The organism is Aquamicrobium sp. (assembly GCF_023954335.1).
Taxonomy (GTDB): Bacteria; Pseudomonadota; Alphaproteobacteria; order Rhizobiales; family Rhizobiaceae; genus Aerobium.
In genome coordinates this window covers 777,532-833,828 of the sequence record NZ_JAMLIE010000002.1, presented here as the reverse complement: position 1 = coordinate 833,828, position 56,297 = coordinate 777,532, and the positions used below count along the sequence as shown (strand labels likewise).

Genomic DNA, 56,297 nt, shown 5'->3' with positions numbered 1-56,297 from the left:
CAGATTCTGATGCGCGTCTCCACGCCGGGAACGTCCGTGGCCACAATTTCCGGCATGTTCACATCGAGAACAACCACCCGATAGTCCGGGGTTTTCAGCATCCCGTCAAATACCGCCGACGCCGGCTGGAGAGGCATTTTCTCGATTGGCCCGAGGGTAATTCTGGTTTCCCCCTCGTTCCACGGCAGGCATGTGACAACGAGGCACTCATCCGTTCCAAAAACGCCGGTAGCACCGTACTCTATCAGCACGTCCACATCCAATGACCCAGCGATATAGCAACTGCAATAGTCCAGCAGTACCGACGCGACTTTGACCGTCATATCGCCTATCCCACCGCGACCACCACCAGCTCGGGCAGCATCGAACCGTCGGTCCAAATACGGATACGGGTTTCGGCGGTCGGCGTCGGGTAGACGACCCATTCGGTGGCCTCGGCGTCGTCAAACAAGATCAACCTGCCAGGTGTCGGAATGACGCCATCGAATTGCGGGGCAGCCGCTTGCGCGACCTCTTCAGGAGGTCCAACCACCAATTCGGTTCCAGTCTCTTCATAGTAGGCGCACGGCACAGATATGCAGCGGCCGTTGAAAAGGATTCGGATGGCTTCGACGTCGGGCGTCGGATTCTCCGGTCGACCGATATCGGAGATGAAGAATTGGAGATAGGGCGGAAATATAGTTTTCCGAACAATCATTTCCTCAACCTTCCTCTCAATGCTCCAACATATCCTCCTTGTATGTTGCTGCAATGTACACAATGAGGAATGATTATAGTTGAACGACCGAGCGCTCTCGGCATCTGATGGTCGCCTACAAAGTGCCCATTCCGCGTCAGATTTTCGGTAGACCCGCAGCCGTGACAGCCATATCGTTGCCCAATCGCGTCGAGCAGTTGTCGTTGTTGCGCGGTCAGCGTCTTTTGCCCTGGAGCGAGCGTGATCCATTCGTGCGCGAAGGGTCCCAGCTGAATCGGCCGGCCGGTCAACTCGTACAATCGAAGCTCGGCCTGCAAGCGAATGGCTTCGTTCGCCCGGATCTGTCCTTCCACTGTCGCATATGCCTGAGCCTGGGAGCGCCAATCCCTGTCCATCTGTCGCGCACGCTGAACGGCGTTCTTCATCGCGGCGGTCGATATCTGAAGCCGTAACTCCTGCGCCGGCGTGATCGGATGCCAGCGGCCGCCGATCCTGATCTGCCCGCCGCCGCCGCGACGCCGTGAGACGCGATGGACCTGCGCATAGCCGGGCACGCGGGTCCATTGCCCGCCGTCCGGATGGCCGCGCGGCAGGCGCGGCTGGTCGGGGCGGAAGCCGGCCTTGATACCGACAGAAAGCCGGAGCATCGCTGCCCGCACGCGCAGGCTCGCCAAGCGCCATCTCAGCGGGGATTGCCAGTGCTCTTGCCGGTCCACGCGCCGTCACTTCCTTTGCCGAGACGGGAGGAGTGTGAGGCAGTGCCGGAAGGGGTGGACGAACCGGTTGACCGATTTAGGACAAGCTATTGTTCTTTCTGGAATATTTTCCTGCGACGCCCTCAATCCGTTCACGGACGCGCGGTCGCGCGGCCTGTTCCCGAACTAGGCCGAGCGGGTAAGATTTCCCCGCTCGGCGCGGCGGCCGGCGATTCGCCCCGCGCGGCCGCGCCATGACGTTCATGGGCAAGGGGGAAAAGGATGCCGAGCCTGAAATATCATCTCGTCACCTTCGTGCTGCGCCATACGCGCAAGAAGGCGTTCGCCAGCGCCGAGGGGCTGCATGCCCGCATCCGCAAGGTGCGCCCACGGGAAGACCACAGGCCGCCGGCCAAGGTGGCGCAGCGGCTCGACATCACCGAACGCGAGGTCGCCGGCTTCCCGGTCTACGAGGCGAAGCCGAAGGGCAAGGCGGCGGCGCGGCGCATTCTCTACATCCATGGCGGCGCGTTCTGCTTCCAGATGACGCCGCACCACTGGAACCTCGTCGCGGAGCTCGCCGAGCGCACGGATGCCCACGTCACCGTGCCGATCTATCCGCTGGCGCCGGAGCACGGGCTTCCCGCCGTCGAGGCGATGATGATTGAGGTCTATCGCGAGGTTCTCGGCGGCGGCGAGGCGGTGGCGGTGATGGGCGATTCCGCCGGCGGCACCATGGCGCTGGCGCTGACCATGACGGCGGCGAAGGAAGGCTGGCCGCTTCCAGACCGCCTCGTCCTCATCTCGCCCGGCATCGACATGACGCTTCGCAACCCGAAGGTGCGGGACTATGCCAGGGTCGATCCGTGGCTCGACATCCCCGGCGGCACCGAGGCGATGCGGCTCTATGGCGGCGACATCGCGCTCGACGACTGGCGCATCAGCCCGCTCTACGGCGATCTTTCCATCCTGCCGCCGATGCTCGTCTTTTGCGGCACCCACGACATCCTCTATCCCGACGCCGTGCTGTTCACTGACAAGGTGCGCGCGCTAGGCAAGACGGTCGACCTCGCCATCGGCGAGCGCATGTTCCATGTCTGGCCGCTGATCGACATGCCGGAAGCGAGGCCCGCCCGCGACAGGATGGTCGCCTTCCTCACCGCCTAAGTTGCGACGACAGGCCGATCAGGCCGCTTCCGCCTCGCGCAGCGCCTGGAAGGTGGCGCGGATATGGTCGGCGGCGGCGAGCACCGGCGGCGAGGCGTCCGGCGCGACGATCATCGCCAGGTTGTAGTTGGACAGGGCCGGCAGCCCTTCCTTCGGCCCGAGCGCCACGATCTCGTCGCCGATGAAGGATTTCGGCAGCGGCGCGACGGCAAGGTCGGCGAGGATCGCGGCGCGCTGGCCGGCCGTGTGCGCGCTCATATAGGCGATGCGGTAGTCGCGCCCCTCGCGGCCCAGCGCCTCCAGCGCGTCGGCCCGCCAGACGCAGTTCTCCTCCCAGATCGACAGCGGCAGCGGCTCGCGCAGATGGGCGCAGCCGCCCTTTGCCCCGCCCCAGACGATCGGCTCCGTCAGCAGCACCTCGGCCTCCGGCGGCACATGGCGGCAGATGGTGAACAGCGTCAGGTCGAGCTGGCGCTCGGCCATGCGGCGGCGCAGGTTCACGCTCTGGTCGATGGTGACGTCGACGGCGATGCAGGGATGCGTCTGGGCGAAGCGCTTCAGGACGTTGGGCAGCACCCGCTCGCCGTAGTCGTCGGGCGAGCCGAGCCGCACCACGCCGGCGATGTCCGGCACGATGAACTTCGACACCGCCTCGCGGTTCAGCGCCAGCATCCGCCGCGCATAGCCCATCAGCATCTCGCCGTCCTGCGTCAGCGACACCGAGCGCGCGTCGCGCGACAGCACCGAGACGCCCAGCGTCTCCTCCAGCTTCTTGATCTGCATCGAAACGGCGGACGGCGTGCGGAACACCGCGTTCGCCGCCAGCGTGAAGCTGCCGGTCTCGGCGATGGCGATGAAGGTGCGCAGCACGTCGAGCTCGAGCAGCGGCAAGGGGTGGTTGAGCGGAGCGTTCATGGCTTCATTCGATCAAGATTTCTAAATAAAATGATCATTCCATTTCGTTTGATTGAACACGCGCGCGGCCCCATAGTCAAGCCTCATCCTGCAGGCATCGCCTGCGAACCAAAGGAGCCAGCAGGCATCGCCTGCGAAACAAAGGAGGCAGTCATGTCGATCATCAATGCGCTCAGCCGCATCGCCCGCGATTTCCGCGCCCGCCGCCGCCGGATGGCGACCATCGTCGAACTGTCGAGCCTGCCGCTCGACATCCGCAAGGACATCGGCTGGCCCGACCCGATGGAGCGGCAGCCGAACCGGCTGAAGCGCCGGGAGTGAGCGCGCCTCCCGCCCCTTGCCGCGCCGGTTGCTCCACTTGTCAAAATCCTCCGCTCCATCCCGTTGACAAGGAAGCGTTTTCCTGATGACGCTTTGCCGATCGCGACATCCTATGTCAGCGGGCCGCGTCAATCCGGGAGGAGGCGCAAGTGACCCAGGCCAAAGTGACCGAGGCAGGCGCCGTCAAACGCTCGATCGTCTTCTTCATGGTGCCCGATTTCACCATGATCGCCTTCGCAACGGCGCTCGAGCCGCTGCGCTCGGCCAACCGCATGCTCGGCTACGAGGGCTATCGCTGGCGCCTCGCCAGCATCGACGGCCGGCCGGTGCGCGCCTCGAACGGGGTCGAATGCGCCGTCGCCACCTCGCTGGAGGAGGAGCGGCGCAGGCTGGCCGGCCCGGACCGGCCCTCGATGGTCATCGTCTGCTCCGGCCTCGGCATCGAGGCCTATCGCGAGAAGTCGGCCTTCGCCTTCCTGCGCGAGGCGCACAATCGCGGCATCGCCATCGGCGGGCTCTGCACCGGGGCGCATGTGCTGGCGCAGGCCGGCCTGCTTTCGGGCCGGCGCTGCGCCATCCACTGGGAGAACCTGCCCGGCTTCGCCGAGGCGTTCCCCAAGGCCAACGTCTATGCCGACCTGTTCGAGGTCGACGGCAACATCTACACCTGCGCCGGCGGCACCGCCGCGCTCGACATGATGCTGAAGCTGATCGGCGACGATTTCGGCGACGCCATCGTCAACCGCGTCTGCGAGCAGGTGCTGACCGACCGCGTCCGCAGCCCGACTGACCGCCAGCGCCTGCCGCTGCGCGCCCGCCTCGGCGTACAGAACTCCAAGGTGTTGACCATCATCGAGCTGATGGAGGCGAACCTCGCCGAGCCGCTGTCGCTGGTCGAGATCGCCGCCCATGTCGGGCTTTCGCGCCGGCAGATCGAGCGCCTGTTCAGCCAGGAGATGGGCCGCTCGCCGGCGCGCTACTATCTGGAGATCAGGCTCGACCGCGCCCGCCACCTGCTGATCCAGTCGTCGCTGCCCGTGGTCGAGGTCGCGGTGGCCTGCGGCTTCGTCTCGGCCTCGCATTTCTCGAAATGCTATCGCGAGCTCTACGCCCGCTCGCCGCAGCAGGAGCGCGGCGAGCGCAAGCCGCTGATGGCGGCGTAAGACGACACTGGAGCATCTTGCCGGACGGCATCGTCCGGCGTCGCACGAATGCGGCTATCGCGTGTCGCGTCTTATGCGCATCATCGGCGGCGCTTGCGCCACCCCTCATCCGCCCTTCGGGCACCTTCTCCCCGTAAACGGGGAGAAGGAATGCCGGCCGCAATCCCTCAATTTCTCTTGCCACGTTTGCGATTGGCGAAAGCAAGGATGGCGGCTCTCTTCTCCCCGTTTACGGGGAGAAGGTGGCGGCAGCCGGATGAGGGGCGGCGCGCAAGCGCTCGAAGATTGCGCTCCTCCAGAGCGGATAAGACGCAACACGCTTTAAATCGAACGGCTACCTGTCGCCTTCCCACATCCATGAGCGGTTGAGCCACATCTTCTCGCCGATCATGCAATCCGTGCCTTCGGCCTGCACGGAGGCGCGAAGCACGGGCAACGCGTCCCTGCCCCCGGCCCCGCCCGCCAGCTCCAGCACCAGCTTGCGCCGCACCGCCTCGGGGAAATGGCTCCAGTCGTTGACCGGGATCATGAACGCCCCCGGCCCGCCGATCACGCAGTCGCGGTAATAGGCGTCGAGCTCGGCGAGGTCGAAGCGGCCGGCATAGCCCCTGCCCGTCGTCATCAGCGGCAGGCCGTTGATCGTGACGCCCTGCGCCACCAGCGCGTCCCGCGCTTGCGTCACCGGAACGCCCTGGTTGTTCGGCCCGTCGCCCGAGACGTCGACCACCCGCCGCATGCCGCGATGGGCGCTTTCGGCGAAGAGGTCGGCGGCGAAATCGAGCACGCCGGAGATCGAGGTGCGCCGCGCGCTGTTGGAGGGTGCGACCGTCAGACGCTCGGCCACGCGCCGCGCATCCTCGCCATTGGCGATGATCGTCCACGGCACGATGACATGCTGGACGCTATCGCCGGCCCATTCGACATAGGCGAGCGCGATCCTGCCGTGCATGCCGTCCTCGATGGCGCGGATCACCTCGCCATGCGTCAGCGCCGCCGCGTAGCCGTCGCGCTGGATGGCGAGCTCGTCGGGCGACATGGAAAGCGAGACGTCGACCGCGAGGATCAGCTCGACGTCGACCGGCTCGGCGAGGGCCGGGACGGCGAAACCGCCCGCCGCCGTCAGGAGAAGGCCTGCACGCAGCGCAGGCAGGGGAAGCCATGGGCGCGACATGGGCTAAAGGATACGCGATCGAGGCGCGATGGAAAGCGAAACGGCCGGGCGGCCGCCGCCTCTCCCTTCAAGTTTTTGCGACCGGTTATGTCCCTCAGCTGCGCGGCTTCAGGTTCTCGGGGTCGTAGAGCGCGCGATAGCCGACCGCCGCGACCTCGGCGGGGAAGGTCTCGCCGAAATACTCGACGGCGAGCCTGCGGCCCTCCTGGCAGTACGCCCACGGCAGATAGGCGAGCGCGATGTTCTTGCCGAGCGTCGGCCCGTAGGCGACGGAGGTCGTGTAGGAGCGCCGGCCGAGTTCGTCGACCAGCGTCTCGCCCGTCGCCGGGTCGATCACCGGCATGGTGCCGACCGGATAGCGCAGGACGCCGTGCGAATCGGTGGTGTCTGTCAGCACCAGCGTGCACAGCATCGCCGGCTGGTTCGCCCGCGCGCGGTATTCGAGATGCTTCGCCTTGCCGCGGAAATCGGCTTCCTTGACCTTCGGGCGGGCGAGATCGGCCTCGAAAAGGTTGTATTCGGTGATGAGGTCCGCGTTCTGCAGGCGCAGGCTCTTTTCCATCCGCCGCGAATTGGCGTAGGTCTCGACCCCGAAGGCCATGACGCCCGTCGCGCGCAGCGCGTCCCACACCGCCAGCCCGTCCTCATAGGCCATGTGCAGCTCGAAGCCCTGCTCGCCGACATAGGAGATGCGGAAGGCGTCGACGTCCCTGCCCGCGATGCGCACCGGCCTGATGGTGGCGAAGGGAAAGTTTTCCGGCGAAAGCGCGTCCGGCTCCTCGACGACCTTCCCCAGCGTCGCCCGCGCGTTCGGCCCCCAGATGCCGATGGTGACGCGCCGCTCCGTCATGTCGGTGATGGTGACGTCGAAGCCCTTCTCGGCCACGACCCGCTTCATGTAGGCGAAATCGCGCGGGCCGGCGTCGGCCCCGTCGATGACGCGGCAGCGGTCGGCATGGCGCATCACGGTCAGGTCGGCGCGCACCATGCCCTCGTCGTCGAGGAAATGGGTGTAGATGCCGCGCCCGATAGTGCCCTCGCCGCCGATCTTCGCCGCGGAGAGCCATTCGAGCAGCGCGACATGGTCCGGCCCCTCGATATCGTAGACGGCGAAGTGCGACAGGTTGACGATGCCGCAATCCTCGCTCATCGCCAGATGCTCGGCGTTGGAGACGCGCCAGAAATGGCGGTTGTCCCACTCGTTTTCCCGCACCGGCACCCGCTCGCCGTATTTCTCCAGCAGATGCTCGTTGGCGGCGTAGCCGTGGGCGCGCTCCCAGCCGCCGAGCTCCATGAAATAGCCGCCCAGCTCCTGCTCGCGCGCGTGGAACGGCGAGCGGCGGATGCCGCGCCCCGTCGCATAGGGCTCGCGCGGGTGGACGGCGGGGTTGTAGACCTTGCACGCGGCCTCGCCGCAGCGACCCTCGACGAAGGCAGCGTCGAACTGGTGGTCCCAGAAGCGGGCATAGTCGATGCGGGCGTGGTCGATCTCCGTGCGCCCGTCCGTCATCCAGTCGGCGATGAGCTTCGCCATGCCCGGCGCGTCCTTGACCCAGATGGCGACGGCGTACCACAGCCCCTCGACCTTGCGGCTCTCGCCGATGGACGGGCCGCCGTCCGCCGTCACCTGCAGCAGGCCGTTGAAGGAGCGGCGCTCGTCATAGCCGAGCTCGCCGAGGATCGGCGTCAGCTCGATGGCGCGCTCGAGCGGCGCGAGGATCTCATCCATGTCGAGGTCGCGCTGCGACGGCGACAGCCGCGCCTCCTCCTTCTCCAGAAGGTCGCGCGGGTGGACGAGGCGCGGGTTCGTCTCCTCGTAATAGCCCCATTCGATCATGCCGCCTTCCGAGGTCACCGGGTCGCCGGTGTCGCGCATATAGGCCGAGTTGCCCTGGTCGCGCATGAGCGGAAAGCCGATCTCCTTGCCGGTGCCGGCGAACGCCTCATACGGGCCGAAGAAGGTCAGCGGATGGTCGATGGGCATCACCGGCAGGTCCTCGCCGGCCATCTCGGCGATCAGCCGCCCCCACAGGCCCGCGCAGACCACGACGCGCTCGGCCAGGATCGTGCCGCGCTCCGTCTTGACGCCGCGAATGCGGCCGTCCTCGATGAGAAGCGAGGTCGCCGGCGTGTTGGCGAACGCCTTCAGCTTGCCCGACGCCTCGGCCATGTCGACCAGCTTGCCGGCCACCGTCTGCGAGCGCGGCACGACGAGGCCGGCATCGGGGTCCCACAGCCCGCCCTGGACGACGCTTTCCTCGATCAGCGGGAACTTCGCCTTGATCTCCGCCGGCTCGATCAGCCGGGCGCGGGTGCCGAACGCCTTGGCCGAGGCCACTTTACGCCTGATTTCGTCCATGCGCGCATCGTCGCCGACGCGCGCCACCTCCAGCCCGCCGACGCGATCGTAATGGCCGAGCTTGTCGTAGAAATCGATGGAATAGAGCGTCGTCCAGCAGGAGAGGAAATCGTGGCTGGTCGTGTAGCAGAAATCGGAGGCGTGGGCGGTCGAGCCGATGTCGGTCGGGATGCCGGACTTGTCGATGCCGACGATGTCGTCCCAGCCGCGCTCGATCAGGTGATGGGCGAGCGAGGCGCCGACAATGCCGCCCACCCCGACGATGACCACCCTCGCATGTTGAGGAAATTCCGCCATTGGCCCCTGCTCCGACTTGATCGCCCGGCCGACTATAGGGCGCGGCGTGGCAATGGTCGAAGCCTGTTTGCGACATCGCGCGCCGCTCGGCACAGGGTTTCGCCGGCGGGTTTCATTGCGCGGGAAAGGAGGCCGAAAACGAAGAGGCCGGGCACCCCTGCCCGGCCTCCGTGCACCCCCGCGATGGCGGGATCAGAATATCTTGCCGCGGCTGGCCTCGATCTCCAGCCGCTCGGTGCCGGTCAGCACCTCGCGGTCGCCGTTCGGCATGGTGACGAAGCAGCCGGTCGGGCAGATCTCGATGCTCTCTCCGGGGCCGATCGACAGCTCGACCTGCTCGCCGCCCTCGCTGACGATCAGCGTGTGGGCTTCGTCGTCGCGGTTGGTCACCGTCGCCGCCGACGCGGCGGCCGGCGCGGCGATCGCAACCGTCAAGGCCATGGCAACCAGAAACTTCTTCATCTACCTGTCGGTGTCTCCACCGCCTCTGTTGGTCCGGGACGATCGTCCCTTTGCGGTCGTTTTATAGCCATTCCAAGCTGAACGCCAACTGAACGGCTTTACGCGCCTTCCGAATCGACCGCTTCGGCGCCGGAAACGTGGCTCGCCGGCCGCGTCTCCTTCACCGGGACCTGCCGCGCCGGCTTGTCCTTCGGCCGCTCCACGGGCGCGCGCTCGATGGGCGGCGCCTTCCGCGCCTCGCTCTCGGCCGCCACCGGCGCGACTTCCTCGGTGACGGTCCTGACCTGAACCGTGCGCGCCGAGGCCGGAAGGGTGATCCCCTCCTCGCGGAACCGTTCCATGATGCGGAAGCGCATCTCGTTGGTGAAGGCGAGCGTGCCGGTGATGTCCGGCACCACGGCGCGAATGACGAAATTCAGCGAGTTCTCGGCGAAGCCGGAAAAATCCACCGTCGGCACCGGGTTCTTCAGGATGCCCGTCTGCTCGTTGACGATGTCGAGCAGCACCGAGTGGACGTGGCGCGGATCGTTGTCGAACGCGACGTTGACCGGGATGTCGACGCGCCCCAGCTTGTTGCGCAGCGTCCAGTTGCCGACCGCGGCGTTGATCAGCTCGGAATTCGGCAGGATGACGGTCTGCCGCCGGAAGGTCTCGATCTCGGTCGCGCGCACGGAGATCTTGCGCACATTGCCCTCGACCCCGCCTGCGACGATCCAGTCGCCGACCTTGAACGGCCGCTCGGCGAGCAGGATCAGGCCGGAGACGAAGTTGTTGACGATGTTCTGGAGGCCGAAGCCGATGCCGAGCGACAGCGCGCCGGCGACGAGCGCGAGGTTCGACAGGTCGATGCCGGCGGCGGAGATGCCGATCAGGGCGGCGAGCGCGATGCCGGCATAGCCGACCGCGGTGCTGATCGAGTTGCGCACGCCCATGTCGACGCGCCCGCGCGCCATCACCTTGCCGTCGAGCCAGCGCTGGAAGCCGCGCGTGCCGAAATAGCCGAGGAAGAAGACGAGGATGCCGCTCAGGATCCCGATCAGCGAGATCGAGATCGAGCCGATGCGGACCTCTGTGGCGAGATTGTAGGCCCAGGCGTGGATGTCGCCCCACTGGAAGCCCCATTGCAGGAGGATCAGCGGGATGCCGATGGCCAGCACCAGGATGTTGATGCAGATCGACAGCGCGAGGCCGAGCTGGTCCTCGGTCGCCTCGTCGAAATGGAATCGCCTGTCGAGCGCCTTGCCGAAGCTGGTCTTGCCGAAGGCGCCGACCTCGGAAATGGCGCTGGCCGAGAGATAGCCGATATACATCGTCGCCAGGATCGCGCCGGTGACGACGATCTGCTGCGAGATGAAGCGGGCGAGCCCGATATAGCCGAGCAGCGCCGCGAGGATAGTGCCGCCGCCGAGCAGGATGAGCAGCCCGCGGAACAGCGGATGCCAGCGCTTGGGCCGGCCTGCCTCGTCGACATAGGGCCGCACCAGCCCGATGACGAGGACGAGAAGGCCGACAAGGATGGTGGCGAAGAAGCTCTTGGCCACCGTCAGCGACAGCGGCGATCCCATCACCTGGTTGATCTTGCTGGCGACGAAATCGATGCCGGTGACGAGCGCGGTGGCGCAGACCAGCCAGAACAGCGCCCGCGCCGCGCCCGTATGCACCGGCACCAGCCGCCAGTTGGGCAGGCGCGGCGAGAACACCGCGCTCGACAGCCGGTAGACGAAGAAGACGATGGCGATGACGTTGAACAGCGTCACCATCATCTCGCCGACGTCGCGCCGCAGCACGCTGTAATAGCTGTAGAAGAACCAGGTCGAGGCGAGGAACACGGCAAGCGCCGCCGACGGCAGCAGCGTCGACCAGAAGGCGACAGAGAGCCGGTTGAGGTAGGACGGCTCCTCCTTGGCCGGATCGACCGTCAGCATGTCGCCGAACAGCCGCCGCCCGCCGATCAGCAGCGCCCCGGCCGCCAGCAGCGCATAGAAGGTGGCCAGCAGCACCGAGGACAGCTTGTAGGAGAAGACGAAGCGCAGCCACGACGAGAGCGTGTTGTAGAGCTTGGTGTTCTCGGCGGCGAAATCCTTCAGCACTTCCGGGCTGACGGCCATCGACACGTCGTAGCGGCGCGACAGCGTGTTGGCGAAGAGATCGCGCCTGATCTGGACGATCTCCTCGATCAGCCGGTTGATCTTCAGGGAGACCGTCTCGGCCTCGCCGAGCAGCGCGTTGATCTCGGCCTTCTCGGCGATCAGGTTCTGGCGTTCCTCGGTCAGCGCCGGCGGCTCGGGCGGTTCGTCCGCGCCGCGCGCCGGGCCGATCTCGTCCAGCCGATCGTTGATGGCGGCAAGGCGCGGCCGGAAGGCGACGCCCGCCGCGATGAGGTCGCGCGCCAGCCCGTCGAGCGCGTTGCGCACCTCGACCAGCACCGTGTCGTCCTCGAGATGGGCGCGCATGCGCGTCTCGAGCTGTCCGGCCTCGGCGATGATGGCGGTGATCCTGTTGCGCTGCTCGGCCACCACCTCGGGCGAAGGCGCGCGCATCGGCCCGATGGAGATGGCGCGGTCGTCGGCATCGGTTTCCTGCGCCGCAAGGACGGCAGGCGCCAGAGCGCCCGCCACGAGCACGATAGCGAGCATGAGCCGCGAAAGAAGAGTGACCGGCAGCTTCATGCGCCTCGGCGGATTGCTGTGACAGGAGATATCATTGTTAGGCGAGCAAGATGGCGGCGGCAAGGCCGGCGACGTGAAGCCTCAGCGCACGAAGGTGACGAACTCCTCGACCGGGACGCGCTCGCTGCGCAGCGCGTTCTCCGGCTTCGTCTCGTCCTCGTGGCCGAGCGCCATGCCGCAGACGACGACCTCCTCGTCGGGAATGCCGAGCAGCGGCCGGATCTGGCGATGATAGGGCGCGAAGGCCGCCTGCGGGCAGGTGTGCAGCCCGCGCCCGCGCGCCGCGATCATCACGTTCTCGAGGAACATGCCGTGATCGACCCACGAGCCGACGTTCAGCCGCCGGTCGATAGTGAAGATCATGCCCACCGGCGCGTCGAAGAAGGTGAAGTTGCGATCGTGCTGCTCGCGCATGCGCTCGACGTCCCTGCGGCCGATGCCGAGCAGGCTGTAGAGCGCGAAGCCGACGGTGCGCCGGCGCGTCAGGTACGGCTCGAAGAACTGGTCCGGATAGTAGCGATACTCGTCCCACGCGATCTTTTCCGGGCGGATGCCGCTGTCGAGGATGGCGCGCGACAGCGCCTCCTTCTTCTCCCCGGTCAGGACATAGACCTTCCACGGCTGCATGTTGGTGCCGGACGGCGCGCGCGAGGCGACGCGCAGGATGTCCCTGATCGTCTCCTCGGGAACCGGCGTCGGCAGGAATGCCCGCACCGAGCGCCGCGAGGTGATCGCGCGATCGACGATTGCCGTTTCATCGGATTGGAGCGTGTTGATGTCGCGAGAGAGCATTGCCAGCCTTCCGGATGCGCCGCTTGCCGTGTGCAAGGCGGCAACGCATAGGCCAACACGGCCCCGCAGGCAATCGCCCGTCTCGCGTCCGCCTCTCGCGGCGTCAGTCCTCGAAAAGATTGGGACGGCAGGCATAGACCATGCACTGCGCCGCGTCGCGCGTCGTGATCGTCGTCACCCGCGCGACCTCGGGCGGGGCGCAATAGCGCGTGTCCCGCACGTAACGGTCGTAGGTGTGGCGGCCGGTGGTCAGCACCACCGCCCCGCGCGAGTCGATCATGGCCCGGACCTCGCCGCAGCTCATGGCGCGCGCGTCGGGCCTCCCTTGCGCGGCGGCCGGCAGCGTCGCCGCCGCCAGCGCTCCCGCCGCCATCAGTACCCTCGTCATATCCCGGAAAGCCATCGCTCACCCCTTCCATTCCCGACGCGAAAATGCCCGATTCACCGGCAGCCCGCGTGTTGCACAACTCCATCATCTTTGAACGCATTGGTTGTGCAAGGGGTTGCCCGCGCCCCCGCGCTGATTTAAGCGGGACCGGGGGCAGGCTTCGGCCTGCGGCGGCAAGGCACTGTTAACCCTGTCGGCCGATAGTGGCCGCCAGGGCGCGATGCGGGTTCATCCCGCATGTCGAGAGCAGTTAGGAGTAGACTTGACCGTGCACAGCCCGCATATCCGGCGCCCGTTCCGGTTCATTGTCGCTGCCTTCTGCGTCGCGTTCGCTGCTGCGCCCCTGCCCGCGCACGCCTTCGAGATATTCGGCATCAAGCTGTTCGGCTCCAAGGCCGAGGAGACGCAGGACGACACCATCGGCGACCCGCAGCGCTACGAGGTCGAGTTCGCCGTCACCGACGAGGACATCGAGAAGAAGCTGAAGGGCGCCTCGACGCTGTGGGCCGACCGCGACGAGGCCGCCTCGGGCGCGGCCGGGCTGATCGCCAAGGCGCGCGGCGACTATCGCCGCATGCTCGCAGCGCTCTATGGCGAAGGCCGCTATGGCGGCACGATCTCTATCCGCATCGACGGGCGCGAGGCGTCCGATCTCGCCCCCGACGCCGTGCTGGCCGAGCCGGCGCGGGTGGCGATCGCCGTCGATCCCGGTCCGCTGTTCCATTTCCGGCAGGCCGAGATCGTCAACCAGGCACCGCCGACCGACGACTGGCGCGACGAGGTCGACGATCCGCGCGACGAGGGCTTCGCCCCCGGCGAGGTGGCGCGCTCGGGTGCGGTGCTGCGCGCCGAGCGGCTCGCCGTCGAGGCCTGGCGCCAGCAGGGCTATGCGAAAGCCGAGATCAGCGACCGCCGCGTCGAGGCCGCGCACGAGGCCGACGTCATTGACGCGCGCGTCACGGTCGACCCCGGCCGCAAGGCCTATTACGGCCCGGTGACGGTCGAGGGCGCCGAGCAGGTCGACGCCGAATGGATCGCCTGGATGACCGGCCTGCGCCACGGCGAGGAATACGACCCCGACGACATCAAGCGCGCCGCGACCCGCATCGCCAGGCTCGACGTCTATCGCGCCGCGCGCTTCCAGGAAGCCGAGTTCATCGGCGACGACGGCCTCCTGCCGATCACCTACATCGTGCAGGAGCGCAAGCCGCGCCGCTTCGGCGTCGGCGGCACCTGGTCGAGCATCGACGGCGTCGGCCTCGAAGCCTTCTGGCTGCACCGCAACCTGTTCGGCCGCGCCGAGCGGCTGAAGATCGAGGGCAAGGTCGCCGGCATCGGCCAGACCTTCAAGCCCGAGGAGTTCACCTATCGCGTCGGCGCCAGCTTCGTGAAGCCGGGCGTCTACACGCCCGACACCTCGTTCTCGGCTTCGCTGTTCGGCGACCGCGAGGTACTGGAAGCCTATACGCGCACCGCCATCACCCTGTCGGCCGGCCTGACGCACGAATTCACCGAGCAGCTTTCGGGCCGCCTGTTCGTCAACGCCGCCCGCGCCCGCTTCGACGACGACGAGTACGGCCGGCGCGATTTCATGACCATCGGCCTCGCCGGCGCGCTCACCTACGACAGCCGCGACAACGCCGCCGACGCCACGCGCGGCGTCTTCCTCGAGACCACGATCGAGCCGTTCTACGAGTTCGAGTACGGCAACCCGGCGATCCGGGCCACCGCGGAGGCGCGCGCCTATTACGGCTTCGGCGAGGATTCGCGCTTCGTCCTCGCCGGGCGGGTGAAGCTCGGCTCGCTGGCCGGGCCGTCAGTGGCGGAGCTGCCGCCGGACCTCCTGTTCTTCGCCGGCGGCGGCGGCTCGGTGCGCGGCTACGCCTATCGCAACATCGGCGTCGAGACGCCGAGCGGCAACGTCGTCGGCGGCCGCTCGCTGGCCGAGGCCTCGGTCGAGGCGCGCATGCGCGTCACCGATTCGATCGGCCTCGTCGCCTTCGCCGATGCCGGCTATGTCGGCGCGGATTCCATCCCCACCTTCGACGACCGCCTGCGCGTCGGCGTCGGCGGGGGCTTGCGCTACATCACCGGGCTCGGGCCGATCCGGCTCGACGTCGCCGTTCCGCTCGATCGCCGCCCCGGCGACCCGAGCGTCGCCTTCTATGTCGGACTGGGGCAGGCTTTCTGATGCGCGCGCTTCTCGCCCTTCTTCTCATCCTTTTCGCCGCGCCGGCCCTCGCCCAGCAGGAAACGCCGGAGGAGGAACGCTCGATGTTCCTCGGCTTCGTCGAGGACCAGCTTTCCGGGCCGAACCGGCAGATCCGCATCCAGGGCATCGAGGGCGTCCTGTCGTCCAACGCCCGGATCGGCCTCATAACCGTCGCCGACAATCAGGGCGTGTGGCTGCGCATCACCGATGCCGAGATCGTCTGGAGCCGCTCGGCGCTGATCTTCAGCCAGCGGCTCCAGATCGACCGGCTGGCGGCAGCGCGCATCGAGGTGCTGCGCCGCCCCCTGCCCGACGAGAGCCTGCCCGCGCCCGAGTCCTCCTCGTTCCGGCTGCCGGAGCTGCCCGTCGCCGTCAATCTCGACGCGCTCGAAGTGCCGTTCGTCTCCTTCGGGCCGGATGTCTTCGGCCTTCAATCCGAGCTTTCGATCACCGGGCGCATCCGCCTCGAGGACGGCTCGCTCGACACCGCCCTCGACATCACCCGGCTCGACGGGCCCGGCGGGCGCTTCGCGCTCACCGCCGCCTACGCCAACGAGAGCGAGCAGCTCGACGTCGATCTCCAGCTTTCCGAACCGGAAAACGGCGTCATCGCCAACCTTCTCGGCATCGAGGGCCGCCCGCCGGTCGACCTCGCCGTGCAGGGCAGCGGGCCGCTCTCCGGTCTCGACGTCGAGCTGGCGCTCGACGCCGGCGGCGAGCGCGTGCTGAGCGGCACCACGGCCCTGCGCCGGCAGGCGGAGGGCCTCGCTTACGACGCGCGCTTTACCGGCCCGATCGCCCGGCTGGTGCCGGCCCAGTTCCGCGATTTCTTCGGCGAGGAAACCTCGCTCACCGCCAGCGGCCTCGTGCGCGACGCCGGCGGCGTGGCGCTCGACGCGCTCAGGCTGCAAAGCGCGGCGCTGACGCTCGCGGCCAATGGCGAGACCGGGACCGACGGCTTCCTGCGCCGCCTCAACCTCGATGCCCAGCTCGACAACGGCACCGACGAACGCGTCGTGCTGCCCGTCCCGGGCGGCGACACCACGGTGCAGCGCGCGGCCTTCACCCTTTCCTTCGGCGAAACGGCCGGCGGTGAATGGTCGGGCCTCCTGACGGTCGAGGACCTCGCCACCGCCGCCTTCGCGGCCGGGGAAGCCAGGCTGACGCTCGGCGGGGTGGCCACCGACCTCGAACGCACTGAGGCCCGCAGCATCACCTTCGCCGCCGACGGCGCACTCACCGGCATCGTCGCCACCCGCGCCGACTGGAACGAGGCGCTCGGCAACGAGATCGCGCTCGACATCGACGGCGCATGGCGGGCCGGCGGGCCGATCCGGCTGGACAACGCCGCGCTCACCGGCAACGGGCTCTCCGCCTCGCTCGCCGGCGACATCGCCGATCTCGTCTTCACCGGCGACATCGCCGTGGAGGCGACGACCATCGCCCCCTTCTCCGGCCTCGCCGGACGCCCGCTGCAGGGCGCGCTCGACCTGAAGGCCGCCGGAACGGTCGAACCGCTCAGTGGCGGCTTCAACCTCGTCATCGACAGCGCGGCGCAGGATCTCGCCATCGGCGTCGAAGCCGCGGACAAGCTCCTCGCCGGTCGCTCGACTATCACCGGCCGCATCGCGCGCGGCGAGAACGGCCTGACCACGGAAAACCTCAGGATCGGCAACGACCGCGTCGAGCTGACCGCCAATGGCGGCATCGCTTCGGGCGGCGCGGATTTCTCCTATCGCGCCACCCTCTCCGACCTCGCGCTCCTCACCCCGCAGGCGGCCGGGCGGCTGGAAGCGGAAGGCTCGGCCCGGGGCGCGGACGGCCTGATCACGCTGACGACGCTCGCCCGCGTCCCGTCGGGCAGCCTCGCCGGCAAGCGGCTCACCGACGCTCAACTAGCCTTCGAGGGCACGCTGGAGAACGGCGCGCTCGACGGCACGCTGGGCGGCGACGCTTTCCTCGACGGCGTGCGCGCGCAGCTTTCCGCCGGCATCGGCGTCCGCGACGGCGAGCGCCGGCTGAGCGACCTCGACTTCACCGCAGGCGGCGCCCGCGCCACCGGCGCGCTGGCCCAGAACGCGGACGGCCTGATCGACGGCGCGCTGAGGATCGACGCCGCCGACATCTCGACCGTCGCCGCCCTCTTCCTCGTCGAGGGTGCGGGCGCGGTCGAGGCCGACGTCACCCTGTCGCATGCGCAGGGCACGCAGGTCGCCAACCTCAAGGGCAACGCCCGCAATCTGCGCATCGACGCCAACCGCATCGAGCGCGCCGAGATCGAGGCCGCCATCGCCGACCTGTTCGGCGTGCCGGCCATCGACGGCCGGCTCCAGGCGCAAGGGATCGTCGCCGGCGGCATCACCGTCTCGACGCTGGATGCCACCGCGCAGACCAGCGGCGACACCACGCGCTTCAACGCCGACGCCCGGCTCGACAACGGCGCGGCCGCCCGCGCCGCCGGCTCGCTCGCGCCCGAGGGCCAGGGCTTCCGGCTCGTCCTCGACGAGGCTTCCTTCGGCCAGGGGCCGCTCGTCGCCCGGCTCACCGCGCCCGCCTCGCTGAAGGTGGAGGGCGACACCGTCGCCATCGACACGCTGACGCTCGACGTCGGCGGCGGCCGGCTGACGGCGCGCGGCACCGTGGCGCAGAATCTCGACCTTTCCGTCACCATGGCGCGGCTGCCGCTGTCCATCGCCAATCTGGTGCGGCCCGATCTCGACCTCGGCGGCACACTCGACGGCGAGGCGCGCGTCACCGGGCCGCGCGCCAATCCGAGCGCGCGCTTCACGCTGAACGGCGAGGCGATCACCGCCGCCGCGCTGCGGCAGGCCGGCCAGAGCCGGCTCTCGCTCACCGCCTCGGGCGAAGGCAGCATGGAGCGGCTCAACCTCAACGCCAGCGCCTCGACGCCCGAGGGGCTGCGCGCTTCCGCCAACGGCATCGTGCCGCTGGCCGGCGGCAACCTCGCGGTCGATTTCAACGGCTCGGCCCCGCTCGCGCTCGCCAACCGCTTCCTCGCCGAGCGCGGTACCCAGCTTTCCGGCGTTGTCGAGGCCAGCGGCTCGGTGTCCGGCCCGCTGACGCAGCCGGCGATCCGCGCCATGTTCTCGACCAGCGGCGCGCAGGTGATCGACCCCGAGGCGAATGTGCGCCTCAACGAGATCAACGTCATGGGCGTGATCGACGGCGACACGGTGACGCTGCGCTCGGCCAATGCCCGCCTCGCCAGCGGCGGCGCGCTCGGCGCCACCGGCACCGTCTCGCTCAACGCCGATGCCGGCATGCCGGCCGACCTTCGCATCACGCTCAACCAGGCGCGCTACAGCGACGGCGACATGGTGGTCGCGACCGCGAGCGGCGCGCTGACCCTTTCCGGCCCGCTGCTGCGCGACCCGCTGCTGGCCGGCGAGATCAATGTCGAGCGCGCCGAGATCACGGTGCCGGACAGCCTCGGCGGCAGTGCGGCCGCCATCGACGTCATCCACCGCAACGCCCCGGCCGGCGTGCGCGCCACCCTCGCCCGCGCCCGCGCCAATGACGGCACGCCGACCCCCTCGGCGCGGCCGAGCGTCGTGCGCCTCGACGTCAACGTCACCGCCCCGGCGCGCATCTTCATCCGCGGGCGCGGCCTCGACGCCGAGGTCGGCGGCAGCGTGCGCCTGACCGGCCCGGTGACCGACATCCAGCCGGTCGGCGGCTTCCGCCTGATCCGCGGCCGCCTGTCGATTCTCGGCCAGCGCATCACCTTCGACGAGGGGACGGTGACGCTGATCGGCGATCTCGACCCCTATATCGACTTCGTCGCCCGCTCGGCCGGCAACGACATCACCGTCTTCATCACCGTGCGCGGCCGGGTCTCGGGCCTCGACATCGGCTTCTCCTCGCAGCCGGAGCTGCCCGAGGACGAGGTGCTGGCGCGACTGATCTTCAACCGCAGCCTGAGCGAGCTTTCGGCGCTGCAGATCGCCCAGCTCGCGGCGGCGGCGGCCGAGCTTGCCGGCGGCTCCAACACCTCGCTTCTCGGCAGCCTGCGCAGCGCCACCGGCCTCGACGACCTCGATGTTGTGACCGACAGCGAGGGCAACGCCGCCGTGCGCGCCGGGCGCTACATCCAGGACAACATCTATCTCGGCGTCGAGGCGGGTGCGCAAGGGACGACGCGCGGCACCATCAACCTCGACATCACCGAGGATCTGAAGGCGCGCGGCTCGATGGGCTCGGACGGCGATTCCTCGCTCGGCATCTTCTACGAACGCGACTACTGAGGCACCCGCCCCCAACCAGCCGCTGCCCCAACCGGCAATAGCCGTTGGAGGTGGCGCGCGCCGCCTTCGACTGGTATCACCCGTCCAATCTGAACGAATGCCGGAGGAGACAGCATCATGCTGCGCAAGACCGATTTCTACATCGACGGCAAGTGGGTCGCCCCCGTCGCCCCGCGCGAATTCGAGGTCATCAACCCCGCCGACGAACAGCCCTTCGCCGTGATCTCGCTCGGCTCGAAGGCCGATGTCGACAAGGCCGTCGCCGCCGCCCGCCGGGCCTTCCCGGCCTGGGCCGCGACCAGCCACGAGGAGCGCATCGCTGCCGTCGAGCGGCTGCTCGAGGCCTACAAGGCCCGCATGGCCGACATGGCCGAGGCGATCTCGCGGGAAATGGGCGCGCCGATCAGGCTGGCGACGGAATCGCAGGCATCCGTCGGCGCCTACCACATCAAGAACTTCATCCGCGCGCTGAAGAACTTCCGCTTCGAGCATCCGCTCGACGAGCGCAACCCGCAGGAGATGATCGTGCGCGAGCCGATCGGCGTCTGCGGCCTGATCACGCCGTGGAACTGGCCGATGAACCAGGTGGCGCTGAAGGTGGTGCCGGCGGTCGCGGTCGGCTGCACCGCGGTGCTGAAGCCGTCCGAGATCGCGCCGATGTCCTCCATCGTCTTTGCCGAGATCATGGACGCGGCCGGCTTCCCCGCCGGCGTCTTCAACCTGGTCAATGGCGACGGCCCGACCGTCGGCGAGGCGATGTCCGCCCATCCCGACATCGACATGATGTCGTTCACCGGCTCGACCCGCGCCGGCATCGCCGTCTCCAAGGCCGCGGCCGACACGGTCAAGCGCGTCGCGCTCGAGCTCGGCGGCAAGTCGCCCAACCTCGTCTTCGCCGACGCCGACGTCGAGAAGGCGGTGATCCGCGGCCTCGACCACATGTTCGAGAACACCGGCCAGTCCTGCAACGCGCCGAGCCGCATGCTGGTCGAGCGGCCGGTCTACGAGCGCGCGGTGGAGATCGCGGCCGCACACGCCAAGACGGCCAAGGTCGGCGATCCGGCGCAGGACGGCGACCATATCGGCCCCCTCGTCTCCGAGGCGCAGTTCAACAAGGTGCAAGGGTTGATCGAGATCGCCATCAAGGAAGGCGCACGCCTCGTCGCCGGCGGCCCCGGCCGTCCCGAGGGCTTCAACCGCGGCTACTACGTACGGCCGACCGTCTTCGCCGACGTGTCGAACGACATGACCATCGCCCGCGAGGAGGTGTTCGGCCCCGTGCTCGCCATGATCCCGTTCGAGACGGAGGAGGAGGCGGTTCGCATCGCCAACGACACGCCCTACGGCCTGTCGAGCTACATCCAGAGCGGCGATCCCGAGCGCATCCGCCGCGTCGCGCGCCAGCTCCGTTCCGGCATGGTGCAGATCAACGGCAAGTCGCGCGCGCCCGGCAGCCCGTTCGGCGGCTACAAGCAGTCCGGCCTCGGCCGCGAGGGCGGCGCCTTCGGCATCGAGGATTTCCTCGAGGTCAAGGCCGTCTCCGGCTGGCCCGTCGACGGGGCCTGAAGGACATGGAGGCCGACCTCGGCGCGACGATCCTCGCCGCCCTCGACGGCAAGCGCCCGATGGCGCCGATCACCGACAGCGATGCCGGGTTCGGCCTCGACGCCGCCTACCGCATCTCCGACGCGGTGATGGCCGCCCGCATCGCGCGCGGGGAGCGTCCGGCCGGCTGGAAGCTCGGCTTCACCAACCGCACGATCTGGGACGAATACGGCGTCCATGCCCCGATCTGGGGCCCGATCTACGACCGGACGGTGATCCATGCGGACGGCGGCGCGGCCTCGGCCCGGCTGGACGCCGCGACTTTCATCGAGCCGCGCATCGAGCCCGAGATCGTCCTAAGCATCGCCCGCCCGCCCCATGCCGGCATGGACGAGCGGGAGTTGCTGGGCTGCGTCGACGCCGTCGGCCACGGCTTCGAGATCGTGCAGTCGATCTATCCCGGCTGGCGCTTCCGCGCCGCGGACACGGTGGCGGCCTTCGCGATGCACGGCGCGCTGGTCTGCGGACCTCTGACGCCGATTAACGACCCCGAGCCATGGCTCGACTCCCTCGCACGCTTCGAGATGTCGCTGCTGCGTAACGGTGAGACGGTGGATCGCGGCGTCGCCGCCAACGTGCTCGGCGGGCCGCTCAAGGCGTTGCGAAATTTCGTCGCCGGGCTCGGCGAGCGGCCGATGGCGCGCGGCATCGAGGCGGACGACCTCATCACCACCGGAACCGTCACGCGCGCCTTCCCCGTCGAGGACGGCGAGACATGGACGACGCGGCTCGACGGCCTGCCGCTGCCGGGAATGACGCTCACTTTCGCGCGCGCCTCTTGAACCGCGCCGGCTTCGGTGCGACATGAGGGCGAGAACTGCAAGGACTTAGCCCCCATGGTCACCTATCTCGACGCGGACGCCGCGCCGCTGCGCAACACCGGACAGATCAGGCTCTACGGCCCCGAGGGTTTCGAGGGCATGCGCAAGGCCTGCCAGCTGACGGCGCGCTGCCTCGATGCACTCTATCCGCTGGTCAAGCCCGGAGTCGCGACCGACGCCATCGACCGCTTCGTGTTCGAATTCGGCATGGACCACGGCGCCCTGCCCGCGACGCTGAACTACCGCGGCTACACCAAGTCGAGCTGCACCTCGATCAACCACGTCGTCTGTCACGGCATTCCGAACGACAAGCCGCTGCGCGAGGGCGACGTCGTCAATATCGACGTCACCTTCATCCTCGATGGCTGGCATGGCGATTCGAGCCGCATGTATCCGGTCGGCGAGATCAAGCGCGCCGCCGAGCGCCTGCTTGAAGTGACGCATGAATGCCTGATGCGCGGCATCGCCGCCGTCAGGCCCGGGGCGCGCACCGGCGCCATCGGCGAGGCGATCCAGGCCCATGCGGAGGCCGAGCGCTGCTCGGTGGTGCGCGATTTCTGCGGCCACGGCGTCGGCCGCCTCTTCCACGATGCACCGAACATCCTGCATTACGGCCGCGCCAACGAGGGGCCGGAAATGCGGGAAGGCATGATCTTCACCATCGAGCCGATGATCAATCTCGGCCGGCCGCATGTGAAGGTGCTGTCCGACGGCTGGACGGCGGTGACACGCGACCGCTCGCTCTCCGCCCAGTACGAACACACGGTGGGCGTCACGGCAGACGGCTGCGAGATCTTCACTCTGTCGCCGGCCGGCCTGTTCGCGCCGGGGCTTGCGGCCTGATCCGAACCGCCTATCCTTGCTGCCTGCAGCGGGGAGCGTGAAAAGCATGGCGGATGACGGCGGGGACGAGGACGAACGCGGCTTCTTCGCCGAAAAACCGCTTTCCGCGCCGCAGCCGCCCACCCGTAATGCAAAAAGCCCGCGAGCGAAGGCAACGCCGGAAAAGCCGCATTATCACGGCCATCGCGAGCGGCTGCGTGCCCGTTTCCGCGAGGCCGGGCCGACCGCGCTCGCCGATTACGAGCTGCTCGAGCTCCTGCTGTTCCGCTCCATCGCCCGCGCCGACACCAAGGCGGTCGCCAAGGCGCTTCTCGAGCGCTTCGGCTCCTTCGCCGAGGTGCTGGGCGCGCCGGAGCATCTGCTGCGCGAGGTCAAGGGCGTGGGCGAGATCGCCGCGCTCGACATCAGGGCGATCGCCGAGGCCGCCCGGCGGATGACGCGCGGCGAGGTCGCCAAGCGGCCGGTGCTGGGCTCATGGACGCAGGTCATCGACTATTGCCGCGCGGCGATGGCGTTCGAGCCGCGCGAGCAGTTCCGTGTCCTCTTCCTCGACAAGAAGAACGTGCTGATCGCCGACGAGGTGCAGCAGTCGGGCACAGTCGACCACACGCCGGTCTATCCGCGCGAGGTGGTGCGCCGGGCGCTCGAAGTGTCGGCGACCGCGATCATCCTCGTCCACAACCATCCCACTCAACCCTTTTCGGTCACGCTTGGTCACGCCTGATCCCCTTGAGAAACAACGATTTTCTGGCTTGTCGTAGTCAGGGATAGCATGGCATACTGGGGTCGGTTTTTAGGGGGATTGACGCCCCTTTTGATCCCAGTCGCAGACCCCATGAAATCGTCTCGCGACCCCACTCGAAACCCGATGGGAGACCCCAGTGCCAAGCCTTACAGATGGAGAAATCCGCCGCACCCTGAAGACGGTCGAACAGACCGGAAAGCAACTCAACCTCGTCGACGGGGAGGGCCATGGAACCGGCCGCCTCGTCCTCGTCATCAAACCGATGCCCACCCGCGTCACCGCCGACTGGATGGCGCAGCAATGGCGCGACAAGAAGCGCATGAAGAAAAAGCTCGGGTCGTATCCGTCGATGACGCTTGCCCAAGCGCGTGAGGTATTCAACCGCGACTATGCCGGCATGATCCAGAAGGGTCGCAGCATCAAGATCGCCGGCGACACCCGCCCCGGCACCGTCGCAGATCTCTTCGAGGCTTATGTCGCCGCCCTCAAGGACGCCGGAAAACCGTCATGGAAGGAGGCGGAGAAGGGACTGAACAAGATCGCCGATACGCTCGGGCGCAACCGCCCTGCCCGCGACATCGAGCCGGACGAGATCACCGCGCTTATCCGCCCGATCTACGAGCGCGGAAAGCGGTCGATGGCCGATCATGTACGCTCCTACATCCGGTCAGCCTATAGCTGGGGTCTGAAATCCGAGCATGACTACCGCACGACCTCAGCGCGGCGGTTCCGTCTCTTTTACAATCCAGCAGCGGGCATCCCGACCGAGCCGAAGAATGTCGGCACGCGCTGGCTGGACGAGGAGGAATTCGTTCGCCTCTATCGCTGGTTGGAGTATCCCGATACGCCTGTCCACCCGCCCTATACGCGCGCCGTCAGGGTTCTCATGCTTACCGGCCAACGTGTCGAGGAGATCGCCCGGCTCCACATCGACCAATGGGACGCCAAGGAGCGCATTATCGACTGGTCGAAGACCAAGAACGGCAAGCCGCATGCGATCCCGGTGCCGAAGATCGCCGCCGAAATCATCGAGTCCATCAATGTCAACGAATATGGCTGGTTCTTCCCATCCGCGATGGACCCGAGCAAGCCTGTCAGCGCAGGCACCCTCTACTCATTCATGTGGCGTCAGCGAGACCGGGAAGTGATCCCCTACGTCACCAATCGGGATTTGCGCCGGACGTGGAAGACGCTTGCAGGCAAGGCCGGAATCTCCAAGGAAATCCGAGATCGCATCCAGAACCACACGCTACAGGACGTCAGCTCGAAGCACTACGATCGCTGGAACTACATGAACGAAAAGCGTGCCGGGATGGCAAAGTGGGACAAGTTCGTCCGGTTCATGCTCGCCAAGAAGCGCCTCAAGCTCGTGGCATAACCACTAAACCGCCGATGGCATCCCGACCAGCCGGGATGCCATCGGCAGTTACTGCTCAGGCTTTCTTTCCTCACATCTTGAACAAGGTCTGCTATATAACTGGAACCCGGACACAATCGCGTGCCGGCGCAACCTGGGCAAAGGCGACGTCAAGGCGATGCTGCGCGTCCTCACGGACTGGATCGAGAAGCGGCGGGAAATCCGGCGACGCTGGCAGCGCGACGCTCACGCCGTGCTCCAGAGCCACGGCCACCACGCCTACTACGAAGCGCAGCGCCGCGCCGCACGCTGCCGCACGCTGCATGATCGGCGTGGTTTCTGGCATTGGGCCAAGGTCGCGGCCGAGGTCGCGCGGCTCTCTCCCGATGTCGAGATGGATCTGAAAACCGTCCAGGAGATCGCTGACAGGGAAGTCAGCGATAGCCCGTCCCGCTGACGCGACCGAGATTCTTCCCGCCACGATCCTGTTGGTCGCTGGCACGGATCAATCAGCTACCGGAATAGTGCGGCGATGTCCGCCATCGGCCGAAACAGCATGAGCGGCCGATCTGGAAACGGCAGGAAGCTCTCACGTTCATAGAACCGGCGCGCCGCCTCATCCTTGGCGTCGACGATGACCGCGAAAGAAGCGACCTCGCTGCGCAGGGCGCGATAGAGCGCATCGGCGAGCAGAAACCGGCCGTATCCGCGCCCCTGATGGCGCCGATCAACCGCCAGCCGGCCGAGAAGCGTCGCGGGAATGAGCGGATAGCGGGGCAGCTTGCGGACGGTCGCCTCCGGCCATTCCCCGACATTCACCGCCATCGCCGACAACGTGTAATATCCACCCACCGTCCCGTCAGGCAGCACCAGTACGAAGGGAGCCGCCATGTGCTTGCGGGCATCCTGCCCGGCCTGGGTGCGGAAATACCGATCCAGCGGCTCGACGCCGCTCTCGAAAGCGGCGCGGTCATGCTGCTGGCCGAGCAGCTCGACCCGCAGATTGCCCCAATCCTTCCCCGCCACAGGTCAGGCGCCGGTTGCCTGCCGGTATCGGCGCACGGTGTCGCGCAGGCGGTCGTTCACCGGCTGCGGATTGGTCAGGGCTTCCACGAACGCCTCGCTGTCGCGCAGGCTCAGATCGAGCCTCTGATGCTCCTCGATGGCGCGGCGCGCCGCTTCCTGCACGCTGGTCAGAACGAAATCGGTCACGGTCCGACCCTGAAGCGCGGCAGCGTGCTCGACCAAGCGCTTTTGCTCGGCCGTCATGCGAGTCTCCAGCCGCTCGGCACGGGCGCGGCTGCGCGGGGTGTTCAATGCAGATGTCGCCATGGTCATACTCCTTGCCGAAATGTACGGCCATTGGCCGGTCATTTCAAGAGCGTCGTCGCCGGGCGAACGGCATGGCGTCGTGAGAAACGCCCCTCGCTCTCGCGCGCCAGCACGTCGAAGGCGTCGGAATCGGGAACATAGCGTTGCGCGCCAGCATCCCATTGGTAGCGCACGGTGATCGTGCGCGTGCCGGCTTCGGGAACCGCGCCGTTGCCGCAGTCCTCCCCCGAGAGCGTCGTCCGCTCGGTCACGCTCGCCACGATGTCCGAGAACGGCTCGCCTGCCTCGCGCCGCAGTTCGGGCTGCTGCGCTCGCTCGAAGGCGCAGAGGTTTTCGTCGAACGCGAAGATCGAATCGACCAGTTCGAGCCGGTCGTTGCGCACGAGAACCAGCGGCACGGTCGTATAGCCCTGACTGGAGTTCCAATGCGTGCTTTGGATCGCCAGCAGATCGTCGCCGATACCGACCGGCAGCCGGGCGGGATCGAGGAAGGAGGTCCCGTCGCCACTGGCGACATTGGCGGCGTCGAGAAGCCTTGGCTCGCCTGACACGTCGAAGAGGGCGAGAATGGCAAGGCCGACCACATCCCTTCCGCTGCCGAAATTCAGCAGCACGGCCATCCGGTCCAGCCCGCCGGAGCGAACCGGCACGGCCGAAAGCCGTGGAGCGGCCGCCGACGCCGGTTCGATATCCTCGACCTCCGTGCTGCCGATGTCCCTGACGTCGATCGTCTCGTTGCCCGCGGTCCCCGGCACGACGAGGCGAACGAGGTCGGCAAAGGTCACGTCCTCGCCGCCGCCGACGAGATCCGTGAGGTCGGGATGCAAGACCGGCTCGGCGTAGGCGCGCTCGACGGGTATCCAGCAAATCGCCAGTCCGACTAGCGCCATGCGCGACAGAGCGATGGTCGAAGCGGCTCGGCCTACGGGCATGTCGTCACCTGGCTCGCGCAGATGTCCATTGCCCAGCCTCGCGCCTTCTCACCGCGATAGCTTCCCTCGACCTCGACCCATGGACCGTCACAGGCATGGAAAGTCTCGATGCGGAAGCCGTCGGATATTCCGCTTGCCGTCCCCACGGTATAGGCGATCGGGGCATCGTGGGAGGGCCTTTCCAACAGGTGCAGCGACTCGATCCACGTCCGCAGCACGTTGCCGGGCAGCCATCCTTCCCCGGAGAAGGTGACGATCGGGTCCGTGGGCCAGCCACCGTAGAGTTCGGTGGTGATCCGGGAAATTCGGAACCAGCCGTCGCGGGAGCCAGTGATCGCCATTTCGGGGAAATAGATCTCCTCGCCATCGGTATAGGGCCGCGGCACGGTGGCAATCGCCTTATAGTCCGGCCCCGGCCCCGCGCGTACCGCCAGATCGGGCGGCGCGCCCTTCATCACCCACGCGGCAAGGTCGCATTGCGCGGTTTCAGGTGTCACCGCTCGCGCCGCCTTATCGGTGCAGGTTTCGATCAAAGCCGCCGCCGCCTCGCGCGCGCCGTCGAGCGGATATTCCTCGGCACCGTCCTCAACGAAGACGGATAGCATGCCGTCCGAACCGAGGAGGTCGATAAGCCGGGCATCGAGCGGCGTCCGGCCTTCGAGGATGAAGCTGTCGTCCATCTCGATCCGGGCGCCGGTCGTGGCGATCGGCACGGAAATGTCGCCGGCTTCGAGCAGCACTTCGACCTTTACGCCATCGACCGCGTTGATCGGCGCGAAGGCGAAGGTGAAGACAAGCTCGCTGCCACCCTCCGGGCAGGCAAAGGAAAGGGGTGCGTGGTCGGTCTGCGGGACGCCGTAGAACAGCGATGCGCCGCGCTCCCATTTGTCGCCATGCCATCCGAGGTTCTCTTCGGCCGTGGCCGTCGTCGGAAGGCAGCACGCCAGCGCGGCAAGCCGCAGCGCGATAGTCAATCGGCCCTCGATCCCCATTCTCGCTGCCCCTCCCGGTCGAACTGCGCACGGTTCCGCGCGCCAGTATAGCCCGGTTCTCCAGCCCGGCCTAACGCCAGGGTCGTCGGGTCTTCCTAGAGAATGGAGCCGTCGCCGCCGCACCACGGCTCACGACGCCCGGCCCAGGTCCGCGCCAACCCCTCGCGGACGAGCTGGTCGCCCACATCCACGCCGTCGACGCGAACCGCCGCCAGCGTGCGGCCGTAGCGGTCGGCGCCCTGGCGAAGAATTTCGATCCGGCCGCCATCGAGCAACTCGGCAAGCCGCGCCTTCGCACGTTGGGCGAGCGCGCGCTCTTCCGTGCAGCCTCCCTCGATCTCAGGCGCGTCGATGTTGAAGATCCTCACGGCCTCGGCTTGGTGTGTCATCCCGAGCCGCAGCGAATCCCCGTCCCAGACGCGGATTTCCGCCGGCTCGCAGGCGAGCGCGCAGAGCATGATCTGAACGATGATATGGCTGTTCATCGCCCCGCCCCTCCTCCAGCGGACGCATACCACGCTTCGGTTGCTCGGAAGGAAACCCAAAATTCATCGGGGCCAGCTCGATCTCATTGTCGTTCGCCGTCGCCCGCATCACCGGACCCATCTGGTTGATGCGGATCTCGTCGGCTTCCGGCAGGTCGAGCTCGGATTGCTGCGTGGGGATGCCAAGCTCAAGCGCCTGCATCATCCGCACATAGTCTTGCCACTTCACATGCTGTTCGTAAGCGTTGCACATGACCGCCAGTCTAACGCGGTTAGGGTTCCGTTTCGAGGGACGCCGGTTAGGGCCGGAACGGAGACGGATGCGCGGGGCCGCATGGGGGGGCTTGCCGGAGATGCGGGTCGGCGGAAACACGGATCGGCGGCGGGAGGGAACGGGGGGGAAAGTCTTCCCCCTGGTCGGCACTTCGTTGCCGACGCACCCCCTTCTGCGGGGGAAACCCCCCAGGCTGTGCAGAAACTCGCTCTGATGTCGCTGGGCTTGGATCTCGCCCTCTAGCGGTGGCGCGGCGCGACTCAATTCAGCTTCGTGCTACCTTGGGTTTGACAGAGTGAGCCCGATAGTTTTTCGAAACCGCCTTACGTCACCAAGCCAAGGGCAACTCCGCCCACGGCCGCCAACAATACGACAACCCATGGCGGAGCTTTCCAGGCGATCAGCGCCACGAAACAAATCAAGGCCAGTGCGAAGTCCGGCATGCTGCCGATCACGCTGGTGAAGACAGGCGAATAAAGCGCTGCGCCGAGGATTCCGACGACGGCGGCATTGGCGCCTTGCATGGCCGACTGCGCCCATGTTGTGCGGCGCAACTGATCCCAGAAGGGCAGCGCCCCGATCAGGATCAGGAAGCCCGGCAGGAAAAGTGCGGCAAGAGCGATTGCGGCACCGGCTACGCCGTTCGGCTGCGGTCCCATGACCGCCCCGATCCAGGCCGCGAAGGTGAACAGTGGCCCCGGCACTGCCTGCGCCGCGCCATAGCCCGCGAGGAACGCATCTTCGGACACCCAACCCGACGCGACCGTTTCTGCCTGCAACAGCGGCAAGACGACATGTCCGCCACCAAAGACAAGCGAGCCAGCACGATAAAAGCTGTCCGCAAGCGCCCACCCCTGAGCCTGTCCGGCGAGGAGCGGGAGACCGATCAGCAAGACAGCGAACAGCGCAAAGGCCGTCAGTCCGGCTGTCCGCGAAACCGGCACAGGCAGATGCTCGCCAATCGTGACCTGTCCTTTGCCAAGAGCCAGCCCGGCCAATGCGCCCAGCAGTATGGCCGCCATCATTCCGATGGCGCCTGGCGCCCAGGCAAGCAGAAGCACGGCTACGACCGCGATCGTGGCGCGCTCCTTGTCGGGGCAGAGGTTTTTCGCCATGCCCCATACGGCCTGCGCAACTATGGCGACGGCGACGATCTTAAGACCATGCAGGACGCCGAGCGCAAGCGGGCCTTCCAGCCGCGTAGCTGTCATAGCGAGCGCGAGAAGGATCAATGCCGATGGGAGGGTGAAGGCAAGGAATGCTGCAAGCGCGCCGAGCCATCCCGCTCGCGTCAAACCAAGCGCAAAGCCAACCTGGCTTGAGGCCGGACCGGGCAGGAACTGGCATAGCGCCACCAGATCGGCATAGGCGCTTTCGCTCAGCCATTTTCTGCGCGTCACCAGCTCGTCGCGGAAATAGCCCAGATGCGCAATCGGTCCGCCGAAGGAGGTGAGCCCCAGCTTCAGGAAGACGCGGAATACCTCGGAAACGCTTGCCTGTGACTGTGGCGGGCTGTGATCCATTCAGGAGACCTCGTTGGTTGGTTTCTCACGAGCGATGATGTTCGATCGGCGCGGATTAGAAGATTCAGGTTGCGGCTGTCAGATTGACCCGCCGCATCAGAGCCTCGCCACTCTCCTTGCGTTCGGAATAGCGGTCGGTCAGGTAGGGTGAGACATCGCGCGTTAGCAGCGTGAACTTTACCAACTCCTCCATCACGTCGACCACTCGATCATAATATGACGATGGTCTCATCCGGCCGGCTTCATCGAACTCCTGATATGCTTTGGCGACGGACGACTGGTTAGGGATGGTCACCATGCGCATCCAGCGGCCGAGTACGCGCATCTGGTTGACGGCGTTGAAGCTCTGCGAGCCGCCGGAGACCTGCATGACGGCAAGTGTGCGGCCCTGCGTCGGCCTTACCGCGCCGACCGATAGCGGAATCCAGTCGATCTGCGCCTTCATCACCGCGCTCATCGCACCGTGACGCTCCGGGCTGGTCCATACCTGTCCCTCCGACCAGAGCGAGAGGTCGCGCAGTTCCTGCACCTTGGGATGATTGACGTCGGTTCCATCCGGCAAAGGCAGGCCGTGTGCATCGAAGATGCGTGTTTCCGCCCCGAAATGTCTCAGCAGACGCTCGGCCTCGAATGTCAGGAAGCGGCTGTAGGACCGCTCGCGAAGCGAGCCGTAAAGCAGCAAGATGCGTGGCGGATGGGTAGACGGCATTGTTGCGCGCAATCGGCCGATGTTCGGAACATCAACGCAGGCGGTATCGAGATTGGGAAGTTCATCCGGCATCAGCGCTGCGCTTCCGTCAACGTCGATACCTTGCCGCCGCGCTCATACCAGCCTTTGGAGCGGTTCACGATCCAGACAACCGAGAGCATCACCGGCACTTCAATCAGCACGCCGACGACCGTGGCGAGCGCCGCGCCAGAGTGGAAGCCGAACAGGCTGATGGCGGCAGCAACCGCCAGTTCGAAGAAATTCGACGCCCCTATCAGTGCCGAAGGTCCAGCCAAGCAATGCTGCTCGCCGGCCATCCGGTTGAGCAGATAGGCAAGACCGGAGTTGAAATAGACCTGAATGAGGATCGGCACGGCCAGCAGGCCGATAATCGCAGGCTGGGCGATGATCTGTTCGCCCTGAAAGCCGAACAACAGCACCAGCGTCGTCAGTAGGGCAACGAGAGAGGCCGGACCAAGTTTTGCAAGCAGCCTGTCGAGTGCAGCCTGTCCACCGTTCGTCAAAATCCGGCGACGGACGATCTGAGCGATGATGACGGGGATGACGATATAGAGCACGACCGACAGGACCAGTGTGCCCCATGGCACCGTGATGGCCGACAGGCCTAGCAGCAGTCCGACAATCGGCGCGAAGGCGACAACCATGATGGCGTCGTTGAGGGCGACCTGGCTCAAGGTGAAATGCGGCTCGCCCTTGGTCAGGTTGGACCAAACGAACACCATGGCCGTGCAAGGTGCTGCGGCTAGTATGATGAGGCCGGCAATATAGCTGTCGATCTGATCCGCTGGCAGATAAGGCCGGAACAGCCAGCCGATGAACAGCCAGCCCAGCAGCGCCATCGAGAACGGTTTTACTGCCCAGTTGATGAACAGCGTCACGCCGATGCCGCGCCAGTGCCGCCCGACCTCGCCCAGAGCCGCGAAGTCGATCTTGAGCAGCATGGGGATGACCATCAGCCAGATCAGCACCGCCACCGGCAGGTTGACCTTGGCAATTTCCATCGCACCGATGGCCTGAAATGCGCCCGGTAGAAAATGACCGAGCGCGATGCCGACGACAATGCAAAGGGCCACCCAGAGGGTGAGGTAGCGTTCAAATGTGGACATGTAATTCCCTTAGGCCGTGGCCACGCGCCGGCCGTGTTCGTCGATCACGCGCTCGCCGTCTTCCTTGACGAACTCGCCGCGCTGCGGCGGCAACAGGTCGAGCACTTCCTCGGACGGCCGGCAGAGCCTCACGCCCTTCGGGCTGACGACGATGGGCCGGTTGATCAGGATGGGATGCACCATCATCGCGTCGAGCAATTGCGCGTCGCTTAGCGCCGGGTCGCCAAGTCCCAGGTCGGCATAGGGCGTGCCTTTCTCGCGCAGCAGTTCTCGCACCGATATGCCCATGCGCGCGATAAGCTGAGTCAGCATGTCCCGAGATGGGGGCGTCTTCAGATATTCGATGACATGCGGCTCAACGCCCGCGTTGCGGATCATCGCCAGCGTATTGCGCGAAGTGCCGCAATCGGGATTGTGATAGATGATGATGTCCATCGCCTGCCTCACGCTGCGCTGTTACGAGGAGACGATGCGCCTTCGGACTGGCCGATCTCGGTCAGCTTCGTGCGCAGAGACACCTTGTCGAGACTGGCGACCGGCAGGGACGTGAAGGCCGAGATACGATTCTTCATGTAGCGGAAGGCCGCAACGAAGGCGGCCTCCTTTTGGATATCAGGCCCATCGACGGATGCGGGGTCTTCGATACCCCAATGAGCGGTCATGGGCTGGCCGGGCCAGACCGGGCAGGCTTCGCCGGCGGCGTTGTCGCAGACGGTGAACACGAAATCCATGACAGGCGCATCAGACCCCGCGAACTCGTCCCACCCCTTCGAACGGAAGTTCTCCGCGGGGTAGTCGAAGCTCTTCAGCACTTTCAACGCGAAGGGATTGACCCTCCCCTTGGGCTGCGACCCGGCAGAAAAGGCGCGAAAGCGGCCTTCGCCATCCTTGTTCAGGATGCTCTCCGCGAGGATCGAGCGTGCCGAGTTGCCGGTGCAGAGGAACAGAACATTGTAGGTGCGGTCAGTCATGGGCGGCCTCCTTGGCGGCGAGGGTTTGCGGTGGGCAGCAAGGGGAAAAATCAGCGATCAACGGCGCGCAGATCTCGGGTCGGCCGCCGCAGCAATCCTTGACGAGAAAGATGGCGAGCGCGCGCATGGCATCGAGCCTTGCCCGATAGATGATCGAGCGGCTGTGCCGCTCCGCCTCGATCAAGTTGGCGCGCGTAAGCGTCGCCAGATGTGTAGACATGGTATTGTGGGGTACATCTAACCTGCGGGCAACCTCACCTGCGGGCAACCCTTCCGGCTCATGCTCCATCAGTAGACGGAATACGTCGAGGCGGGTCGGTTGCGCGAGCGCGGCGAATGCGAGGATTGCGTTATCTGATTCCATATGTCGAGACTAATCGACATATGGGCTGGAGTCTAGGCAGGGACGGTCCGAAGTTTCCGCCTCGTCGGGTAGCTGGACACCGCCGCCGAATAGTGAGAGCGGGAAACCCAAGCGCGCTCAGTAGATATTGTTCGTATTGCCAAGCATTTACTGGGGTTATTCACTTGTGGATGGTATACTTCGTCACTTGCTGGACGGGGGCACAATGGGACGCTTTATTGAGGGATATGACCGGAGCCAGCCGTTACTGCTGCCCGCCTGTGTTGAAGATTACGTGTTGCAGGAAGCTCTCGTCCGGGTCGTTGATGCCTTCGTCGAAACGCTCGATCTCACGGCGCTCGGCTTTGAGCGCACTGTCTCCGCCGCGACGGGGCGACCCGGCTATCACCCCGGCGACATGCTGCGACTCTACATCTGGGGCTACCTGAACCAGTTGCGTTCATCGCGCCAATTGGAGCGCGCCTGCCAGCGCGATCTGGAGGCCATCTGGCTGATGCGGCGCATGACCCCGGACTATCGGACCATTGCGGCGTTCCGGCACGACAACCCCGAAGCGATCATCCGCACGGGGGCCGCATTCATCAGCTTCTGTCGCGAGAACGGCTTGGTCACTCCTGGCAAGGTGGCGCTGGACGGAACAAAGATGCGGGCGGTTGCCAGCGCGAAGAATATTGCAGGAGCGGATCGTCTGGCACGCGACATCGCTCATACCGAAACAGAAATCGCCTACTATCTCGACCGCCTCAACATAGCAGATCAACACTCGGCGGGCGCGCACGATCAGACGGTCAATCGCGCGGCGTTTGCCAGCGCGATCGCGTCACTCGAATGCCGCAAGCAGCGCTTGGAAAAGCGGCAGGCCGAGCTTGCTGAGCATGCTACCAACGTCGTGGTCTTCGGAGAACCGGATGCACGACCAATGGGATATGGCCGGGCGCCGAAGTTCCCAGCCTATAATCTCCAGAGTGTCGTCGATATCGAAAGCGGCCTGATCATTCACAACGATGTCGCCAACGAAGCCAACGACAGCCAGCTGCTGCATCCAATGGCGATAGCTGCAAAAGAAGTGCTCGACGTCGACCAGCTCGAAGTGCTGGCGGACGGAGGCTACTCGAACGCGCAGGAAGTCGCGCGCTGCGAACAGGACGGTGTCCGCGTGGCGGCCCCGATCAAGCGCGGGGCCATGAGCGCGCAATACTTCCGCCCCGTGCAATTCGTCCATGACGAGCAGACCGACACGATCCGCTGCCCTGCTGGTGAAACCATGTATCCCAAGGGCAAGCATACCCGAAATCGGGCGATCCGTTACAGAACGCCCGCGTGCCAGACCTGCCAGATCAAACCGCAGTGTACGCCAGGATATCAGCGCACGATTCACAGGCTCGTGGATCAGGGTGCGCTTGATCGAATGGAGCGTCGGGTCCACGAGAACCCAGATCTCATGACGATCCGGCGCTGCACGGTCGAGCATCCCTTCGGCACCATCAAGCGAATGTCTGGGGGAGGCCGCTTCCTGACCCGCGGTTTGCGGCGGGTGAAAGCCGAAGCTGCCCTCTCGGTCCTGGCATTCAACATTATCCGCGCTTCGAACGCCTTCGGAACCGGAGCGCTGATGTCGCGGGGCTGAGAACCCCGCTCTAGTCGGTTCTCGTCATCGCCGCCGCATTGCGTCCTCGCTGAGTTTCTGCACAGCCTGCCCCGCAACGCCCCCGTTAGAGGGAGAGAGCGGGCCGGTTGGCCGTGACGGGTTGAGGGCCGGAGAAGAGGTCTCCGGCGCCCGTCGCGGAGAACCGCGATGTCCAGACACGACCGCATGCCACGCCCGGCCAGGGACCGGACCAATCTCTACGACGACATCACCGACAAGATCATCGCCGATCTCGAGGCGGGCCGCTTCCCATGGGTGCAACCATGGGGAACGCCGGCGGCCGGCGCGCCGCTCGCCATGCCGCAGAACGCCGCCACCGGCCGCCGCTATTCGGGGATCAACGTCCTGATCCTCTGGGGCGCCGTCATCGAGCACGGCTTTCCCGGCCAGAGCTGGCTCACCTTCCGCCAGGCGCTGTCGCTCGGCGGCAATGTGATGAAGGGCGAGCGCGGCACCACCGTCGTCTATGCCGACCGCTTCACGCCCGAGGACGAGAAGCGGCGCGCCCGCGAAACCGGCGAGGAGCCGGGGAAAATCCCCTTCCTGAAGCGGTTCACCGTCTTCAACGCGGCCCAATGCGAGGGACTGCCCGAGGAAATCGCCACCGTCGCTCCGCCGCCCCCTCCCGGGCTGATCGAGCCGACGGTCGAGGCGCTGATCCGGGCGACCGGCATCGACTTCCGCATCGGCGGCAACCGCGCCTTCTACGTCCCCGCGCAGGATTTCGTGATGGTGCCGCCACCGCACGCCTTCCACGAGCCGATCAACTGGCATCGGACGGCCCTGCACGAAATGGGTCACGCGACAGGCCATCCGACGCGCCTCGGCCGCGATTTCTCCGGTTCCTTCGGGACCAGGAAATACGCCTTCGAGGAGCTGGTGGCCGAGATCACGGCAGCCTTCTGCTGCGCCTCGCTCGGCATCGTGCCGACCGTGCGCCATGCCGACTATATCGGCTCCTGGCTGGAGGTGCTGCGCGAAGACAACCGCGCCATCGTGCGCGCCGCCTCGCAGGCGAGCAAGGCGGCCGACTGGCTGCTCGGCTTCCTGCCCGAACCCGTCGATGGCGACGATGCCGGCACGCCCGAGGCGGTCGCCGCGGCCCCGGTCGAGCGGAGGGCGGCGTGATGCGCTTCCGTCGCTGGCACAGGCCCGAGCCCTACAAGGACACGTCGCGCAAACGCGCGGCGTTCCACCGCAAGCAGCGCCTCGAACGCGAGGCGCTGCCCCTCTTCGCCGAGCAGATCGCCGACGGCCAGCATGACGTCGACGCGGAAATGGCCCGTCGCGCCATCTGGTGGGACGCGGCCGAGCGCGAACGCCGCCGGATGCGTGCGGCCACCTGGCGCAAGGCCCGCGCCCGTCTCTTCGCGCTGCCCGACACCTTGCGGCGCACCGTGCGCGAGATCTGGCGGACCTGCCCCTATCCAGCCGATCCGGCCTATTTCGCGGACCTGCTGCATCAGATCGACGTCGGCCGCGTCGATCCGCACCGGCCGCCCTGGAAATTCCACCCGGAGCTGAAGGCGCGGATCACGCCGGACCCGACGAGCTTCGACGCGGCGTTTCGCCAGATCGGCCAGCGCAGGGTCGGCGGCGGGCCGAAGACCACCGAGGCCGACGAGCTGCTGTTCTGCGGCAATCTCGGCTCCGGCATCCTCTTCCTGCGCTCGCGCGTCCGTCTCATCGAGCGGCACGAGAGCTTCTACACATCGTCCAATCACCGGCTGCGCGACTCCAAGGTCGGCAGCGGTGGCCACTATGTCGAGATCGAGGTGACAGGCGATTGCCCGGACGCCGACCTCGCCACGATCCAGCGCATCGCCCAGGCGGCCGACACGCGGCCCGTCATGGTCAGGCGGGCCGCGCGGCCGGGCCGGACCACGACCGGGAGGGCGGCGTGATGATTCCGCATCCCCCTCCCCGGCGCCTGCTCATGCTCGCCTGCTCGGCCACCAAGCGGGACGGCCCGACATACATGCCCGCGATCGAACGCTATGACGGTCCCTTGTGGCGCACGCTGCGGGCCGCCGATCCCGACAACCGGCTTGCGCGGGTCGCCTTCCTGTCGGCCCGCCTCGGCTTTCGCGCCGCCGATACGCCGATCGAGACCTACGACGCACGCATGACCCCCGAAATCGCGGAGCGCATGAAGGCCGGCGGTCTCGGCACACGCTGGCCGCGCCCGACCACCCGGCGCAACGTCATGCCGGCAGGCCAGCATCCCGGCATGCACATCGCGCCGCTATGCGATTGGCGCAGGCAACCCTTCATCGACGTCGCCCTGGTCGGCGGCCAGCTCTATCTCGACGTGATGTGGCATTTCGTCGGGCTGTTCCGCCACGGCGGATATGTCGCCGCCGACGCGACGATCACCGAGATCAACGGTCCTATCGGTCGGATGCGCCAGGACCTGCGACACTGGTTGCTGACGGCCTCGGCCGGGGAGGTTCGCCATGGCTGACCGCCAGCCGCCCGGCCACAATGGCGGGCCGCCGCTCGACGATCCCGCGCCGGGCCGGCCGGGCCGATGCCGCGACTGCCGCCATTGGCAGCCGCCGCCGGAAAACCTCGAACGCGACTACGAGGCGTTCCGGCTCGGCCTTTCGCGCCGCCGCGTCAAGCGGCCCGCAGGCTTCTGCGACCGCGTTCTGCTCGGCCATGCCAAGATCCCGGCCTTCTCGGCGACGGACGGGAATTTGAGTTGCCGCAACTTCGAGCCCGCGCCGCCGAAGCCGCCGCCCAAAGGTGGCGGCTTCGTCACCATCTGGCGCGGCAACCGCATCCTCTGGAAAGGCCCCGAGGACGAGATACCGCCGCGCTTCCGCGACGACGATCCCGATCCCGACGCCGCCTGACGGCGCGCTCGGGTCGGCTTCCCTCAAATGCCGCCGGCCCTATCGCGCCGGCGGCCCGTCACGATGGAGATCACCATGATGACACGCGACAAGCTGCGCGCCGCCCTGACGCGCATGGAAGAGGCGCTTGCCGAAACCCGGCGCAACATCGCCGGCGTGGAACGCCGGATGCGCGACCACGCCGAGGGCGAGGCGATCCGCAGGCGACCGAAAGCGCGACACTATCATCGCCGGATGAGCCGCTGGACCGGCGCCGACGAGGCCGAATACCAGCGAATCCTCGAAGTCCTGGCCGGAGTCACCTTCGCCGAGCTGGCTCGGCTCGACCGCAAGGCCGAGCGGCAGGACCGCGCCATCGAGGCGCTGCGCCGCAAATACGGCGTCAATGCACCACGACCCCGCATCGTGGCGGATTGAATGTCGCTTTCAGGCTGCCCCGGAAGAAAATCCGGCGCGAGCGGCCGCAGCCGGTCCACGAGCGCGACTTGTGGCGATAGAATGAGCGTCCTCGCTCGAAATCCCCCGCCGCGGCGCGTTGGACGCACTGGAAAGGTCATCGAACATGCCTGCTCTCGATCACACTCTGGAAACCGCACGCACGATCGAGGACCACGCGATCCGCTGCGACCGCGAGCCTCTGAGCAAAGCTCACAATCTGGAGATGCTCCTCCTCGACCTGATCGCCTATGCGCACAAGGAAGGCATCGACTTCGACGAGGCGCTCGACGACGCCCACACCGTCGCCTATGTCCACATCCCGCGACCCATCCGGGCGCCTGCGGGACGTCACACGGCGCGACAGCCATGGCCGAAATTCGAGGGCGGCCGCACCCTCGAACAATATGCGCAGGACATGCTGCGATCGGGCCGCAGATGTCCCTTCGACGCTTTCGATTCCGAAGTCGAAGGCGAAGACGGCGCGCTGCCGGAGCCGGGCGATTGGGCCTTGCGCGCGGCGCGCGGCATCATCGCCGACTTCGACGACCGCGGTGCCGAGATGAACGAGGCGTTCCACCCCGAGAAGGTCGCCGAGGAGGACCGCATCGAGATTGTCGATGTCATGGCCGCGATCATGCGTGAGGCGCTCCGGCAGCAGCAGGAAGAAGCCTCTACGCCGTGAACGATGCCGCCATCGCCTCGCGTAACCTCCCCGGAAATGCGGCTCCTCACGGACGGAATGTCGTTTTCGGAACCTTCGGCGCTTTCAGCGGTTGCGATATTCGGCTCAAGAGCGACTATAATAGTCGTCGGCGCACACGACCGGAGGTGACAACAGCCAGGGGGGCTCGCATTGGAAACGGCACCGGACCAACCACATACCATCCTCGTCGTCGAAGACGACTTCCTCATCCGTATCGACATAGCGGACTTCCTGCGCGGCTGCGGCTGGCAGGTCGTGGAAGCCGGCACCGCCGCCGAGGCGGTCGCCCTGCTCGAATCCGGCGCTCCCGTCGATCTCGTCTTTTCCGACATCCAGATGCCCGGCCCGATGGACGGCTTCGGTCTCGCCGCGTGGGTGCGCGCGCATCGGCCGGGCCGCCGCATCATCCTCACCTCCGGGGTCATCCAGAAGACCGAGGCCGCCGCCTCGCTTTGCGACGAAGGGCCGATCGGCAAGCCCTACGATCACCAGCGCCTTGCCGAGCGCATCCGCCACCATCTCGGCGCGGCAGCCAGCGGGCCGGAAGGCGCATGAGCCGGCGGGCGTCGGAGCGAGCGGAAGCGGCCAGAGAAAGAGAGGGGGATGGGATTTTCGTGACGGGTTGATGGTCGAGAGAGTGGCTCTCGGCGCCCGTCGCGGAGAAACCACCATGGCCCGAGCTGCCAAGAAGAAGCCCGTCCTCGAACTGATCGAGTTTTCGCGGGCGCGCGATATTCCCTTCAACCGCATCCATCTGTCGAACGACAATGTGCGCGAGGTCGACGCCGACGTCGGCCTCGATGAACTCGAATTCGACGTCGAGCGCCGCGAGGATCTGATCCTCGGCATCAATGTCCGCGCCATCCTCGACGCCGACGGCAACGAGACCGGCGATTTCGAGACCCCGGCAGGCGGGCGGCGCCATCGCGTCATCGCCCGTCTGGTGGCGAAGGGCCGCTTCCCCGAGGACGGCCTTGTCCCCTGCATCGTCAAGAAGGCCAATGCCAAGACCTCGGCGGTCGACGACTCGCTGGCGGAAAACACGTTCCGGCAGGCGCTGCATCCGCTCGACCAGTTCCGCGCCTTCAAGCGCATGGTGGACGGCGGCATGAAGATCGAGGAGGTCGCCAGCGCCTACTTCACCACCGATCGCTATGTCGAGCAGCGCCTTGTGCTCGCCAAGGTCTCGCCCAAGCTGCACGCGGTCTATGCCGCGAACGGCATGACGCTCAAGATGCTTGAGGCGTTCACCGCGCATCCCGATCACGAGCGGCAGGAGCAGGTCTGGGAGGCCGTCCAGCAGACGCACCGCAACGAGCCCTGGCAGATCCGGGACATGCTCACCGAGACCACCGTGCCGTCGTCGGACAAGCGCGCGCGCTTCGTCGGCCTCGACGCCTATCTCGCAGCGGGCGGCCCGGTCCTGCCGCGCTACCTCTTCGACGATGACGAGGACGGATGGCTGGAGGACGTCAAGCTCCTCGACCGGATGGTCGCGGAGAAGCTGAAGGCCGCCGCCGACGAGGTGGCCGCCGAGGGCTGGAAGTGGCTCGCGGCCGATCTCGAACTTCCCTATGGCTACGACCATGACCTGCGCGGCATCGTCGGCACCTTCGCCGAGCTGTCCGCGAAGGAACGCCGCCAGCGCGAGAAGCTGCGCGACGAGCAGGAGCGTCTCGAAACCGAATATGCCGGCCATGAGGAGCTTCCCGACCACATCGACCGCCGCCTCGGCGAGATCGAAAAGCAGCTCGAAGCCTTCGAGCGCCGCCCCGTCGTCTTCGACCCGGCTGAGATCGCCTTCGCCGGCGCCTTCGTCACCGTCGACGAGGACGGCGAGCTTATCGTCGATCGCGGGTGGGTGCGTCCCGAGGACGAGCCGGTCGAAACCGTCGAGGCCGGCGACGAGCCGGAGGCCGATGCCGAAGCCGAAACCGACGCGGATAGCGAAGCGGAACCGGAGGTGCAGCGCACGGTCATCACCGTCGGGGGCGAGGCCGATGAGCCCGAGGAGGACGAAAAGGCCGTCAGGCCCCTCCCCGAGCGTCTGGTGATCGAGCTGAGCGCGCATCGCACCATCGCGCTGCGCCACGCCGTCGGCAACAATCCGCGCATCGCCATGACGGCGCTGCTGCACAAGCTGGTCCACGATGCCTTCAAGCGGCAGACGCATGGGGCCGGCCTTCACGTCTCCGTCCGCGAAATCTACTGCGGCGAACAGGGTGTTGACCTCAAGAACACCCCCTACGCCAAGGCGGTGGACGAGCGGCACGAGAACTGGAAGGCCAGGCTGCCGGCCGACAGCGATGCGCTCTGGGACTGGCTCGAGGCGCTCGACGACGACAGCCGCATGGCGCTGCTCGCCCATTGCGTCGCCTTCGGCGTCAACGCGCTCTATGAGCGGCCCAACCCGCTGAGTGCGTCGGGGATCTCCGAAGCGGGCCTTCAGCGCCGCCTGTCGGAAGCCGACCGCCTCGCCATCGTCACCGGCCTCGACATGGCCGAAGCCGGCTTCCGGCCGACCGTGGCGAACTATTTCGGCCGGGTAACGAAGCAGCGAATCCTCGAAGCTGTCGCCGAAGCGTGCGGCGCAAGCACCGCCAACCTCTTCGAGCTTCAGAAGAAGGACAAGCTGGGGCTGGCGGCCGCCGCCGAGGAGCGGCTGGCCAATACCGGCTGGCTCCCGGAACCGCTGCGCCTCATGGTCGAGGAGCCGGCGATCGAGCCAGACGCGGACGGAGCTGAGGCCGACGTCGCGCTGCCCGATTTCCTCGCGGGCGAGGAGGAGACCGACGCGGAATCGGTCATCCCGGCCTTCCTCAAGCGCCGCGACACGGAGGACGCCGCCGATCCCGACGCGGACCCCGCGCCCCTCGTCGCCGCCGAATAGCGCGCATCAGCGGGGCGGCTTCGCCCGCCCCCCTTCTTTCCCTTCCATCGCACGGCCCGGCATCCCGCCGGGCCGCTTCCGTTTCAGGAGCGTTTTCCATGAGTGCATCGCTTATCCTCGACATCGCGCCGCTCGGCTCGCTTGTCGCCTATTCGGACGGCACGCCCAGGCCGCCGGCCAGCTTCACCAAGAACCTCGCCGCCTGGGAGCGCCGCAACGGTCTCGGCCGCCTCGTGCGCAAGGAGCCGGCCCGCGAGCGCCCGACCTATTCGTCCCCGCCGTGCTTCACATTGCACGAAGGAGACTTCAGTGAGGGCGGCATCGTCCTCGTCACCTCGGCGCGCACCTACGGGATCGACAGCGATCTCCGCTTCCGCGTGGTCGAGCGGCCCAGGGTCGGCCAGGTCCGCGTCGTTCAGCAGGTCGGCGAAAACGTCGAACTGCTCCATCTCGCCGACGACCGCGAGGCCGCCGAACTCTGGCTGGCAAAAGCCGGATGCAGCCGCGCGCGGATGGAGGAGGTCTCGGCCGACGAGGTGGGCGCGGATGCCGTCGAAGGCCGCGCCGTCGCCTGACACCACCTATCCGATCCACCCGGCCCGCCGTCACAGCACGGCGGGCCTTCTCGTTTCGAGGAGATCACCATGCCCATTCCCGATCATGCCCGCACCAACTTCAACACGCTGCTGCGCGCCGCAGGCGACGGCAATCTCGCCCTCATGGAGTGCCTGGATGCCGTCACCGGCGAGCATCGCTATGTCATTTGCGCGGTCGGCCGCGCCGATGACGGCGATGTGGTCATGACGCCGTTCGGCCATCTGGCCGACGGCAATCCCTATGACGCCTATCTGCCGCCCGATCCGAACGACCCGGCCGGCTTTCTCCCGAAGCCCGACGCGGGGGTATCGCCATGATGACGGTCGATGCCCTGTTCGCCGACGACCGCCGCAACCCTCCCCCGGAGCGGTCGCTTCCTTGGGAGGAAACGCGCGGCGGCGTCACCGTGGTCGTGGAGCCGAAACCGCATTGGGCCGAGGACATGACGGCGTTCCGCCTGAGCGACCGCGCCTATTGCTATTACGCGGACTGGACCGCGAACGGTCCCCGAGCGCGGTTCTTCCGGCACCCCGAAACGTCCGGCGAGACCGTGATGGCAAAGGCCCGCGCCATGGTCGCCCGCGAGATCGTCGGACGCTGGCGATCCTGAAGGAGAGAAAGAGGACTGACGGACGCGAACAGGGTCGGGCGGACGCAGAGAGAGCGCCGTCCGGCCTTGTTCCCCCAATCTCACTGGAGATCAAACGCCGTGACGACCGACCTCGCCACACGCCAGCTCGCCACCATCGTTCCCGAGGACCGCCGCGAAAAATTCCTGCCGGTCCTGTTCGGGTTTCAATTCCTGATCGCAGCGGAAAACACGGTCTATACCTTCATGGAACGCCTCTGCCCCCGCGACTATGGCGGCGGCTTCTGGGCGTTCTACGAATACCGGGGCCAGCCGCTGTTCCTCGCGCCGGACAGCGATCGCCGGTTCCGCATCGAGGGCACGATCACCCACTATCGCGGCGAGGTGTCGGCCGAGGCTGCCGGCATCATCGCCACGCTGTTCACGCTCTCGCATCTCTCGCTCAAATATGAGTCGAGGCATCTGTCGGACGGCTACCATCGGCTTCTCGCCTACACGAAAGATCATCCCGAGGCATCCGCGATCCTCGCGGTCATAGACTGACCCCCCAAAAGCGCCCTGCCACACCGCAGGGCGCTTTATTCATGCCCGCCTGGCCGCCGTTGCCGGCGGCGAGAGGGAGAGGAAGGCCGGTTTGGCCGTGACGGGTAGGAAGGCGGGAGAGAGCTTCCGCCGCCCGTCGCGGAGGCTTGCCCGATGAACCCTGACCATCACACCAGCTTCAGAAAGATCGGCGACGTTCTCGCCCGGCAGGTAATGCCGGAGCTGCATCACGCGGCGAGGTTTCCGCTGCGCGTGAGCTATATCGGCGTGGCCGGCTTCGACGGCTGCGACGAGGCCGACAGCTTCGAGCGCGTGGTCGACCTCGGCGTGTTCGCCTCGCCGGAAGCGGCCATGTCCGACGCCAGCCTGCGCGTCGCGCGTGGAGACATCCGCATCGGCACGGACGAGACGCTGCGCTTCCGGCCCCGGTTCGCCGCCATCCTCGACCGCGAACGCGCCCTGGTTCTCGCCGGCGCGATCCGGGCCGGGATCATCCTCTGGCAACAGCCGGTCGGCTCGAACGCGGAGGCGCGCCGGGTCGTTGCCGATGCCAGCCGCCTGCGCGGGCGCGCCTTCGCCGCCGAAGATCGCGGCGAGCGAGTCTCGGCCCGCGAGTTTCGCTTCTGCGCGGCAATGCTCGAGGCCCGGCTGGTCGATCTCGCCTGGCGCGAGACCGCCGCCGACCTGCTGCGGCTGCCGCAGGCCGCATGATCTTCATCCCCGATTTCCATCCCTTCCCCGGCCGCTTGCCGGGCTTTCACCAATGGAGTTTCCCATGCCCAAATTCGTCGTCAGCAAGGGCCACGACGCCTTCGCCTATTACGAAACCGTCATCGAGGCCGACACGCCCGAACAGGCGCGAAGCCTCGCCCGGAGCGTCCATTACGATGGCGAATGGCTCGCCACCGGCTATGTGCAGGAGTTCGACGACTTCGAGATCGACGAGCTTGGCGGCGTTCGCCTGCTCGAAGATGGCGAGGCCGTCGAGGCGTTCGTGAGCCTCGCCGTCACCGCCGAGGAGCGCGATGCGGCCCTGGCGGGCCTTCGCCTCCTTCAGCTCGCCCTTGCGCGGGGAGACATCGACCCGGCGCTCACGAGCATCCTCACCAATGACGGCGCACATGCCGGCCTCGGTCCCGCCCGGATCGACGCCTTGTGCGAGCGCATCAACGTCTAGGTGGCGGCCATGTATGCCACCTATCTCCGGCTCGGCGTCCTGGTCTGGCACGGCGAGCGCGCCGTCATCCGCGCCGCTCGCGGCAGGCTCGCACGATCCGCTCTGCGCGATCCCGCCAGGCGGGACGCGCGCAAGCGGTTCTACCGCGAGATGCTCCGTCACCACGCCGATGCCCAGCGGCTCGCCGCGCAATCCCGTCAATCCTCGCCCGGCCTCGCGCCGGGCTTTCTCGTTTCAGGAGGCTCCCATGCCCCACTACACGATTGAAACCGCCTATCATCTGCCATGCTACCGGCATCGCACCTATCGCGCGAACACTGTCGCAGATGCCTGCCGCAAGGCCATCGAGGACAACAATTGGTCGGCCAGCAAGCTCGACCGCGAGTGCGTCGGCGAGACCTTCGTTTCGGGCATCTGGCGCGGCGCCGGGCCAGCCTATGCTTCCACGCCGATTCCGGTGCCCTCGCATTTCGAGGAATCCATCCAGCGCAGGGCGAGGCAGTTCGAGATCCTGCATGGCCTTCTCAAGATGCTCCTCGCCGACGTCCGGGCCGGCCGGGCATCGTCCGACGAATGGATCGAGCGCGCCGCCTCGGCCGTGGCGCGCGGCGAGGCGATCATAGCGGACGCACGCGATCCGGGCGAACCTGCCGGGCACGGCTCTCCATCGAGGGAACGGACATGATGCGCTGCCATGCGCCGGCGCAGCGCGAGGTCAGCCCGACCCTGCACTGACCCGATCCCGTCTTCCCCCGATCCGCCCCGACCAACGCGCCGGGGTTTCTCGTTTCAGGAGCCCGACATGGCCAATTACTACACCCACTTCTCCTGCCTGCTCGACGTCGGCACACCCGACAATGCCGCCCAGGCCCTCGACCTCTACAATCGACTGTCCGAGGACAACGCGGCCGAAGACCCGCCTTCGGAGGGCTTCCTTTTGTCGATCCAGCCCGAGCATGGCGGCACGAAGCTCTGGATGCGCGATGACGTCACCGGCGATCCCGAGCACGTCATCCAGTTCGTCAAGCGTTGTGCCGCCGCCTTCGGCCTGACCGGCAGATGGGGCTTCCAATACGCCAACACCTGCTCGACGGCGCGCGTCAATGCCTTCGGCGGAGGCGCCCACGTCCTCGATCTCGCCACCGGCGAGACCGTGGCCTGGACCTACACCGACGGCTGGCTGGCCACGGTTCTGGATGGAGGCGATCCCGATGCCTGAGATCGTCGAAATCACCGTCTATCGCCTGCACGAGCTGTCCGATGACGCCCGCGAGAAGGCCCGCGCCTGGTATCGGGAGGGCGCTTTCGACCATGATTGGCACGAGTTCGTCTTCGAGGACTTCCGGCAGATTGCGGAAATCCTCGGCATCCGCCTCAAGACGCGCCCCGTCCAGCTCCATGGCGGCGGGACGCGCGGGAAGCCGTGCATCTGGTTCAGCGGTTTCTGGTCGCAAGGCGACGGCGCGTGCTTCGAGGGCCGCTACGAATATGCGAAATCCGCGTCGGTGGCCATTCGCGCCCATGCGCCCCGCGACGGCGAGCTTCATCGCATCGCCGACGCGCTCAAGGCCGTGCAGCGGCGCAACTTCTACCGGCTCTATGCCGACATCGGCCATCGCGGGCGCTACCACCACGAAGGCAGCATGGAGATCGTCGTCAGGCGAGACAGCCCCGTTTGGCAGGACATGACGGCCGACGCGGAGGATTGCGTCGCCGAGGCGCTGCGCGACCTCGCCCGCTGGCTCTATCGCCAGCTCGAAAGGGAGTATGAATTCCAGACCTCGGATGGGCAGGTCGACGAAGCGATCGCGGTCAACGAATACACCTTCACCGAAACCGGACGCCGCTTCGGATGATCGCCGGTCAGGTCGAGCATGACAGGGAGGGGCAAGGGCCGGGAACGAGGGGCGCGCTTGCCCTGCGAAACTCGCCTCCACCCCGGCCTGTCGGCTACCCGGCGGGCGCCGCTCCGGCCGCGGTTCGCCCGGCAGCGGCGCCATGCTTCGGACCTGCGGCGGCCGCCGCGACGACGACGGTGTTCCTGCCCTGCCGCTTGGCCGCGTAGAGCAATTGGTCGGCCTCTTCCATGAGCGGCTCGAACGCGCTGGCCACATGGGGCGGCACGATCAGCGCGCCCATGCTGAAGGTGACGGGCCGGCCGGTCGCCGCCAGCGCCTCGGACACGCGCGCATGCAGGTCGCGCGCAAGCTGCCTCGCTTCCCTTTCCGATCCGACCTGCAAGGCCAGGCCGAACTCGTCGCCGCCGATGCGGCCGATCCGGTCGCTGCGCCGAATCTCCCCCATAAGATTGACCGAGAAATCCCTCAGCACGGCATCGCCGGCGGCATGGCCCCGCGCGTCGTTCAACTGCTTGAAGCCGTCGAGATCGAGGACCGCGAGCAGCATGGTCGTCCGCGATGCCCGGCCCCTCGATAACAGGAACGCCGCCTCCTGCCCGAAGGCGCTCTTGTTGAGAACGCCGGTCATCTGGTCCTGGCGCGCTGATGCGAGCGTGCGGTCATAGAGCCGTCGGAAGCTCAGGACGAAGGCCGCGACGGTGGAATAGGCCAGGGTTCGCGCGACGGCACTAGCGACCAGCTCCAGAAAGAGCGGCGTGCCGTAGCTCAATTGAGCCTGGAAGAAGAGGAGCGCGACGATGCCCGTCGTCACGGTGACGGCGTGAACCGGCTGCAACGTCCAGCAGGCGAGCGCCACCGGGATGATATAGAGCGCCCGGAAATTGACGGATTCGGTCGCGGCCGAGAGGTCGAACGTCGTCAGGACAGCGATCGCGCCGACGACCATTATCCATTTCTGCCAGCTCTCGCAGCGGATCAGCCACAACGCGGCGGCCTCGAAAGCGTCAATCGCCGCGTCGAGCTTGCCTGGCGCGCGGTCGCCTCTATCCGATGTCACATCACGCCCCTCCGTCGGGACTCCGTTGCATTGCTGTTCGGCGCGTCGCACCAATGACGACTATAATAGCCGGAGTTGGCTGAACATCCCGTAAACCCACCCCGCGAAATTTGACCATCCGCCCCCACGGACCACGCGGGGGCTGTCGGAGCTGGCCAATCGCTGCGCGCCGTCGCGCGGCCTTGGCAATCCCGTTCGTCGGCAGAGGGAGAGGAAGGCCGGGAAGGGTTTGAGCCTGCGCGGTCGAGAGAGAGCGCGGCGCGGGCTCGATCCTATTCCGCTCTCCCGAGGTTCCCACCATGTCCATGACTTCCGCATCCGCGGCGGCATCCGCCGCCGCTTCGCTTCCGCTCGGCCCCGACACCGACACCGCCGCCAACGTCTTCGCTGCCGCCGGCCTGCTGCTGCCCTATCTCGAACGCGGGCAGCGGATCGACGCCGCCATGCTGCGCGGCGCGATGGAGACCGCCTTCGGCGCTTCCGACGCGGCCGGAGCATGGGACTGGAAAACGGCCTACGAGGCTTGCGAGGCCGCGACGGTCCTCTTCCTGCGCAAATACGGAAAGACGCTTTTGCGCAAGTCCGGCTCGGCGTCCCACAGCCTGCCCATGCTCGAAAAGATCGCGGGCCTTCTCCCCACCCACACCCGCCGCTCCGAAGAATCGCAGATCTTCCAGCAATTCTCGACGCCGATCCCGCTCGGCCTGGTCGCGGCGACGGCCGCCGCCGTCACCCCGGCCGATCGCGTGCTCGAACCCTCGGCAGGCACCGGCCTTCTCGCGATCCTGGCCGAGATCGCCGGCGGCAACCTCGTGCTCAACGAACTGGCCGACATGCGGGCCGGCCTTCTCTCCTCCCTCTTCCCGGCGCTCTCCGTCACCCGCTACGACGCGGCCCAGATCGACGATCACCTCGACGCGGCCCTGGTGCCGTCCGTCGTGCTGATGAATCCGCCGTTCTCGGCGCTGGCCAATGTCGAGGCCCGCACAGCCGACGCGACATTCCGCCATGTCGCATCGGCGCTGGCGCGCCTCGCGCCCGGCGGCCGGCTGGTGGCGATTACCGGGGCGAACTTCGCACCCGACAATCCGGCCTGGGCCGATGGCTTCACCCGTCTGCAGGAGCGCGGGCGCGTCGTCTTCTCGGCCGCGATCGACGGCTCGGTCTATGCCAAGCATGGCACCACGATCGCCACGCGGCTCACCGTGATCGACAAGCGGCCGGCCGAAGACCCGGCAATCTTCCCGGCCGCTCCGGGCGTCGCGCCGGATGTCGCCACGCTAATGGCCTGGATCGCGGGCCATGTTCCCGCCCGCCTCGCCGTCGAGCTGCCCGGCATGCCCGTCCCCTCGTCGGCCTCGACCGCGCCGCGCACCGTGCGCGCATACATCAACCGCGCCGCAAGGGTCGTGCGCCCCGTCGCGCCGGCCGAACCGGAGGCTGTCCCGCTCGAATACGAGACGCAGGACTGGCACGCCGCCGAGGGCGGCCACATCAGCGATGCGATCTACGAGGACTATCGCCTTCAGGCCATCCGTATTCCCGGAGCGCAGGCCCATCCGACCCAGCTCGTGCAGTCGGCCGCCATGGCGAGCGTCGCGCCGCCCAAGCCGAGCTATCGGCCGCATCTGCCGAAGAACGTCCATGCGCTCCTGTCGGACGCGCAGCTCGAAACCGTCATCTATGCCGGCGAAGCCCATTCGGACCATATCCCCGGCGCCTGGACGGTCGACGACACGCTCGACGTCGTGTCGGTCGCCGCCGAGGATGCCGAGGACGCCGTGCAGTTCCGCCAGGGCTTCATGATCGGCGACGGCACCGGCGTCGGCAAGGGCCGGGAATCGTCCGCCATCATCCTCGACAACTGGTTTCAGGGGCGGCGCAAGGCCGTCTGGATCTCGAAGTCCGACAAGCTCGTCGAGGATGCCCAAAGGGATTGGGGCGCGCTCGGCATGGAGCGTTTTCTGATCGTGCCGCTGTCGCAGTTTCCACAGGGACAGCCGATCACGCTCGATGAGGGCATCCTATTTACCACCTATGCCACGCTGCGCTCCGACGCCCGCGGAGCAAGGGTTTCCAGGGTCGAGCAGATCGTCCAATGGTTGGGAAAAGACTTTGATGGAGTGGTCATTTTCGACGAGGCGCATGCCATGCAAAACGCTGCCGGCGGCAAGGGAGAACGCGGTGACGTCAGCCCGTCCCAACAGGGCCGCGCCGGGCTGCGGCTGCAACACGCCCTGCCCAACGCCCGCATCGTCTACGTCTCGGCAACCGGCGCGACCACGGTGCATAACCTCGCCTATGCGCAGCGCCTCGGCCTCTGGGGCGGCGAGGATTTTCCGTTCTCGACCAGAGCCGAGTTCGTGGAGGCGATCGAGGCCGGCGGCGTCGCGGCCATGGAGGTTCTCGCCCGCGACCTGCGCGCGCTCGGCCTCTACACGGCCCGCTCCCTGAGCTTCGCCGGTGTCGAATACGAGCTGCTGGAGCACGCGCTGACCCCCGAGCAGACCCGCATCTACGATGCCTATGCCGGAGCCTTCGCGATCATTCACAACAATCTGGACGCGGCGATGCAGGCCGCCAACATTACCGGCTCCTCCGGCACGCTGAACCGGCAGGCGAAATCGGCGGCGCGCAGCGCCTTCGAGTCCGCCAAGCAGCGGTTCTTCTCGCACCTCCTCACCTCGATGAAGACCCCGACGCTGATCCGCTCGATCACCGCGGATCTGGACGCGGGCCATTCGGCCGTCATCCAGATCGTCTCGACCGGCGAGGCCCTTATGGAGCGGCGGCTGGCCGAACTGCCCACGGAGGAATGGGGCGACGTGCGCGTGGACATCACTCCGAGGGAGTATGTTCTGGACTACCTCGCCCATTCCTTCCCGGTTCAGCTCTACGAGCCGTTCACCGACTCGTCGGGGAACCTGTCCTCGCGCGCCGTCATGCGCAACGGCCAGCCGGTCGAAAGCCGCGAAGCGGTCGCCCGCCGCGACGCCCTGATTGCCAAGCTCGCCAGCCTGCCGCCGGTTCCCGGCGCGCTCGACCAGCTCATCCAGCACTTCGGGACGGATACCGTCGCCGAGGTGACGGGCCGGTCGCGCCGCATCGTGCGCAAGGCCGGCAACGGCGTCACCATCGACCGGCTCGTGGTCGAGAACCGGGCAGCTTCGGCCAACCTCGCCGAAACCCAGGCGTTCATGGACGACGCCAAGCGCGCCCTGGTCTTCTCCGATGCCGGCGGAACCGGGCGCTCGTATCACGCGGAACTGTCGGCGAAGAACACGAGGCTGCGCGTCCATTATCTCCTCGAAGCCGGCTGGAAGGCGGACACCGCCATCCAGGGGCTCGGCCGCACCCACCGGACCAACCAGAAGCAACCGCCGCTGTTCCGGCCGATCTCGACCAATGTGAAGGCCGAGAAGCGGTTCTTGAGCACCATCGCGCGCCGCCTCGACACGCTGGGCGCGATCACGCGCGGCCAGCGCCAGACGGGCGGCCAGGGTCTGTTCCGGCCCGAGGACAATCTGGAATCGCACTACGCGCGCGATGCGCTGCGCCAGCTCTATCTCCTTCTTGTCCGCGGCAAGGTCGAGGGCTGCTCGCTCGAACGGTTCGAGGCCGCGACCGGCCTGAAGCTGATGGACGACAACGGCATCAAGGACGATCTGCCGCCGATCACCACGTTTCTCAATCGCTTGCTCGCGCTGACGATCGAGCTTCAGGGCGTTCTCTTCACCGTGTTCGAGCAGCTCCTGACAGCGCGCATCGAGGGCGCGATCGCGTCCGGCACCTATGATACCGGGCTCGAAACGCTGCACGCCGAGAGCTTCGTCGTCACCGACCGCCAGACGATCTACACCCATCCGCGCACCGGCGCGGAAACCCGCCTGCTCACGATCGCCGAGCGCCAGCGCAACCGGCCGGTCTCGCTCGAGGCTGCGCTTTCCGAACTCGCCGATTTGCGCGCGCGGCTCCTCGTCAACGAACGGTCGGGCCGCGCCGCCGTGCAGATCCCGACCACTTCGGTCATGCTCGATGACGGCGAGGTCGACCGGCGCATCCGGCTGATCCGGCCAATGGAAGCGCACAACATCCCGATCCGGCTGATGGCCGGAACCGGATGGGTCGAGGTCGAGCGCGACGCCTTCGCCTCGGCCTGGGTGGCCGAGGTCGCAACCGTCCCGGAGTTTTCCGAAAGCACCCTGCATATGGTGACGGGCCTGCTCCTGCCGATATGGAAGCGTCTGCCGCACGAATCCACCCGCGTCTATCGGCTCCAGACGGACGCCGGCGAGCGCATCATCGGCCGCCGGGTCTCGCCGGCCTGGGCCGCGCAGGCCACCGAAACCGGCGTCACCACGCTCGCGCCGGAGGACGCCTTCGCCGCGCTGACGGACGGCCGCACCGTCCTCGATCTCGCCGAGGGCCTCCAGCTTCGCCGCGTTCGCGTCATGGGCGCCCATCGCATCGAGCTGTCGGGCTTCACCGACACGATGCGCGATCGCCTGACGGCCTATGGCCTGTTCCACGAGATCATCTCGTGGAAGCTCAGGATGTTCGTGCCGACCGATGCGTCGGGCGTCGACGTGCTCGCCCGCGTCCTCGACCGCTGGCCGGTCGAGCGCATCGGCGAGCGGGAGGCGGCGTAATGTCAAGGCTCGACGCCTCCGAACTGGCGATCCGTCTCGGCCGAAGGGCCGAGGCGGTATGCCGGCACTACCTCTCCAATGGTCGCCGCGAGGGACGCTACTGGCTCGTCGGCGACATCAACAACACGCCCGGCCGCTCCATGTATGTGCGGCTGACCGGCCCCGACTCCGGCAAGGGGGCGGCGGGAAAATGGACCGATGCGGCCGTGCCCGATGCACATGGCGATCTCCTCGATGTCATCGCGGCGGCGATCGGGCGCAACGACTTCCGCGACGTCGCCGCAGAGGCGCGGCGCTTTCTGGCCTTGCCCGATCCCGATCCGCCGGAACGGTCCAACGACGACCGAACACCGGCCCCGTCAGGATCACGCGAGGCGGCGCGACGGCTCATTGCCATCTCCCAGCCTATCCGGGACACGATCGCGGAGACCTATCTGCGCGGTCGCGGCATCACCGCCCTGCACGATCTCGGCAGCCTGCATTTCCATCCCGGCTGCTACTATCGTCCCGAAGGCTCGCGCGTCACCCAGGCGCTTCCGGCGATGGTCGCCTCCGTCACAGACCTCCGGGACACGATCACCGGCGCGCATCGCACCTGGCTTGCCCCCGACGGAAGCGGCAAGGCAGCCGTCGAAACCCCGCGTCGGGCGATGGGCGAACTTCTCGGCAACGGCGTCCGGTTCGGTCGGTCGGGCGTCGTCATGGCTGCTGGCGAGGGCATCGAGACGGTGCTGTCGGTCCGCTCGGGCCTGCCCCGCATGCCGATGATCGCCGCGCTCTCTGCGGCTCACCTCGCCGCCATCCTGTTCCCGGCAGGACTGCGCCGGCTCTATGTTGTGCGCGATCGAGACCCGGCCGGCGACGGTGCGAGGGACAGCCTGATCGCCAGCGCAAGCGAGGCCGGGATCGAGGCGATCGGGCTCGCGCCACGCGGGGGCGATTTCAACGACGATCTGCGCGATGGCGGCATTGATGCTCTCGTGGCGGCGCTGAAGGACCAGCTCCACCCCGACGATGCGGTCCGTTACCTCTGCGGTTGAGCGAACCTGATCCGCGATGGGCGACGCGACCGGCGCGATCTCGTCGGGTCGTGAGGACCCGTTGTCACCATGTCGGAGAGGCCGGCGACCTTGGCCTTCTGAGAGGGCGAGCGGCCCACAAACGGGCCGGACAGGCAATGGCCGCGTCCGGCTAATTTCCGCCGGCGGGGGCGAGCCCCGCCTTTGCAGCGCGAAACAAATTAGCCGGACCCGGCCATCAAGGCCCCCGCGAAGGCGCGGGGACTGCCAGACCGTCCCGCCCGTGGGCTTTCGTCGCCATGAAGGCCGCGGCGGTCGCGGCTTCCCGAACACGGAGGCACCCGAGATGACCCACAACGACGACGATTTCGAGCCGGTCCACACCTCGTCCCCCACCGATCACGTCCTCAACGAATTGCAGCTATACGGCTACCGCCCCTTCGAGGATGAACCCGATCCGCGCCCCTTGCCCGAAGGCAACATGGTCGCAACCGCCGTCGCAGACATCTTCGACGCCCTGGTGGCCACGCTCGGCGAGACCCGCCTCGAACCCGACCTTGACGAACTGCTCTGGGGCCAGGTCAACCTGTTCCACCGCGCCGTGAGCCGGGTCGAACGCGAGCTTGACGACAACGAGCAGGCCCAGCGCCGCCTTCAGCGGGAGCAGGACGGCAGCGAGGTGAAATCCGTCGAGCTGGAGCGGCTCACGGCCGAAGGGCAGAGCATGATCGAGCGGCGCGACGCCTTCGAGCTGATGCGCGATCTCGCCAGCGATTGCTTCGAGCGCCAGACCGGCACGCCCTGGCGTCCGCGCAGCGGCTCGATGGTCAACCATCGCAACCTCACCGCCGCGGTGGTCGACAGCCGGGATTTCCTTGCCGCCAAGCGTCGGGCCGAAACCGAGCTGATGCTGCCCGCCGGCCCGGTGATCGTGGTCTCCGGCGGCACCGACTTCAACGACCATCACCTCATCTGGGCGAAGCTCGACCAGGTTCGGGCCAAGCACCCGACGATGGTGCTGATGCACGGCGGCTCGAAATCCGGGGCGGAGAAGATCGCGGCCCGCTGGGCCGACAACCGCAAGGTCACGCAGATCCCGCTGCCGCCGGACTTCAAGAAATACCCGGCGAAGCAAGCGCCCTACAAGCGCAACGACGTGATGCTCGAAACCCTTCCGGTCGGCGTTCTCGTCTTCGGAAACGGCGGCATCCAGGGCAACATCTATGACAAGGCCCGCAAGCTCGGCATCCCCGCCAAGCAATACGAGGGCGGCGCGTGAGCGCCGCCTTCCCCCGGCCGCTCCCGAGCGGCCGGTTTACCGCCGTCCCGCGAACCGACAGGCCGCAGGACTTGACTGCAACGCCGGCCGCAGTATCAAATACTTGCAGCGAGACCAGGCGAAACAGCTCAGACCCAGGCGGTGCATAGCGCAGAGACGGCCTGTCAACAGTCCATCGACCGTGGAGGCTATCATGACGCTTATCCTGCTTGCGATCTCCGCAATCATCACCTTCTGCTTCATCGCCTGGCATCTGGCGATCTTCGCCCTGCCGTTCATGGTCGGGCTGACCGCGTTCCAATGGGTCTATGCGAGCGAGGCCGGTTTCGTCTGGTCCGGCCTTGCCGCACTCGGCGCGGCCCTCGCCTCGGTGGTTCTCGTCATCGCCGTCGTCGGCCTTGCCCGGAATCTCGCCGTGCGCCTCGTGGCACTCGCCGTCTTCGCGGTCCCGGCCTTCCTTGCCGGTTATGCCCTGATCTACGGCATCCTCAAGCACGGCACCGATTCCGCGCTCCTGCTCAACTCGGCCGGCATCGTCGCCGGGCTCGTCATCGGCATCGCGGCGATCGTCAATCTCAACGCCCTCGGCGAATCCGCGCTGTCCCGTTAGCCGGCGGCGGGCCTTCGGCCCCGCCCCGCCGGCACGGTATTGTCGGCGGGACCGCCGCGCTAGGGCGCGCGGCAATCCCACATTCCTCTGGGAGCATCGGATCGGTCCCGAAAACCGGACCCACTTTTCGGTCCGATGCTCCCGGAACGAAAGGGGGGCACAGCCGCCCCTCTCGCGCTCTCCCCAAGGGTGCAGGGCGAGCCCCGCCCCCTTCGACCCCCACCCATGAAAGGGGGTGCGCCACCCCCTTCCAAACCATCCCCATTCCGATACGGACACGGCGTCTGGTCGACGCCGTGGTTGCTCCTCTCTCTCTGACGTCCGATCATGCGCGCGGCCATCCGGTGTAAAGGACGTCGCGGCACCTCCAATTTTCAGTTCCGTCCGAAGACGTTCGCAACAGAAAATCGGTTCCTCCGCTCGCCGCATGGCGGCCGCTTGCGCGGTCCCTGACACCTCTGCCCGCCAGCGCAGACTCCTTCCGTCAGAACGAAAAGGAGACATTTATGCCTAAGCTCGACTTCCTCGATTTCAGCGAGAAATTCACCAGATTTGCGACCGAGGTTCGCGCGAACCGCACCAGATGCGACACACGCTTTGCCCAGGTCGTCCACGTCCGGCTGGCCGATGCACTCGACCGCCTTGCCGGATACTGCCGGGAAGGCCATCAGGCCGAAACGATGCTGCGGACAGAGGCCGATCCGGCCGCCCGCGAGGCACTCGAGGAG

General features: G+C 67.0%; 56 protein-coding genes and 1 pseudogene (2 of these 57 only partly in view). 35 read left to right on the top strand and 22 right to left on the bottom strand.

Translation table 11 applies throughout. The features are described from left to right. The 3 genes in view from M9945_RS16715 to M9945_RS16705 are tightly spaced (at most 5 nt apart) and all read right to left on the bottom strand, a layout consistent with a single transcriptional unit that may run on beyond the window. Positions 1 to 323, bottom strand: partial view of a hypothetical protein gene (locus tag M9945_RS16715; RefSeq protein ID WP_367945480.1) — the 5' portion only. It extends 49 nt beyond the left edge of the window; only the first 323 of its 372 coding nucleotides appear in the window; its start codon is at positions 321 to 323; its stop codon lies off the left edge, out of view. A gap of 5 nt (positions 324 to 328) precedes the next feature. Next, on the bottom strand, positions 329 to 697 hold the full coding sequence (locus M9945_RS16710) for a hypothetical protein (protein ID WP_367945479.1): 369 nt from the start codon (positions 695 to 697) through the stop codon (positions 329 to 331). Next, positions 694 to 1,371, bottom strand: coding sequence for a hypothetical protein (locus M9945_RS16705; RefSeq protein WP_367945478.1), 678 nt, complete (start codon positions 1,369 to 1,371; stop codon positions 694 to 696). Before M9945_RS16705 ends, M9945_RS16710 begins: the two co-directional genes overlap by 4 nt. Before the next feature lie 303 nt (positions 1,372 to 1,674). Between M9945_RS16705 and M9945_RS16700 the strand changes: the two genes are divergently transcribed. Further along, the gene (locus tag M9945_RS16700) at positions 1,675 to 2,559 is read left to right on the top strand and encodes an alpha/beta hydrolase (protein ID WP_367945477.1); all 885 of its coding nucleotides are present in this window, start codon (positions 1,675 to 1,677) and stop codon (positions 2,557 to 2,559) included. A gap of 18 nt (positions 2,560 to 2,577) precedes the next feature. On the opposite strand, the gene M9945_RS16695 is transcribed toward M9945_RS16700, so the two are convergent. After that, positions 2,578 to 3,474 (bottom strand): LysR family transcriptional regulator, encoded by an 897-nt coding sequence (locus M9945_RS16695; RefSeq protein ID WP_367929632.1) that lies wholly within the window; start codon positions 3,472 to 3,474, stop codon positions 2,578 to 2,580. A gap of 153 nt (positions 3,475 to 3,627) precedes the next feature. Between M9945_RS16695 and M9945_RS16690 the strand changes: the two genes are divergently transcribed. Next, positions 3,628 to 3,795 carry a hypothetical protein gene (locus tag M9945_RS16690; RefSeq protein WP_367929631.1) on the top strand — a complete coding sequence of 56 codons (168 nt, stop codon included), beginning with the start codon at positions 3,628 to 3,630 and terminating at the stop codon, positions 3,793 to 3,795. Between the two features lie 206 nt (positions 3,796 to 4,001). Next, positions 4,002 to 4,958 carry a GlxA family transcriptional regulator gene (locus M9945_RS16685; RefSeq protein WP_367929661.1) on the top strand — a complete coding sequence of 319 codons (957 nt, stop codon included), beginning with the start codon at positions 4,002 to 4,004 and terminating at the stop codon, positions 4,956 to 4,958. A gap of 334 nt (positions 4,959 to 5,292) precedes the next feature. Here the strand turns inward: M9945_RS16685 and M9945_RS16680 are convergent, their stop codons facing one another. From M9945_RS16680 to M9945_RS16655, 6 genes are all read right to left on the bottom strand, one after another. After that, entirely contained in the window at positions 5,293 to 6,129 is an 837-nt protein-coding gene (locus M9945_RS16680) for a DUF1194 domain-containing protein (RefSeq protein WP_367945476.1), read from the bottom strand. A gap of 94 nt (positions 6,130 to 6,223) precedes the next feature. Continuing rightward, positions 6,224 to 8,785 (bottom strand): FAD-dependent oxidoreductase, encoded by a 2,562-nt coding sequence (locus M9945_RS16675; RefSeq protein ID WP_367945475.1) that lies wholly within the window; start codon positions 8,783 to 8,785, stop codon positions 6,224 to 6,226. Between the two features lie 192 nt (positions 8,786 to 8,977). Beyond that, positions 8,978 to 9,247, bottom strand: a complete 270-nt coding sequence (locus M9945_RS16670) for a hypothetical protein (protein WP_367929628.1) — start codon at positions 9,245 to 9,247, stop codon at positions 8,978 to 8,980. A 98-nt stretch (positions 9,248 to 9,345) separates the two neighbouring features. Continuing rightward, positions 9,346 to 11,916, bottom strand: coding sequence for a mechanosensitive ion channel family protein (locus tag M9945_RS16665; protein WP_367945474.1), 2,571 nt, complete (start codon positions 11,914 to 11,916; stop codon positions 9,346 to 9,348). A gap of 81 nt (positions 11,917 to 11,997) precedes the next feature. Continuing rightward, complete coding sequence (locus M9945_RS16660; protein WP_367945473.1) at positions 11,998 to 12,708, bottom strand: nitroreductase; 711 nt, start codon at positions 12,706 to 12,708, stop codon at positions 11,998 to 12,000. Between the two features lie 103 nt (positions 12,709 to 12,811). Then, a complete protein-coding gene (locus M9945_RS16655; protein WP_367945472.1) occupies positions 12,812 to 13,111 on the bottom strand; it encodes a hypothetical protein in 300 nt (99 codons plus the stop codon). A 253-nt stretch (positions 13,112 to 13,364) separates the two neighbouring features. Here M9945_RS16655 and M9945_RS16650 point away from each other — a divergent pair, with 253 nt between their 5' ends. The 8 genes from M9945_RS16650 (at position 13,365) to M9945_RS16615 (ending at position 25,401) form a co-directional block, all read left to right on the top strand. Then, complete coding sequence (locus tag M9945_RS16650) at positions 13,365 to 15,287, top strand: autotransporter assembly complex family protein (protein WP_367945603.1); 1,923 nt, start codon at positions 13,365 to 13,367, stop codon at positions 15,285 to 15,287. Then, positions 15,287 to 19,573 carry a translocation/assembly module TamB domain-containing protein gene (locus M9945_RS16645; RefSeq protein WP_367945471.1) on the top strand — a complete coding sequence of 1,429 codons (4,287 nt, stop codon included), beginning with the start codon at positions 15,287 to 15,289 and terminating at the stop codon, positions 19,571 to 19,573. The genes M9945_RS16650 and M9945_RS16645 overlap by 1 nt, the downstream gene beginning before the upstream one ends. A 117-nt stretch (positions 19,574 to 19,690) precedes the next feature. Beyond that, a complete protein-coding gene (locus M9945_RS16640; protein WP_367945470.1) occupies positions 19,691 to 21,139 on the top strand; it encodes an aldehyde dehydrogenase family protein in 1,449 nt (482 codons plus the stop codon). Between the two features lie 5 nt (positions 21,140 to 21,144). Beyond that, positions 21,145 to 21,960: a 2-keto-4-pentenoate hydratase gene (locus M9945_RS16635; RefSeq protein WP_367945469.1), complete on the top strand. Its 816-nt coding sequence runs from the start codon at positions 21,145 to 21,147 to the stop codon at positions 21,958 to 21,960. A gap of 54 nt (positions 21,961 to 22,014) precedes the next feature. Beyond that, a complete protein-coding gene (gene map, locus M9945_RS16630) occupies positions 22,015 to 22,842 on the top strand; it encodes a type I methionyl aminopeptidase (protein WP_367945468.1) in 828 nt (275 codons plus the stop codon). 46 nt (positions 22,843 to 22,888) lie between these two features. Continuing rightward, on the top strand, positions 22,889 to 23,566 hold the full coding sequence (locus M9945_RS16625) for a RadC family protein (protein WP_367945467.1): 678 nt from the start codon (positions 22,889 to 22,891) through the stop codon (positions 23,564 to 23,566). A 157-nt stretch (positions 23,567 to 23,723) separates the two neighbouring features. Further along, positions 23,724 to 24,965 carry a tyrosine-type recombinase/integrase gene (locus M9945_RS16620; RefSeq protein ID WP_367929619.1) on the top strand — a complete coding sequence of 414 codons (1,242 nt, stop codon included), beginning with the start codon at positions 23,724 to 23,726 and terminating at the stop codon, positions 24,963 to 24,965. 157 nt (positions 24,966 to 25,122) lie between these two features. Then, entirely contained in the window at positions 25,123 to 25,401 is a 279-nt protein-coding gene (locus M9945_RS16615) for a hypothetical protein (protein ID WP_367929618.1), read from the top strand. A 56-nt stretch (positions 25,402 to 25,457) separates the two neighbouring features. On the opposite strand, the gene M9945_RS16610 is transcribed toward M9945_RS16615, so the two are convergent. From M9945_RS16610 to M9945_RS16560, 11 genes are all read right to left on the bottom strand, one after another. Then, on the bottom strand, positions 25,458 to 25,970 hold the full coding sequence (locus tag M9945_RS16610; RefSeq protein WP_367929617.1) for a GNAT family N-acetyltransferase: 513 nt from the start codon (positions 25,968 to 25,970) through the stop codon (positions 25,458 to 25,460). 3 nt (positions 25,971 to 25,973) lie between these two features. Then, the gene (locus tag M9945_RS16605; RefSeq protein ID WP_367929616.1) at positions 25,974 to 26,276 is read right to left on the bottom strand and encodes a DUF1778 domain-containing protein; all 303 of its coding nucleotides are present in this window, start codon (positions 26,274 to 26,276) and stop codon (positions 25,974 to 25,976) included. A gap of 38 nt (positions 26,277 to 26,314) precedes the next feature. Continuing rightward, a complete protein-coding gene (locus M9945_RS16600) occupies positions 26,315 to 27,208 on the bottom strand; it encodes a hypothetical protein (RefSeq protein WP_367945466.1) in 894 nt (297 codons plus the stop codon). Then, the gene (locus tag M9945_RS16595; RefSeq protein ID WP_367929614.1) at positions 27,199 to 28,200 is read right to left on the bottom strand and encodes a hypothetical protein; all 1,002 of its coding nucleotides are present in this window, start codon (positions 28,198 to 28,200) and stop codon (positions 27,199 to 27,201) included. The genes M9945_RS16600 and M9945_RS16595 overlap by 10 nt, the downstream gene beginning before the upstream one ends. Positions 28,201 to 28,295: 95 nt before the next feature. Then, a complete protein-coding gene (locus M9945_RS16590; RefSeq protein ID WP_367929613.1) occupies positions 28,296 to 28,685 on the bottom strand; it encodes a thermonuclease family protein in 390 nt (129 codons plus the stop codon). Between the two features lie 597 nt (positions 28,686 to 29,282). Next, positions 29,283 to 30,482, bottom strand: a complete 1,200-nt coding sequence (chrA, locus tag M9945_RS16585) for a chromate efflux transporter (RefSeq protein ID WP_367929612.1) — start codon at positions 30,480 to 30,482, stop codon at positions 29,283 to 29,285. 64 nt (positions 30,483 to 30,546) lie between these two features. Then, positions 30,547 to 31,263 (bottom strand): arsenical resistance protein ArsH, encoded by a 717-nt coding sequence (gene arsH, locus M9945_RS16580; RefSeq protein WP_367929611.1) that lies wholly within the window; start codon positions 31,261 to 31,263, stop codon positions 30,547 to 30,549. Continuing rightward, on the bottom strand, positions 31,263 to 32,318 hold the full coding sequence (arsB, locus tag M9945_RS16575; RefSeq protein ID WP_367929610.1) for an ACR3 family arsenite efflux transporter: 1,056 nt from the start codon (positions 32,316 to 32,318) through the stop codon (positions 31,263 to 31,265). The genes arsH and arsB overlap by 1 nt, the downstream gene beginning before the upstream one ends. A 9-nt stretch (positions 32,319 to 32,327) precedes the next feature. Continuing rightward, entirely contained in the window at positions 32,328 to 32,753 is a 426-nt protein-coding gene (arsC, locus tag M9945_RS16570; RefSeq protein ID WP_367945465.1) for an arsenate reductase (glutaredoxin), read from the bottom strand. Between the two features lie 8 nt (positions 32,754 to 32,761). Then, positions 32,762 to 33,289 (bottom strand): arsenate reductase ArsC, encoded by a 528-nt coding sequence (locus M9945_RS16565; protein WP_367945464.1) that lies wholly within the window; start codon positions 33,287 to 33,289, stop codon positions 32,762 to 32,764. Continuing rightward, positions 33,282 to 33,653, bottom strand: coding sequence for an ArsR/SmtB family transcription factor (locus M9945_RS16560; protein WP_367945463.1), 372 nt, complete (start codon positions 33,651 to 33,653; stop codon positions 33,282 to 33,284). Before M9945_RS16560 ends, M9945_RS16565 begins: the two co-directional genes overlap by 8 nt. 205 nt (positions 33,654 to 33,858) lie before the next feature. Between M9945_RS16560 and M9945_RS16555 the strand changes: the two genes are divergently transcribed. The 19 genes and pseudogenes from M9945_RS16555 (at position 33,859) to M9945_RS16465 (ending at position 46,952) form a co-directional block, all read left to right on the top strand. Then, a complete protein-coding gene (locus M9945_RS16555; RefSeq protein ID WP_367945462.1) occupies positions 33,859 to 35,280 on the top strand; it encodes an IS1182 family transposase in 1,422 nt (473 codons plus the stop codon). A gap of 168 nt (positions 35,281 to 35,448) precedes the next feature. Then, complete coding sequence (locus M9945_RS16550) at positions 35,449 to 36,429, top strand: ArdC family protein (protein WP_367945461.1); 981 nt, start codon at positions 35,449 to 35,451, stop codon at positions 36,427 to 36,429. Further along, positions 36,429 to 37,205: a hypothetical protein gene (locus tag M9945_RS16545; RefSeq protein ID WP_367945602.1), complete on the top strand. Its 777-nt coding sequence runs from the start codon at positions 36,429 to 36,431 to the stop codon at positions 37,203 to 37,205. The genes M9945_RS16550 and M9945_RS16545 overlap by 1 nt, the downstream gene beginning before the upstream one ends. After that, positions 37,205 to 37,765, top strand: a complete 561-nt coding sequence (locus tag M9945_RS16540) for a hypothetical protein (RefSeq protein ID WP_367945460.1) — start codon at positions 37,205 to 37,207, stop codon at positions 37,763 to 37,765. The genes M9945_RS16545 and M9945_RS16540 overlap by 1 nt, the downstream gene beginning before the upstream one ends. Next, a complete protein-coding gene (locus tag M9945_RS16535; RefSeq protein ID WP_367945459.1) occupies positions 37,758 to 38,159 on the top strand; it encodes a hypothetical protein in 402 nt (133 codons plus the stop codon). Before M9945_RS16540 ends, M9945_RS16535 begins: the two co-directional genes overlap by 8 nt. 75 nt (positions 38,160 to 38,234) lie before the next feature. Further along, positions 38,235 to 38,576 (top strand): hypothetical protein, encoded by a 342-nt coding sequence (locus M9945_RS16530; RefSeq protein WP_367945458.1) that lies wholly within the window; start codon positions 38,235 to 38,237, stop codon positions 38,574 to 38,576. 145 nt (positions 38,577 to 38,721) lie between these two features. Continuing rightward, positions 38,722 to 39,279: a hypothetical protein gene (locus tag M9945_RS16525; RefSeq protein ID WP_367945457.1), complete on the top strand. Its 558-nt coding sequence runs from the start codon at positions 38,722 to 38,724 to the stop codon at positions 39,277 to 39,279. A gap of 171 nt (positions 39,280 to 39,450) precedes the next feature. Further along, entirely contained in the window at positions 39,451 to 39,855 is a 405-nt protein-coding gene (locus M9945_RS16520) for a response regulator (RefSeq protein WP_367945456.1), read from the top strand. A 115-nt stretch (positions 39,856 to 39,970) separates the two neighbouring features. Further along, complete coding sequence (locus M9945_RS16515) at positions 39,971 to 42,190, top strand: ParB/RepB/Spo0J family partition protein (RefSeq protein ID WP_367945455.1); 2,220 nt, start codon at positions 39,971 to 39,973, stop codon at positions 42,188 to 42,190. A 98-nt stretch (positions 42,191 to 42,288) separates the two neighbouring features. Further along, positions 42,289 to 42,765, top strand: a complete 477-nt coding sequence (locus M9945_RS16510; RefSeq protein ID WP_367945454.1) for a hypothetical protein — start codon at positions 42,289 to 42,291, stop codon at positions 42,763 to 42,765. A 69-nt stretch (positions 42,766 to 42,834) separates the two neighbouring features. Continuing rightward, on the top strand, positions 42,835 to 43,104 hold the full coding sequence (locus M9945_RS16505; protein WP_367945453.1) for a DUF6117 family protein: 270 nt from the start codon (positions 42,835 to 42,837) through the stop codon (positions 43,102 to 43,104). Then, complete coding sequence (locus tag M9945_RS16500) at positions 43,101 to 43,397, top strand: hypothetical protein (protein WP_367945452.1); 297 nt, start codon at positions 43,101 to 43,103, stop codon at positions 43,395 to 43,397. The genes M9945_RS16505 and M9945_RS16500 overlap by 4 nt, the downstream gene beginning before the upstream one ends. A gap of 99 nt (positions 43,398 to 43,496) precedes the next feature. After that, entirely contained in the window at positions 43,497 to 43,919 is a 423-nt protein-coding gene (locus tag M9945_RS16495) for an antirestriction protein (RefSeq protein ID WP_367945451.1), read from the top strand. Positions 43,920 to 44,072: 153 nt separating this feature from the next. After that, complete coding sequence (locus tag M9945_RS16490; RefSeq protein ID WP_367945450.1) at positions 44,073 to 44,630, top strand: hypothetical protein; 558 nt, start codon at positions 44,073 to 44,075, stop codon at positions 44,628 to 44,630. Positions 44,631 to 44,694: 64 nt separating this feature from the next. Next, positions 44,695 to 45,096 (top strand): hypothetical protein, encoded by a 402-nt coding sequence (locus M9945_RS16485; RefSeq protein WP_367945449.1) that lies wholly within the window; start codon positions 44,695 to 44,697, stop codon positions 45,094 to 45,096. Between the two features lie 9 nt (positions 45,097 to 45,105). Further along, positions 45,106 to 45,294 (top strand): annotated as a pseudogene (locus M9945_RS16480) (hypothetical protein); the annotation flags it as partial. Between the two features lie 49 nt (positions 45,295 to 45,343). Next, positions 45,344 to 45,781, top strand: coding sequence for a hypothetical protein (locus tag M9945_RS16475; RefSeq protein WP_367945448.1), 438 nt, complete (start codon positions 45,344 to 45,346; stop codon positions 45,779 to 45,781). A gap of 117 nt (positions 45,782 to 45,898) precedes the next feature. Beyond that, complete coding sequence (locus M9945_RS16470) at positions 45,899 to 46,315, top strand: hypothetical protein (protein ID WP_367945447.1); 417 nt, start codon at positions 45,899 to 45,901, stop codon at positions 46,313 to 46,315. After that, positions 46,308 to 46,952 carry an antitoxin of toxin-antitoxin stability system gene (locus M9945_RS16465; protein WP_367945446.1) on the top strand — a complete coding sequence of 215 codons (645 nt, stop codon included), beginning with the start codon at positions 46,308 to 46,310 and terminating at the stop codon, positions 46,950 to 46,952. Before M9945_RS16470 ends, M9945_RS16465 begins: the two co-directional genes overlap by 8 nt. 94 nt (positions 46,953 to 47,046) lie before the next feature. Here M9945_RS16465 and M9945_RS16460 read toward each other — a convergent pair whose 3' ends face one another. Next, a complete protein-coding gene (locus M9945_RS16460; protein WP_367945445.1) occupies positions 47,047 to 48,012 on the bottom strand; it encodes a GGDEF domain-containing protein in 966 nt (321 codons plus the stop codon). Between the two features lie 299 nt (positions 48,013 to 48,311). Here M9945_RS16460 and M9945_RS16455 point away from each other — a divergent pair, with 299 nt between their 5' ends. The 5 genes from M9945_RS16455 to M9945_RS16435 form a co-directional block, all read left to right on the top strand. Further along, positions 48,312 to 52,661: a strawberry notch-like NTP hydrolase domain-containing protein gene (locus M9945_RS16455; protein ID WP_367945444.1), complete on the top strand. Its 4,350-nt coding sequence runs from the start codon at positions 48,312 to 48,314 to the stop codon at positions 52,659 to 52,661. After that, on the top strand, positions 52,661 to 53,701 hold the full coding sequence (locus tag M9945_RS16450; RefSeq protein ID WP_367945443.1) for a toprim domain-containing protein: 1,041 nt from the start codon (positions 52,661 to 52,663) through the stop codon (positions 53,699 to 53,701). Before M9945_RS16455 ends, M9945_RS16450 begins: the two co-directional genes overlap by 1 nt. Positions 53,702 to 54,026: 325 nt before the next feature. Then, positions 54,027 to 54,959 carry a DUF2493 domain-containing protein gene (locus M9945_RS16445; RefSeq protein WP_367945442.1) on the top strand — a complete coding sequence of 311 codons (933 nt, stop codon included), beginning with the start codon at positions 54,027 to 54,029 and terminating at the stop codon, positions 54,957 to 54,959. 193 nt (positions 54,960 to 55,152) lie between these two features. Further along, positions 55,153 to 55,569 carry a hypothetical protein gene (locus M9945_RS16440; protein WP_367945441.1) on the top strand — a complete coding sequence of 139 codons (417 nt, stop codon included), beginning with the start codon at positions 55,153 to 55,155 and terminating at the stop codon, positions 55,567 to 55,569. 506 nt (positions 55,570 to 56,075) lie between these two features. Further along, positions 56,076 to 56,297, top strand: partial view of a hypothetical protein gene (locus M9945_RS16435; protein ID WP_367945440.1) — the 5' portion only. The gene runs 327 nt beyond the window's last position; the window shows 222 of its 549 coding nt (coding positions 1-222); its start codon is at positions 56,076 to 56,078; the stop codon falls past the right edge of the window.

Coding starts and splice junctions, on each gene's coding strand:
- M9945_RS16500 (WP_367945452.1), top strand. CDS start 43,101: ATGATGACGGTCGATGCCCTGTTCGCCGACGACCGCCGCAACCCTCCC.
- M9945_RS16645 (WP_367945471.1), top strand. CDS start 15,287: ATGCGCGCGCTTCTCGCCCTTCTTCTCATCCTTTTCGCCGCGCCGGCC.
- M9945_RS16530 (WP_367945458.1), top strand. CDS start 38,235: ATGATGACACGCGACAAGCTGCGCGCCGCCCTGACGCGCATGGAAGAG.
- M9945_RS16510 (WP_367945454.1), top strand. CDS start 42,289: ATGAGTGCATCGCTTATCCTCGACATCGCGCCGCTCGGCTCGCTTGTC.
- M9945_RS16550 (WP_367945461.1), top strand. CDS start 35,449: ATGTCCAGACACGACCGCATGCCACGCCCGGCCAGGGACCGGACCAAT.
- M9945_RS16680 (WP_367945476.1), bottom strand. CDS start 6,129: ATGTCGCGCCCATGGCTTCCCCTGCCTGCGCTGCGTGCAGGCCTTCTC.
- arsH (WP_367929611.1), bottom strand. CDS start 31,263: ATGCCGGATGAACTTCCCAATCTCGATACCGCCTGCGTTGATGTTCCG.
- M9945_RS16525 (WP_367945457.1), top strand. CDS start 38,722: ATGCCTGCTCTCGATCACACTCTGGAAACCGCACGCACGATCGAGGAC.
- M9945_RS16605 (WP_367929616.1), bottom strand. CDS start 26,276: ATGGCGACATCTGCATTGAACACCCCGCGCAGCCGCGCCCGTGCCGAG.
- M9945_RS16545 (WP_367945602.1), top strand. CDS start 36,429: ATGCGCTTCCGTCGCTGGCACAGGCCCGAGCCCTACAAGGACACGTCG.
- M9945_RS16455 (WP_367945444.1), top strand. CDS start 48,312: ATGTCCATGACTTCCGCATCCGCGGCGGCATCCGCCGCCGCTTCGCTT.
- M9945_RS16560 (WP_367945463.1), bottom strand. CDS start 33,653: ATGGAATCAGATAACGCAATCCTCGCATTCGCCGCGCTCGCGCAACCG.
- M9945_RS16590 (WP_367929613.1), bottom strand. CDS start 28,685: ATGAACAGCCATATCATCGTTCAGATCATGCTCTGCGCGCTCGCCTGC.
- M9945_RS16685 (WP_367929661.1), top strand. CDS start 4,002: ATGGTGCCCGATTTCACCATGATCGCCTTCGCAACGGCGCTCGAGCCG.
- M9945_RS16690 (WP_367929631.1), top strand. CDS start 3,628: ATGTCGATCATCAATGCGCTCAGCCGCATCGCCCGCGATTTCCGCGCC.
- M9945_RS16625 (WP_367945467.1), top strand. CDS start 22,889: ATGGCGGATGACGGCGGGGACGAGGACGAACGCGGCTTCTTCGCCGAA.
- M9945_RS16485 (WP_367945449.1), top strand. CDS start 44,695: ATGCCCAAATTCGTCGTCAGCAAGGGCCACGACGCCTTCGCCTATTAC.
- M9945_RS16655 (WP_367945472.1), bottom strand. CDS start 13,111: ATGGCTTTCCGGGATATGACGAGGGTACTGATGGCGGCGGGAGCGCTG.
- M9945_RS16615 (WP_367929618.1), top strand. CDS start 25,123: ATGCTGCGCGTCCTCACGGACTGGATCGAGAAGCGGCGGGAAATCCGG.
- arsC (WP_367945465.1), bottom strand. CDS start 32,753: ATGGACATCATCATCTATCACAATCCCGATTGCGGCACTTCGCGCAAT.
- chrA (WP_367929612.1), bottom strand. CDS start 30,482: ATGGATCACAGCCCGCCACAGTCACAGGCAAGCGTTTCCGAGGTATTC.
- M9945_RS16440 (WP_367945441.1), top strand. CDS start 55,153: ATGACGCTTATCCTGCTTGCGATCTCCGCAATCATCACCTTCTGCTTC.
- M9945_RS16450 (WP_367945443.1), top strand. CDS start 52,661: ATGTCAAGGCTCGACGCCTCCGAACTGGCGATCCGTCTCGGCCGAAGG.
- map (WP_367945468.1), top strand. CDS start 22,015: ATGGTCACCTATCTCGACGCGGACGCCGCGCCGCTGCGCAACACCGGA.
- M9945_RS16535 (WP_367945459.1), top strand. CDS start 37,758: ATGGCTGACCGCCAGCCGCCCGGCCACAATGGCGGGCCGCCGCTCGAC.
- M9945_RS16635 (WP_367945469.1), top strand. CDS start 21,145: ATGGAGGCCGACCTCGGCGCGACGATCCTCGCCGCCCTCGACGGCAAG.
- M9945_RS16540 (WP_367945460.1), top strand. CDS start 37,205: ATGATTCCGCATCCCCCTCCCCGGCGCCTGCTCATGCTCGCCTGCTCG.
- M9945_RS16565 (WP_367945464.1), bottom strand. CDS start 33,289: ATGACTGACCGCACCTACAATGTTCTGTTCCTCTGCACCGGCAACTCG.
- M9945_RS16600 (WP_367945466.1), bottom strand. CDS start 27,208: ATGCCCGTAGGCCGAGCCGCTTCGACCATCGCTCTGTCGCGCATGGCG.
- M9945_RS16445 (WP_367945442.1), top strand. CDS start 54,027: ATGACCCACAACGACGACGATTTCGAGCCGGTCCACACCTCGTCCCCC.
- M9945_RS16505 (WP_367945453.1), top strand. CDS start 42,835: ATGCCCATTCCCGATCATGCCCGCACCAACTTCAACACGCTGCTGCGC.
- M9945_RS16640 (WP_367945470.1), top strand. CDS start 19,691: ATGCTGCGCAAGACCGATTTCTACATCGACGGCAAGTGGGTCGCCCCC.
- M9945_RS16695 (WP_367929632.1), bottom strand. CDS start 3,474: ATGAACGCTCCGCTCAACCACCCCTTGCCGCTGCTCGAGCTCGACGTG.
- M9945_RS16670 (WP_367929628.1), bottom strand. CDS start 9,247: ATGAAGAAGTTTCTGGTTGCCATGGCCTTGACGGTTGCGATCGCCGCG.
- M9945_RS16515 (WP_367945455.1), top strand. CDS start 39,971: ATGGCCCGAGCTGCCAAGAAGAAGCCCGTCCTCGAACTGATCGAGTTT.
- M9945_RS16470 (WP_367945447.1), top strand. CDS start 45,899: ATGGCCAATTACTACACCCACTTCTCCTGCCTGCTCGACGTCGGCACA.
- M9945_RS16595 (WP_367929614.1), bottom strand. CDS start 28,200: ATGGGGATCGAGGGCCGATTGACTATCGCGCTGCGGCTTGCCGCGCTG.
- M9945_RS16710 (WP_367945479.1), bottom strand. CDS start 697: ATGATTGTTCGGAAAACTATATTTCCGCCCTATCTCCAATTCTTCATC.
- arsB (WP_367929610.1), bottom strand. CDS start 32,318: ATGTCCACATTTGAACGCTACCTCACCCTCTGGGTGGCCCTTTGCATT.
- M9945_RS16700 (WP_367945477.1), top strand. CDS start 1,675: ATGCCGAGCCTGAAATATCATCTCGTCACCTTCGTGCTGCGCCATACG.
- M9945_RS16665 (WP_367945474.1), bottom strand. CDS start 11,916: ATGAAGCTGCCGGTCACTCTTCTTTCGCGGCTCATGCTCGCTATCGTG.
- M9945_RS16555 (WP_367945462.1), top strand. CDS start 33,859: ATGGGACGCTTTATTGAGGGATATGACCGGAGCCAGCCGTTACTGCTG.
- M9945_RS16475 (WP_367945448.1), top strand. CDS start 45,344: ATGCCCCACTACACGATTGAAACCGCCTATCATCTGCCATGCTACCGG.
- M9945_RS16465 (WP_367945446.1), top strand. CDS start 46,308: ATGCCTGAGATCGTCGAAATCACCGTCTATCGCCTGCACGAGCTGTCC.
- M9945_RS16660 (WP_367945473.1), bottom strand. CDS start 12,708: ATGCTCTCTCGCGACATCAACACGCTCCAATCCGATGAAACGGCAATC.
- M9945_RS16675 (WP_367945475.1), bottom strand. CDS start 8,785: ATGGCGGAATTTCCTCAACATGCGAGGGTGGTCATCGTCGGGGTGGGC.
- M9945_RS16490 (WP_367945450.1), top strand. CDS start 44,073: ATGAACCCTGACCATCACACCAGCTTCAGAAAGATCGGCGACGTTCTC.